Raw genomic sequence first — 44,735 nt, 5'->3', positions numbered from 1 at the left:
CCGCGAAGAGCGGCCGCGGCCGCGGAGGGGCAGAATGCGTGAGGTGAACGCCGAAACCCGGAGGGTGACCCAGCGGCCGCGCACGGGCGCGGGCACCCGCACGGGCCCGGAGGCCGCCGCCGTGCTGCGACGGCTCGCCGTCCCCGCCGGTGTGCTCGCCGCCGTCGTCGGCGCCTTCGCGTACGTCGGGGCCGTCGACCCCAACCAGCCCGGCCACTACCCTGTCTGCCCGCTGCTGCGGTACACGGGCCTGTACTGCCCCGGCTGCGGCGGCCTGCGCAGCGCGCACGCCTTCGTGCACGGCGACTTCACGACCGCGCTCACGGACAACGCGGCCGCCGTCTGCGGGTATCTGCTCTTCGCGGTGGTGTGGTCCGTCTGGGTGGTCCGCTCCGCACGCGGACGACCGCTGCGGCTCGACCTCGGATCGGTCCACCTCTGGGCGGTCGGCGCGTTGCTGCTGGTCTTCACCGTTGTCCGGAACCTGCCGTTCGGTGGCCGGCTGCATCCTTGATCAAATGACAAATGTCCAGGTAGTGGGACCGGCGTCAACCGGATGTGAGGCCTAGCCCTTCCTCCGGATACCATCGCAGTGACCGTTCAACCGTCCACCGTCAGGAAGGGGGCCGCTCGCGTGAGTGTGCTCGACGAGATCATCGACGGCGTCCGTGCCGACCTCGCGGAACGGCAGGCGCGCGTCAGCCTCGACGAGCTCAAGGAGCGCGCGGCGAAGGCTCCGGCGGCCAAGGACGGCCTCGCCGCCCTGCGCGGTGACAGCGTCAAGGTCATCTGCGAGGTCAAGCGCTCCAGCCCCTCCAAGGGCGCGCTCGCCGCGATCGCCGACCCGGCCGCGCTCGCCGCGGACTACGAAGCGGGCGGCGCGGCCGTCATCTCCGTACTGACCGAGCAGCGGCGCTTCGGCGGCTCGCTGGCCGACCTCGAGGCCGTCCGGGCCCGGGTCGACATCCCGGTCCTGCGCAAGGACTTCATCGTCACGTCCTACCAGCTGTGGGAGGCCCGTGCGTACGGCGCCGACCTCGCGCTGCTGATCGTGGCCGCCCTCGACCAGGCCGCCCTGGAATCCCTCGTCGAGCGGGCGGTGTCCATCGGACTCACCCCGCTGGTCGAGGTGCACGACGAGGACGAGGTCGAGCGGGCGGTGGACGCGGGCGCCAAGGTCATCGGCATCAACGCGCGCAACCTGAAGGACCTCAAGGTCGACCGCACCACGTTCGAGCGGGTCGCCCCCGAGATCCCGTCCGGCATCGTCAAGATCGCCGAGTCCGGTGTCCGGGGACCGCACGACCTGATCGCGTACGCCAACGCCGGCGCCGACGCGGTCCTGGTGGGCGAGTCCCTCGTCACCGGCCGCGACCCGAGGACCGCGGTCTCCGACCTGGTCGCCGCGGGCGCACACCCCGCGCTGCGGCACGGTCGCGGCTGACGCCCGGCTAGGCTTGGCCCCGATGAAGCCCACGACCACCATGACGCCCACGGACCGGTACGCCCGCCTCGCGCGCGGCTGCCGTCCCCGCGGCTGCCGCGCGCCCGCACGCCGGGTCCACGGCCGCCGCGTGCGGTACGTCATCGGGGACGAGCCGGGCCAGGTGAACGGCATGCGATGGCAGCGCCCCGTGAGGGGCGCGGGGCTCTATTTGATGTGCGGCTACCGCCGCGCGGGCGCGATCAGGCGCGTCCGTCCTTCGGTCGTCTGACGAGCCCCGCCCCCACGGCGATTCGGTTGTCAAAAACAACTCACCGTGAGGTTTCCGCATGCCCAGCGAGTTCTTCATTCCCGACCCCGACGGTCAAATCCCCAGCGCCGAGGGCTACTTCGGCGCGTTCGGCGGCAAGTTCATCCCGGAGGCGCTGGTCGCCGCCGTGGACGAGGTCGCCGTCGAGTACGACAAGGCGAAGCACGACCCCGAGTTCGCCCGTGAGCTGGACGACCTGCTCGTCCACTACACAGGCCGCCCCAGCTCCCTCACCGAGGTCCCGCGGTTCGCCGAACACGCCGGGGGCGCCCGGATGTTCCTCAAGCGCGAGGACCTCAACCACACCGGCTCGCACAAGATCAACAATGTGCTGGGCCAGGCGCTGCTCACCAAGCGGATGGGCAAGACCCGCGTCATCGCGGAGACCGGCGCCGGTCAGCACGGCGTCGCCACCGCCACCGCGTGCGCGCTCTTCGGGCTCGAGTGCACCATCTACATGGGCGAGATCGACACCCAGCGCCAAGCGCTCAACGTCGCCCGGATGCGCATGCTCGGCGCCGAGGTCATCGCCGTGAAGTCCGGCTCCCGCACGCTCAAGGACGCGATCAACGAGGCGTTCCGCGACTGGGTCGCCAACGTCGACCGCACCCACTACCTGTTCGGGACCGTGGCCGGGCCGCACCCCTTCCCGGCCATGGTGCGCGACTTCCACCGGGTGATCGGCGTCGAGGCCCGGCGGCAGATCCTGGAGCGCGCCGGACGGCTCCCCGACGCGGCCGTGGCCTGCGTCGGCGGCGGCTCCAACGCCATCGGCCTCTTCCACGCCTTCATCCCGGACACCGGCGTACGCCTCATCGGCTGCGAGCCCGCCGGGCACGGCATCGAGACCGGCGAGCACGCGGCCACGCTGACGGCCGGCGAGCCCGGCATCCTGCACGGCTCGCGGTCCTACGTCCTCCAGGACGAGGAGGGCCAGATCACCGAGCCGTACTCGATCTCGGCCGGTCTGGACTACCCGGGCATCGGCCCCGAGCACTCCTACCTCAAGGACAGCGGCCGCGGCGAGTACCGCGCGGTCACCGACGACGCGGCCATGCAGGCCCTTCGCCTGCTGTCGCGCACCGAGGGCATCATCCCGGCGATCGAGAGCGCGCACGCGCTCGCCGGGGCCCTGGAGGTCGGCAGGGAGCTGGGCAAGGACGGGCTGATCATCGTCAACCTGTCCGGCCGCGGCGACAAGGACATGGACACGGCCGCCCGCTACTTCGGCCTCTACGACACGGACGCCTCCGTGGCCGCGGACGCCGACAGCGACATCGCCGAGATCGAGGGGGACGCCAAGTGAGCGGCAACATCCAGCTGTTGAGCGACACCCTGGCCGGCGCGAAGGCCGAGGGCCGCTCCGCTCTCATCGCCTACCTCCCGGCCGGGTTCCCGACCGTGGACGGCGGCATCGAGGCGATCAAGGCCGTCTTCGACGGCGGCGCGGACGTCGTGGAGGTGGGCCTGCCGCACAGCGACCCCGTCCTCGACGGACCCGTCATCCAGACCGCCGACGACATCGCGCTGCGGGGCGGCGTCAAGATCGCCGACGTCATGCGGACCGTCAAGGAGGCGTACGAGGCGACCGGGAAGCCGGTGCTCGTGATGACGTACTGGAACCCCATCGACCGCTACGGCGTCGAGCGCTTCACCGCCGAGCTGGCCGAGGCGGGCGGCGCGGGCTGCATCCTGCCCGACCTGCCGGTGCAGGAGTCGGCGCTGTGGAGGGAGCACGCCGAGAAGCACGGCCTCGCGACCGTCTTCGTCGTCGCCCCCAGCAGCAAGGACGCCCGGCTCGCCGACATCACCGCGGCGGGCAGCGGCTTCGTGTACGCGGCCTCGCTGATGGGTGTCACGGGCACCCGGGCGTCGGTGGGCGCGCAGGCCCAGGACCTGGTGCGGCGCACCAAGGCAACCACGGACCTGCCGGTCTGCGTCGGCCTCGGCGTCTCCGACGCCGCCCAGGCCGCCGAGGTCGCCGGCTTCGCCGACGGTGTGATCGTCGGCTCCGCCTTCGTGAAGCGGATGCTGGACGCCGCCGACGAGCAGGCGGGCCTGGACGCCGTACGGGAGCTCGCGGGCGACCTGGCGAAGGGTGTGCGCGGCACGGCTTAGCACGCACGGCGTTCGGGCGAGCGTGTGTGCCCATGTGGGCATGTCGTACGAATAGCTCGAACGGGTGGACCTGGGACCGGGGAGGCGCGCTGCGCCTCCCCGGTTCGTTCTGCCGGATGTGAGCGAGAAGAACCGTGAGGGAAAGCGCACCGCCCGCGAGAAGCTGGCGGTCGAGCGAGAGAAGCAGAAGGCCGCGGAGAAGCGCCGCCGTGCCGTGATCGTGGGCGCCTCGGTGGTGTGCGTCCTGGGGCTCGCGGCGGTGGTCGGAGTCCTTGCGGCGAACTCCGGCAAGGACTCCAAGAGTGACTCCGCGGGTCCAGCCGTGGCGCCCTCCGGGGCTACGGGCAAGGACGGCCTCGCGATCCCCGTCGGCAAGGACGCCGCCAAGTCGACGCTCACCGTGTGGGAGGACTTCCGCTGCCCGGCCTGCCTGGACTTCGAGACCAGGTATCGCCCGACGATCCACGAACTGGTCGCCGCGGGACAGCTGAAGGTCGAGTACCACCTGGTCACCCTCATCGACTCGGCCCGGGGCGGCAGTGGCTCGCTGCGCGCCGCCAACGCCGCGGCCTGCGCGCAGGGCGCCGGGAAGTTCACCGCGTACCACGACGTCCTGTACGACAACCAGCCCAACGAGACGCAGGACGACTTCTCCAGCAACAACAAGCTCATCGACCTGTCGGGCAAGGTCGACGGCCTGGACACGCCGGCCTTCCAGAAGTGCGTCAAGAACGGCACGCACGACAGCTGGGTCCAGAAGTCGTACGCCGCCTTCCAGAACAGCGGCTTCACCGGCACCCCGACCGTGCTGCTGGGCAGCAGGAACATCTACGCCGACCAGACGATGACACCGGCGAAGCTGAAGCAGATGGTGGAGGCGGAGAACAAGGGCTGAGCCCCGCACCGGCCCCGGCGCGCCCGGCCGCCTCGCGGGTCGGGGGCGTCGCACGTTATGGACCCGTTGCCGGGCTGCTTGCCGTGGGTGGTGCCCGGCACGGTAGCGTCGACCCTGCCATGGAACTTGCCTACATCCCCAGCCCGTCGCACGGTGTGCTGCATCTCGGCCCCATTCCGCTGCGCGGCTACGCGTTCTGCATCATCATCGGCGTCTTCGTAGCCGTCTGGCTCGGCAACAAGCGCTGGATCGCCCGAGGCGGGCGGCCCGGCACGGTGGCCGACATCGCGGTCTGGGCCGTGCCGTTCGGCCTGGTCGGCGGCCGGCTCTACCACGTGATCACGGACTACGAGCTGTACTTCAGCGAGGGCCGTGACTGGGTCGACGCCTTCAAGATCTGGCAGGGCGGCCTCGGCATCTGGGGCGCGATCGCGCTCGGTGCGGTGGGCGCCTGGATCGGCTGCCGCCGCCGGGGCATTCCGCTGCCGGCCTGGGCCGACGCCCTCGCCCCCGGCATCGTCTTCGCGCAGGCGATCGGCCGCTGGGGCAACTGGTTCAACCAGGAGCTGTACGGCAAGGCCACGGACGTTCCGTGGGCCCTGAAGATCACGTCCTCGACGGACGGCCGCGTCCCGGGCACGTACCACCCGACGTTCCTGTACGAGTCGCTGTGGTGCGTCGGTGTCGGTTTCCTCGTCATCTGGGCCGACCGCCGGTTCAAGCTCGGCCACGGGCGGGCGTTCGCGCTGTACGTCGCCGCGTACTGCGTGGGCCGCGGCTGGATCGAGTACATGCGCGTCGACGACGCCCACCACATCCTGGGCCTGCGTCTCAACGACTGGACCGCGATGGTGGTCTTCGTCCTCGCGGTGGTCTACATGGTGCTGTCGGCGCGGCTGCGGCCGGGGCGCGAGGAGATCGTCGAGCCGGGCGCTGCCGACGAGGGTGAGGCAGCCGGTGAGGCCGACGCCGGTGACACGGCCGCCGACGGTGAGGCCGAAGCCGACGCCAAGGCCGATGCCGATGCCGACGCCGACGTCGATCTCGCCAAGAAGGCGGACGCCGAGCCTGCGGAAGCCGCCGAGCCCGCGGAGCCTGCCGAGTCCGCTGAGTCCGGCGAGTCCATGAAGGACGAGGCCGAGTCGGCCAAGAAGAGCTGAGCTTCGCTCGTACGTCGAAGGGGGCGCCGGATCATGGATCCGGCGCCCCCTTCGTGTGCTGCGCTCAGCCCGAGCGGCGGGCCAGCGCCAGCGTGCGGTGGGCGTCTGCCACGACCGCCGCGTCGATGAACCGGCCGTCGGGCAGGGCCTGGGCGCCAGGGTGGGCCGCGGCGGCCTTCGCGATGGTTTCGGCGGAGGTGATCTCGTCCGGGGTGGGGAGATAGGCCCGCTCGATGACGGGGAGTTGGCGGGGGTGGATGGCGGCCCGGCCGAGGAAGCCCAGGGCGCGGCCGTGGGCGCAGGAGGCGGCGAGGCCGTCGAGGTCGCGGGTGTCGGGGTGGACGGACTGCGCGGGCGGGGCCAGGCCCGCGGCCCGTGCGGCCACGACGACGCGGGCACGGGCCCAGTCCAGGCCGGTGTCGTCGCGTACCCCCAGGTCCGCCCGGAGGTCGGCCTCGCCGAGGGCGATGCCGTGCAGCGCCGGGTGGGCGGAGGCGATGGCGAAGGCCTGCTCCACGCCGAGGGCCGTCTCCACGAGGGCGTACAGGGGAAGCGCGCCGCCTCCGGAGGGAGCGGCGCGCTCCGCGACCCGTACGACATCCGAGGGCGAGGTCACCTTCGGTAGCCGCAGCCCCGACAGGCCGGGCAGCGAGGAGAGGGCCCTGAGGTCGTCCTCGGCGGCGGGACTGCCGAGGGCGTTGATCCGCACATGCACCGGGACGGTCGGCGGCTCGGTGAGCAGCTCGGCGGTGGCCGCACGGGCGTACCCCCTGCGTTCGGGGGCGACCGCGTCCTCCAGGTCGACGAGAACGACGTCGGCCCCGGCGACCAGGGCCTTCGCCACGACCTCGGGGCGGTCGCCGGGGACGTACAGCCAGGTGAGGGGGAAGGAGGCGGGGAGCGCGTGGGGGGTGGTCACAGGGCTCCTGCCGGTCTTGGAGGGCTGGGGTCGGTGGTGGGTGGGGCGGGGGCTTTCGCTGCGGGGCTGCGGTGGTGGTCGAGGGTGTTCGGCCGGGTGCCGGGGAGCGGCGGGGGGAGCGTGTGCGGGGTGGTCACAGGGCTCCCTCCGTTCTCAGGGTGTTGATCTCGGTGGGGGTCAGGCCCAGTTCGGTGAGGACTGTGGTCGTGTCGGCGCCGTGCGGCCGGCCCGCCCAGCGGATCGCGCCGGGGGTGGCGGAGAGCCGGAAGAGGATGTTCTGCATGCGCAGCGGGCCCAGTTCGGGGTCCTCGACGGTGGTGATGGTGTCCAGGGCGGCGTACTGCGGGTCGGTCATCACATCCCGTACGTCCTGGATCGGGGCCACCGCTGCCTCCGCCTTCTCGAAGGCCTCGACGACCTCCGCGCGGGTACGGGCGGCGATCCACGCCCCGACCGCCTCGTCGAGGACGTCCGCGTGGTGGGCGCGGTCGGCGCCCGTCGCGAACCACGGCTGCTCGATCAGGTCGGGGCGGCCGACCAGCCGCATCACGCGTTCCGCGACCGACTGCGCCGAGGTGGACACGGCGACCCATGAACCGTCCGCCGTGCGGTAGGTGTTGCGGGGCGCGTTGTTCGCGGAGCGGTTGCCGGTGCGGGGCTGGACGTGGCCCAACTGGTCGTACCAGAGCGGCTGCGGGCCGAGGACCGTGAGGATCGGCTCGATGATCGCCATGTCGATCACCTGGCCCTGACCGGTCGTGTCGCGGGCCCGGAGCGCGGCCATCACCGCGTACGCCGTCGCCAGGCCCGCGATCGAGTCGGCGAGCCCGAAGGGCGGCAGGGTCGGCGGCGCGTCCGGTTCGCCGGTGATGGCCGCGAAGCCGCTCATCGCCTCCGCGAGCGTGCCGAAGCCGGGACGGCGCGCGTACGGGCCGAACTGGCCGAAGCCGGTGACCCGGGCGAGCACCAGCCGGGGGTTCGCGGCCGACAGCTCCTCCCAGCCGAGGTCCCACTTCTCCAGCGTGCCGGGGCGGAAGTTCTCGATGATCACGTCGGCGGTCGCGGCGAGGCGCAGCAGGGTCGCTCGGCCGCCGGGCCGGGACAGGTCGAGCGTGATCGTGCGCTTGTTGCGGCCCAGCAGCTTCCACCAGAGGCCGACGCCGTCCTTGGAAGGGCCGTGTCCCCGGGACGGGTCGGGGCGGCCCGGATGCTCGACCTTGATCACTTCGGCGCCGAAGTCGCCGAGCATGGTGGCGGCGAGCGGTCCGGCGAACAGCGTCGCGAGGTCGAGGACGCGCAGGCCGCTGAGCGGGCCGAACTCCGTGTGCGATCCCGCGGGTCGGGCCCCTGCCCGGGCGCTCATGAGGTGTGCTGCTGCGGCTGTCGCGTCTGCTGCGACGCCTGGGTGTCGATCTCGGGGCGGTACGGCATCGAGGACGACGCCCCGAGCCGCTGCACCGAGAGCGAGGCCGCCGCCGACGCCCACGCCAGGGCCTCCCGGACCGGCCTGCCTTCCGCGAGTGCCACGGCCAGGGCTCCGACGAAGGTGTCGCCCGCGCCGGTCGAGTCCACGGCGGCCACCCGGGGCGCGGGCACGGCGAACGGCTCGGTGCCCCGGGCCGCGTACAGGCTGCCGGCCGCGCCCAGCGTGATCACCGCCTCCGGCACCAGGTCGAGGAGCGCGCTGGCCGCCTGCTGGGGGTCGGTGACCCCGGCGAGGGTGGCGGCCTCCAGCTCGTTGGCCACCAACAGGTCCGTGACGGCGAGGAGTTCGGCAGGCAGCGGCTGGGCGGGGGAGGGGGTGAGGACGGTGCGGACCCCGTGACGGCGCGCGGCCTCGGCGCCCACCCGAACGCCGACGAGCGGGATCTCCAGCTGGAGGAGGAGCGCGTCGGCGCCGGCGATGAGACTCTCGTCGCCGGGGGCGAGGTGGTCGACGGTGCCGTTCGCGCCGGGGATGACCACGATCGCGTTGCCGCCCTCGTCGTCCACGACGATGTGCGCGGTGCCGGACGGGCCCTCGATGGTGCGCAGATGGTCGGTGTCCACGCCCGAGTGCTCCAGGGTGGCGCGGAGTTGGCTGCCGAACGCGTCGGCGCCCACCGCGCCGATCATCGAGACGTCGGCGCCCGAACGGGCCGCGGCGATCGCCTGGTTGGCGCCCTTGCCTCCCGGGACCGTACGGAACTCCCGCCCCGTCACCGTCTCTCCGCGCTGCGGGGCCTTGGCGACGTACGCGACGAGGTCCATGTTCGTGCTGCCGAGCACGGCGATCTGGGTCAACGCATCTCCCGGTGGGTGAGGTGGGCGAGGGTGTCGAAGCCGGTGCCGTAGAAGTCGGCGACGGAGGTGGCGAGGCGGTTCTTGAGGGGGGTCGTCCAGCGGTCGGGCAGGGCGGCGGGGTCACCGGCCAGCAGGCCCGCGATGCTTCCCGCCGTCGCGCCGTTGGAGTCGGTGTCCAGGCCCCCGGACACCGCACGGCAGACGGACCCGGTGAAGTCGCCGTCCGCGTGGGTGAGGGCGGCGGCGATCAGGGCGGTGTTGGGGATGGCGTGGACCCAGTGGTACGCGCGGTGAGTGGCGTGCAGTTCGTCCACCACGGCGTCGAAGTCCTCGTGTCTCAGGGCGACTTGGACGGCATGGCGGACCGCCTGGGCAAGGCGGGAGTCGGGCGGGACGACGGTGAGGCCGGTGCGCAGGCAGTGGTGGACGTCGTGGCGTCCGGCGGCGGCCTCGGCGATGGTGGCCGCCGTGAACATCGCGGCGTAGACGCCGTTGGCGGTGTGGGTGAGGGCGGCGTCGCGGTAGGCCTGCTCGGCGGCGCCGGCCGGGTCGCCGGGGTTCGTCCAGCCGTGCACGTCCGCGCGGATCAGCGCGCCGATCCATTCGCGGAACGGGTTGCGCAGGCGGGCCGTGTGCGGGGGCTCGATGCCGGAGAGGAGGTTGCGGTAGGCGATGCGTTCGGCGGTGAACGTACGGCCCGCGGGGAGTTCGTCCAGCCAGAGGCGGGCCACGTCCGCCGTGGTGAAGTCGCGGCCGTACCGCTGGAGCAACAGGACGTTGAGGAGGGGGTAGTTGAGGTCGTCGTCCTCCGGCATGCCGTCGATGTTCTCGGCGAGGGAGGTGGTCGCGGAGCGGCGGTTCCACGGATAGGCGGTGGTCAGTTCCGGGGGGAGGCCCTTCGCGGTGAACCAGGTGTGCAGGGGCCAGTTGCCGGTGGCGCGGGCGAGTCGGCGGATGCCTTCCAGGGGCAGCTTCTCCACCGGTTTGCCCAGGAGGCACCCAGCTGCTCTGCCCAGCCAGGCTGCTTCCAGGCGGAGGAGGGATGCGTTCGCCGGGAGACGCGCGGGGGCGGCGGGCGGCGCGGGCCAGTTCGGGCAGTGCGCCTTGATCCGGGCGGCGCTCGTCGGCTCCTGATCGGTCAACTTGCCGGGCAGGTCCGCCAGTTCGTCGAGGAGGTCCTCTGCAAGGACCCGGAGGTAGGGAGACGCCGGAGCCGGTGAGGCGCCCGCGGTCAGGGGGGCCTCCGGGCCGCCCGCCGCGCGCCAGCGGGCGGCGATCGCCGACGGCTCGCGGCCGTCCTGTGCCGCCTGGCGGAGTTCATGGCCGAGGAGGTCCTCGGGCTGCACCCAGGTCAGTCGGAGCATCTCGCGCCTCCGAGCTGGGCGAACGCCGACTCGTGGGCGCGGCGGCGGCTCAGGTCGCGGGCGAAGATCTCGGCTGCCACCCGCGTGAGCGTCACCGCCGGGGCGTGCAGATCGAGGCGGCTCGCCTCGCCGACCGTCTTGGCCCAGTCGCGCGGGACCTCCGAACCGAGCGCGCCGGCGAGGGCGCCCGCCATGGTGGCGATGGAGTCGCAGTCGCGGCCGTAGTTGACCGAGCCGAGGACGGCGTGCCGGTAGTCGCCGCCGGAGACCACCAGCATGCCCAGCGCGATGGGGAGTTCCTCGATCGACCGGATACGGGAGGGCCGGCGGGCGTCCAGCGAGGGCGTGCGGTAGTCGGGGCCCACCGTGTCGTAGGCAGCGACGGCCTCGCGCAGCGGGCGCAGTGCCGACTCGAAGTCCTTGTAGCGGGCGGCGACTTCGCAGACCGTCTCGATCGCGGCACGCGTGCCGTCCTTCGCGAGGGCCAGGCATGCCGCGACCACCGAGTCCGGGTCCGCGTCCGGCGCGCAGGCCGCCGCCACCCCCGCCGCGAAGACGGCGGCGGCCTCCCTGCCGTACGAGGACTGGTGCGCGCCCGCGACGTCCAGCGCCTCGGCGTACGCGCCCGCCGGGTTCGCCGCGTTGACCAGGCCGACCGGGGCCATGTACATCGCGGCACCGCAGTTGACGATGTTGCCGACCCCTGCCTCCCGGGGGTCCGTGTGGCCGTAGTGGAGGCGCGCCACCAGCCACTTCTCGGCGAGGAAGATCCGCTGGAGGGGGAGCGCGTCGGCCTCCAGTTCGGGGATCCAGCGCGGGGTCGTCATCAGGTCGGGGACGAGGTGCTCGGCGACCGCGTACGCGTCGAGGTGGTCGCGTACGGCGCCGTAGACCCGTACCAGTGCATGGGTCATCAAGGTGTCGTCGGTGACGTGCCCGTCGCCCTTGTGGTACGGGGCGATGGGGCGGGCGGTGCGCCAGGTGTCGCCGTTCCAGGGGCCGACGACGCCGTGCACGCGGCCGCCGTGGCGCTCGACGATCTGCTCGGGGGTGTAGCCCTCGACGGGACCGCCGAGCGCGTCGCCGACGGCGGCTCCGACGAGGGCGTGGTCGATCCGCTCATCAAGGGGTGTTGTGGGCGTCATGTCCCGAATCATCCTCCTGGTGTGCCCCGTTCCTCTGATTCCAGGAGCTCGGCGAGTTCCACCAGGTCCGTGCCCGTCAGGCGGGGCAGGGCGCAGCCCGAGAGGGTGCGGCAGGCGTCGCGCCAGGACGCGGGGAGTGCTGCGCCGCCGCCCAGTGCGCCGGTCAGGGCGCCCGCGAGGGCGGGGGCGGAGTCGGCGACGCGGGACAGACAGGCGGCGGCAGGCACCGCCTCGGCGATCCGGCCGCGGGAGGCGAGGGCGAGGGCCAGGGCGACGGGGACGGTCTCGGCGGCGGCGATGCCGTAGCTGTAGACGTGGTCGACGATCTGGTGCTCCAGGAGCGGGACGAGGCCGAAGGCGCTGTCGGCGCCGTGTGCGAGTGCGACCGCGTGCCGGGCGTTGCGGCCGATCTCCGTCGCCTCGGGCAGCTCGGCGAGCGCGGCCGTCACACAGGCGTCGACGTCGGCGCCGGCGAGGGCCTGTGCGAGCGCCGCGGCCATGGCACGGGCGCCGTGCACGCCGTCGCCGTCCTGGGTGTAGCGGGCGTCGAACTCGGCGAGTTCCGCGGCGCGTCGGGGGTCGCCCCGGTGGGCCACGGCGAGCACGCAGGCCCGTACGCAGGCGGCGTCGTCGAAGTAGTGGGGGTTGTCGTGGCCGGTGGCGGGCGGACGCAGCCCGGCGGCGAGGTTGCCGAGTCCGGCCCGTACGGAGATCCGGGCGCGCAGCGGCAGCAGCATCGACTCGGCCTCGGCGGCGCGGTCGGCGGCCGCGGCGACCTCGGCGGCGACGGCGTTCCACGACAGGTCGATGGCCGCCCTCATCCGGCGCTCCCGGCTCAGGTCCTCCAGTGCGCTCCCGTCCGCGGCCCGCAGTACGGCCTCGGCCGCGAACGCCGCCCACTCCGCGTCGTCCGACGGCCCGAGCCGCAGCGGCTCCGGCGGCTGGTTCAGCGCGATGGGCACGGGCAGTGTGGTGGTCGCGTTCTGCTCGGCGAACGTGTCCAGCTCCCGTGTCAGCCGCCGCGTCCACTCGGGCATCCGCGCGGCACGGTGCCTTGCGGCCGGCCACCCGGCGGCGTCGCCCGCGGCGAGGCCGAGCAGGAGGCCCTCGATACGGCGGGGGTGGGGGCGTCGCGTTCCGGCCTCGGCTGCGCCTTCGGCCCGGCTGTTCCCACCCGCACCACCTGTGCGGCTTTCGTCGTCGGGTGCGGGTGGCCCCTGCGGGGCGTCCTCGCCGTCGGCGGCCGCGGGTCCGCCGCCCTCCGTGTGCGGCTCCGCCGCCGACGCGGCGCCCTCGCCGGGCTCGTCTGCCACCAGCCCGGGTCTCACGCCTCCACCTCGTCCTCGTCGGCGGCCAGTACGAACGCGTCCGGATCCCGTACGAGCCCGACCCCGACCCCGGCCCCGGCCCCGTCCCGCACCCGCACCCCCGTCCCCCACTTCCCGTCCTCGCCCGGAGTCAGCAACTCGGCGATGTCCAGGACGTGGTGGCCCCGCATGGAGGGGAGGCAGCTGCCGCGGGCCGGGCCGATCGCCGCGGCCCAGGCGGCGGGGATCGACGAGGCGCCCTGTGTCGCGCCGGCCAGCGCGCCCGCGACGGCTGCCGTGGTGTCGGCGTCGCGGCCCATGTTGACGGCGGTGAGCACGGATTCCGTGAAGTCGCCGTCGGCGGCGGCGTACGCGCCGAAGGCCAGGGCCACCGCTTCGGGGGCGAGGTCGGTCCAGGGGTAGCCGCCGATGACGACCGCCGAGCGGACCGCGCGTTCGCCGCGGTGGGCCACGGCGACGGCGCGGCGCAGCGAGCGGGCCGTCCAGGAGTCGTCCGGGATGACGGCGAGCGCGGAGGCGACCACCGCGATGGTGGGGGCGCCCGCCATCGCCGCGGCGACGCCCGCCGCGACGGCCTGGCCGCCGTAGATGCCCTCGCCGTCGTGGCTGACCGAGCCGTCGATCGCCACCAGCCGGGCCGCCTCCGCCGGGCGGCCCGCCGCGAAGACCCCGAAGGGGGCCGCGCGCATGGCGAGTCCGTCGCTCCAGGCGTGCCGGTGCTGGGCCGAGATGGGCGCGGCGAGACCCCGGCGGAGGTTCTCCAGCGTGCCCCGCTCGCTGAAGCCCGCCCCGCGGAACGGTCCCTCGTCACGGTCGGCGATCCACTGGTGCCAGGCCGCCTCCACATGGGCGACCGTGAGCGCCGAGCCGTGCCGGGCCAGCAGGAGCCCGGAGAAGATCGCGTACTCGGTGTCGTCGGTGCCGGCCGGGTTGTCGCTGACGTACCCGGTGATGCGGCCCCAGCGGGCGCGGATCTCGGACGGCTTCATGTTCTCCGCGGGCGCGCCCAGCGCGTCCCCGACGGCGAGGCCGAGCAGCGCCCCGTGCGCGCGTTCGCGGAGTCCGGCGCCGCCGGGCGCCGGGGCCGAGGGAATGCAGGCGATGGAAGCCATACGGTGCCTCTCCTTCTCAGGGCACGGACCCCCTTTGCGGATCTGTGCCACCTGAGTGGTTCGGCAGAGCCTCGCGAGCCCCAGCGTCACCCGGACGACATCTGTGCAGCCATGATCACGAATGAGCGTGGGCGGGTAAAAGTGCAGGTTAGCCCAGCCTTTCCTTGCTGGCGGGAAGGAATTTCCGAACGTACTGTGGGCGTTGTCAAAGAGTAGAACTTGTCCAAACTTAGCTTTGGCTAAGCTTCCTGGGGGGACCTGGCATGGCCATCATCGACACCGAGGCGACGCTGCACGAGGCGCACCGTGACAACCACACCCACCGGGATGTCAACGGTGGCTGGCTGCGCCCCGCGGTCTTCGGTGCGATGGACGGACTCGTCTCCAACCTCGCCCTGATGACCGGTGTCGCGGGCGGCGACGTCTCGCACCGCACCATCGTCATCACCGGCCTGGCGGGGCTCGCCGCCGGTGCCTTCTCGATGGCCGCGGGGGAGTACACCTCGGTGGCCTCGCAGCGCGAACTGGTCGAGGCCGAACTCGACGTGGAGCGCCGGGAGTTGCGCAAGCACCCGATGGACGAGGAGCGCGAGCTCGCCGAGCTCTACGAGGCCCGTGGTGTCGAGCGCGAGCTCGCCCGCGAAGTCGCCAAGCAGCTCTCGCGCGACCCCGAGCAGGCCCTGGAGATCCACGCCCGCGAGGAGCTGGGCATCGACCCCGGCGACCTGCCCTCGCCGGGCGTCGCCGCCGTGTCGAGCTTCGGCTCCTTCGCGCTCGGCGCCCTGCTGCCCGTCCTCCCGTATCTGCTGGGCGCGGCGGCCCTGTGGCCCGCGCTGCTGCTCGCGATGTTCGGGCTCTTCGCCTGTGGTGCCGTCGTGGCCAAGGTGACCGCGCGATCCTGGTGGTACAGCGGGCTGCGGCAGCTCGCTCTGGGTGGCGCCGCGGCGGGTGTGACGTACGCCCTGGGCAGCTTGTTCGGTACGGCCGTAGGATGATGCGGCACGCTATTTATGCGAGGGACCGCATAAATAGTTGTTACCCGGCGGTTTCGATCGTTTGACCAACGGGCATTAGCCGTAAGCGCCGCAGGCAATGACGCCTGCACCGCACCTTCGTGGCGGGCGACGACGCCTGCCACGATTCGGCCCGTCGGGCATCGATCTGTCCGCTTGGGCCCCTTAACTTCCACCGCCGTGCGCGGTACCCCACCGCCACCCTGCGGTGTCCGCATGTTGGAACGGAGTATCCGGTTCCCGAGATCCGCCCCATCATGTAACCTGCACGAAATTTTGCACTTAGCAGAGGGCCAACGTCGTCCCTCGGCAGATGTCATATGCCACGACGACGACGGGAGAGCCGATGCGTTCGCCGCGCCAGCCGTCCCAGCACTCCACGAACGGCCAGAACTGGTCCTTCATGGATGCTCGCCCTGCTGCGCAGGGTATGTACGACCCCCGCAACGAGCACGACGCCTGTGGCGTCGGCTTCGTGGCCACCCTCACCGGCGAGGCGAGCCACGCGCTGGTCGAGCAGGCGCTCACGGTTCTGCGCAACCTGGAACACCGCGGTGCCACCGGCTCCGAGCCCGACTCGGGCGACGGCGCGGGCATCCTGTCCCAGGTTCCCGACGCGTTCCTTCGTGAGGTCGCGGGCTTCGAGCTGCCCGAGGCCGGTGCCTACGCCGTCGGTATCGCCTTCCTGCCCGGGGACGGCACCGCCGAGGCCGCCGCCCGGATCGACGCCATCGCCGGCGAGGAGGACCTCACCGTCCTCGGCTGGCGCGAGGTCCCGGTCGCCCCCGAGCTGCTCGGCGCCACCGCCCGCTCGACGATGCCCGCCTTCCGCCAGATCTTCGTGACCGACGGCGCGAGCAAGGGCATCGACCTCGACCGCAAGGCGTTCGTGCTGCGCAAGCGCGCCGAGCGCGAGGCCGGCGTGTACTTCCCGTCGCTCTCCGCCCGCACCATCGTCTACAAGGGCATGCTGACCACCGGCCAGCTGGAGCCCTTCTTCCCGGACCTGTCCGACCGCCGCTTCGCCTCCGCGATCGCGCTCGTGCACTCCCGCTTCTCCACCAACACCTTCCCGAGCTGGCCGCTCGCCCACCCGTACCGCTTCGTCGCGCACAACGGCGAGATCAACACGGTCAAGGGCAACCGCAACTGGATGAAGGCCCGCGAGTCGCAGCTCGTCTCCGACCTCTTCGGCACGGAGAAGCTCGACCGGATCTTCCCCGTCTGCACTCCCGACGCCTCCGACTCCGCGTCCTTCGACGAGGTCCTGGAGCTGCTCCACCTCGGCGGCCGCTCGCTCCCGCACTCCGTGCTGATGATGATCCCGGAGGCGTGGGAGAACCACGACTCCATGGACCCGGCCCGCCGTGCCTTCTACCAGTTCCACTCCACGATGATGGAGCCCTGGGACGGCCCGGCCTGTGTCACCTTCACCGACGGCACCCAGGTCGGCGCGGTCCTCGACCGCAACGGTCTGCGCCCCGGCCGCTACTGGGTGACCGACGAGGGCCTCGTCGTCCTCGGCTCCGAGGTCGGCGTCCTCGACATCGACCCCGCGAAGGTCGTCCGCAAGGGCCGCCTGCAGCCCGGCAAGATGTTCCTCGTCGACACCTCCGAGCACCGCATCATCGAGGACGACGAGATCAAGGCCGCCCTCGCCACGGACATGCCGTACGCGGAGTGGCTGGAGGCCGGCGAGATCGAGCTGTCCGACCTGCCCGAGCGCGAGCACATCGTGCACACCCACGCCTCGGTCACCCGTCGCCAGCAGACCTTCGGCTACACCGAGGAAGAGCTGCGCGTCATCCTCGCGCCGATGGCCAAGGCCGCCGCCGAGCCGATCGGCTCCATGGGCACGGACACGCCGATCGCCGCGCTCTCGCAGCGCCCCCGGCTGCTCTTCGACTACTTCACCCAGCTGTTCGCGCAGGTCACCAACCCGCCGCTGGACGCGATCCGCGAAGAGCTGGTCACCTCCCTGCGCTCGTCGCTGGGCCCGCAGGGCAACCTGCTGGAGCCGACCGCCGCCTCCTGTCGCAGCGTCACCCTGCCCTTCCCGGTGATCGACAACGACGAGCTGGCCAAGCTCATCCACATCAACGCCGACGGCGACATGCCGGGCATGAAGGCCGCGACCCTCTCCGGCCTGTACCGGGTCTCCGGCGGCGGCGACTCCCTCGCCGCGCGCATCGAGGAGATCTGCGCCGAGGCCGACGCGGCCATCGAGAACGGCGCCCGCCTGATCGTCCTCTCGGACCGGCACTCCGACGCCGAGCACGCGCCGATCCCGTCGCTGCTGCTCACCGCGGCCGTCCACCACCACCTCATCCGCACCAAGCAGCGCACCCAGGTGGGCCTGCTGGTCGAGGCGGGCGACGTCCGCGAGGTCCACCACGTGGCCCTCCTCATCGGCTTCGGCGCCGCGGCCGTCAACCCGTACCTGGCGATGGAGTCCGTCGAGGACCTCGTCCGCGCGGGCACGTTCCTCACGGGCATCGAGTCCGAGCAGGCCATCCGCAACCTGATCTACGCGCTCGGCAAGGGCGTCCTCAAGGTCATGTCCAAGATGGGCATCTCGACCGTCGCCTCCTACCGCGGCGCCCAGGTCTTCGAGGCCGTCGGCCTGGACCAGGCCTTCGTCGAGAAGTACTTCAACGGCACGGCGACGAAGATCGGCGGCGCCGGTCTCGACGTCATCGCCAAGGAGGTCGCCGCCCGGCACGCCAAGGCGTACCCCGCCTCCGGCATCGCGCCCGCGCACCGCGCCCTCGACATAGGCGGCGAGTACCAGTGGCGCCGCGAGGGCGAGCCGCACCTGTTCGACCCGGAGACGGTCTTCCGCCTCCAGCACTCCACGCGCTCCGGCAGCTACGACATCTTCAAGAAGTACACGGAGCGTGTGAACGAGCAGTCCGAGCGGCTGATGACGCTGCGCGGCCTCTTCGGCTTCACCTCGGACCGTCCCTCGATCTCCCTCGACGAGGTCGAGCCGGTCTCCGAGATCGTCAAGCGCTTCTCCACCGGCGCCATGTCGTACGGCTCCATCTCGAAGGAAGCGCACGAGACGCTCGCCATCGCGATGAACCAGCTGGGCGGCAAGTCCAACACCGGTGAGGGCGGCGAGGACGCGGACCGTCTCTACGACCCCGCGCGCCGCTCCAGCATCAAGCAGGTCGCCTCCGGCCGCTTCGGTGTGACCAGCGAGTACCTCGTCAACGCGGACGACATCCAGATCAAGATGGCGCAGGGTGCCAAGCCCGGCGAGGGCGGCCAGCTGCCCGGCCACAAGGTGTACCCCTGGGTCGCCAAGACCCGGCACAGCACCCCCGGCGTCGGCCTGATCTCCCCGCCGCCGCACCACGACATCTACTCCATCGAGGACCTGGCCCAGCTGATCCACGACCTGAAGAACGCGAACCCGCAGGCGCGGATTCACGTGAAGCTGGTCTCCGAGGTCGGTGTCGGCACGGTCGCCGCGGGTGTCTCCAAGGCGCACGCCGATGTCGTGCTCATCTCCGGCCACGACGGTGGTACGGGCGCCTCGCCGCTCACCTCCCTCAAGCACGCCGGTGGTCCCTGGGAGCTCGGTCTCGCCGAGACCCAGCAGACGCTGCTGCTCAACGGCCTGCGCGACCGCATCGTCGTACAGACCGACGGCCAGCTGAAGACCGGCCGTGACGTCGTCATCGCCGCGCTGCTGGGCGCCGAGGAGTTCGGTTTCGCGACCGCGCCGCTCGTCGTCTCCGGCTGCGTCATGATGCGCGTCTGCCACCTCGACACCTGCCCGGTCGGCATCGCCACGCAGAACCCGGTGCTGCGCGACCGGTTCGCCGGCAAGGCCGAGTACATCGTGAACTTCTTCAAGTTCATCGCCGAAGAGGTCCGCGAGATCCTCGCCGAGCTGGGCTTCCGCACCATCGAGGAGGCCGTCGGCCACGCCGAGTCGCTCGACGTGACCCGTGCCGTCGACCACTGGAAGGCGCAGGGCCTGGACCTGACCCCGCTCTTCTACGTGCCCGAGCTGCCCGAGGGCGCCGCGCTGCACCAGGTCGTCGAGCAGGACCACGGCCTGGAGAAGGCGCTCGACAACGAGCTGATCAGGCTCGCCGCCGACGCCCTGGCCGCGTCCGGTGCGGCCGACGCCCAGCCGGTCCGCGCCCAGGTGGCGATCCGCAACATCAACCGCACGGTCGGCACCATGCTCGGCCACGAGGTGACGAAGAAGTTCGGTGGCGCGGGCCTGCCCGACGACACCATCGACATCACCTTCACGGGTTCCGCGGGCCAGTCCTTCGGCGCCTTCCTGCCGCGCGGTGTCACGCTGCGCCTGGAGGGCGACGCCAACGACTACGTCGGCAAGGGCCTCTCCGGCGGCCGCGTCGTCGTCCGCCCGGACCGGGGCGCCGACCACCTCGCGGAGTTCTCCACCATCGCGGGCAACACCATCGCCTACGGCGCGACGGGCGGCGAACTGTTCCTGCGCGGTCGTACGGGCGAGCGCTTCTGCGTCCGCAACTCCGGCGCGACGGTGGTCTCGGAGGGCGTGGGCGACCACGGCTGCGAGTACATGACCGGCGGTCACGCGGTGGTCCTCGGCGAGACGGGCCGCAACTTCGCGGCCGGTATGTCGGGCGGCATCGCCTACGTCATCGACCTGAACCGCGACAACGTAAACGTCACCAGCGCCGGTGCGGTCGAGGCCCTCGACGACACCGACAAGCAGTGGCTGCACGACGTGGTGCGCCGCCACCAGGAGGAGACCGGCTCGACGGTCGCCGAGAAGCTCCTGGCCGAGTGGGACACCGCGGTGGACCGCTTCAGCAAGATCATCCCCAGCACGTACAAGGCAGTGCTCGCCGCCAAGGACGCCGCCGAGCGAGCCGGTCTCACCGAGACCGAGATCACCGAGAAGATGATGGAGGCGGCGACCAATGGCTGATCCCAAGGGCTTTCTCAACCACGGCCGCGAGGTCGCCAGGACCCGCCCGGTCGAGGAGCGCGTGCGTGACTGGAACGAGGTCTACGTTCCCGGCTCGCTGCTGCCCATCATCCCCACGCAGGCCTCGCGCTGCATGGACTGCGGCATCCCGTTCTGTCACAACGGCTGTCCGCTGGGGAACCTGATCCCCGAGTGGAACGACTACGCGTACCGCGAGGACTGGTCCGCCGCGTCGGAGCGCCTGCACGCGACGAACAACTTCCCGGAGTTCACGGGCCGTCTGTGCCCGGCGCCCTGTGAGTCGGCGTGCGTGCTGGGCATCAACCAGCCCGCCGTGACCATCAAGAACGTCGAGGTGTCGATCATCGACAAGGCGTGGGACTCCGGGGACGTCGCCCCGCAGATCCCCGAGCGCCTGTCGGGCAAGACCGTCGCGGTCATCGGGTCGGGCCCGGCGGGCCTGGCCGCCGCGCAGCAGCTGACGCGGGCCGGTCACACGGTCGCCGTCTACGAGCGCGCGGACCGCATCGGAGGCCTCCTGCGGTACGGCATCCCCGAGTTCAAGATGGAGAAGCGGCACATCAACCGCCGTATCGAGCAGATGCGCGCGGAGGGCACCCGTTTCCGTACCGGTATCGAGATCGGCCGCGACCTCAAGGCGACCGACCTGCGCAAGCGGTACGACGCCGTGGTCATCGCCGCCGGTGCGACGACCGCCCGCGATCTTCCCGTCCCCGGGCGGGAGTTGAAGGGCATCTACCAGGCCATGGAGTACCTGCCGCTGGCCAACAAGGTCCAGGAGGGCGACTTCGTGGCGCCCCCGATCTCGGCCGAGGGCAAGCACGTCGTGGTCATCGGCGGCGGCGACACCGGCGCGGACTGCGTCGGCACCGCTCACCGCCAGGGCGCGGCGTCGGTCACGCAGCTGGAGATCATGCCGCAGCCGGGCGAGGAGCGGAACCCGGGCCAGCCCTGGCCGACGTTCCCGATGCTCTACAAGGTCACCTCCGCGCACGAGGAGGGCGGCGAGCGGGTCTACTCCGTCTCCACCACCCACTTCGAGGGCGACGAGGACGGCAACGTCCAGTGGCTGCACCTCACCGAGGTCGCGTTCGTCGACGGCAAGCTGACCCCGAAGCCGGGCACGGAGCGCACGATCCCCGCCCAGCTGGTGACGCTGGCCATGGGCTTCACCGGCACGGACGTCGAGAACGGCCTGGTCTCCCAGTTCGCCCTGGAACTCGACGCACGCGGCAACATCGCCCGCGACGCCGAGTTCGCGACCAACGTCCCCGGCGTCTACGTCGCAGGCGATGCCGGTCGCGGCCAGTCCCTGATCGTCTGGGCGATCGCGGAGGGCCGTTCGGCCGCGCGTGGTGTCGACCGGTTCCTCGCGGGTGCGAGTGATCTGCCGGCTCCGATCCGTCCGACGGACCGTTCCCTGATGGTCTGACGTTCCGTCCCAACAGACGTCCCGTACAACGGTGTACGGAACTGAACGCGGCGCCTGCCTTGTCCCCGACCGGACTGTGGCGGGCGCCGTGGTGCGTCCGGGGGCGGGACGGGATGTCAACTCACCTTCAGGTCCTGGAACTTCACGGTGGCGTCCTCCGTGTACGCGCCCACCCGGCCGTGCAGGTAAGGGCGCTCGGTGTCGGTGAAGGTGACCAGGGGGCGATCGGGCCGGGCGGCGACGGTGACTTCGAGTGCGGGGCCGTGCTGTTCGACGACGACCTTGTGGTCCTTGCCCACCGGGAACCTCTCCTTCCCGGTGGCCAGGAAGCGCTGGCCGCCGGGATAGTCGGGGTCCCGCTTGCCCAGTTCCCAGCCGTTCGGCTTCAGGGTGATGTAGTAGAAGTGCTCGGGGTCCGTGTACGCCCAGACCAGCCACGGCACTTCCCAGGGGTTGGGGGCGCCCTCGCGCAGCTGCCGTATCGTCCGCATCCGGGCCTCGTAGCGCAGATCGCCGTACGAGGCCGTGCTGACCACCAGTCCGGCATGTGTGGTGCCGGGGTCCTCGGCGACCATGGGCGACAGGGTCAGCGAGTCGTCGTCGCCCCGGTTGGTGCCATGGCCGTTGAACACCGAGAACCAGCGGCCGTGCGTGGAGCCGTCGGCCCACGGTTTGACCGGTGCCGCGGCTTCCTCGCTCCGGCACTGGCCGAGCGTGACCGCGAGTACGGCGATCAGCGCGCCGGCCAGTGCCAGCAGGGTGAGGAGGCGTCCTCTTCGCTCCGGCGGACTCGCCGGAATCCGCCATGGGGGGTCCGGAGGCGACGAGGTCATGCCGTCGAGTATGGCCTCGGGGAGGCGAGCGTGACCGGTACATCGGCGGCGAAGTCCTCGTCCAGCTGGGCGAGTACACGCTCAGCGGCCTGTCCGTCCCCGAACGGGTTGCCCGCCCGCGCCATGCGCCGGTACGCGGCGGGGTCGTCGAGCAGCGCCGTCGCGGTGCTCACGATGGTGTCCGGATCCGTGCCGATCAGCCGGGCCGCGCCCGCGTCCACCGCCTCCGGGCGCTCGGTGGTCGTCCGCAGCACGAGCGCCGGCTTGCTCAGGCTCGGCGCCTCCTCCTGGACGCCCCCGGAGTCCGTGAGTACGAGGTCGCACTCGGCGAGGGTGGCGGCGAAGTCCACGTAACCGAGCGGCTCGATCAGGGAAATGCCGGTCCTGCCTTCGAGTTCGGGCAGCAGGACGTCCCGTACGGCGGGACTTTTGTGCAGCGGCAGCACGATCTCCACGTCCCCGCGCTCGGCGAGCCGGCACAGCGCCCGGCCCATCCCGCGCATGCGGTCGCCCTGGTTCTCCCGGCGGTGCAGCGTCACCAGGATGCGTTTGGCTCCGGTACGGAAGGCGGAGGTCCCGGAGCCCTCGCCGAGCACCCACAGCAGGTTGTCGATCACCGTGTTGCCGGTGGTGAACACCTGCTCCGGGGGCACGCCCTCGTCCAGCAGGTGCTGGGCAGCGCGCGGCGTGGGCGCGAAGTGCCAGCGGGCGATCCGGCCGATCAGGCTGCGGTTGAGCTCCTCCGGGAAGGGGTTGTCGATGACGCCGGTGCGCAGCCCCGCCTCGACGTGGGCGACCGGGATCTTCTCGTAGAACGCGGCGAGGGCCCCGGCGAGCGCGGTGGTGGTGTCCCCCTGGACCACCACGAGGTCGGGCCGCTGCTGGCGCATGACCTCGCCGAGCTCGCCGACCAGGCGGGCGGTCAGTTCGGACAGCTGCTGGCGGCTGCGCATCACGTCGAGGGCGATGCGGACGTCGACGCAGAGCAGCCCGAGCATCTGGTGCAGCATCTCGCGGTGTTGTCCGGTGGTGACGACGATCGGGTCGAACCGGGTGCCGGTGGACATGGCCCGTGCGACGGGTGCCAGTTTGATCGCCTCCGGCCGGGTGCCGAGCACGAGCATGGCGCGTACGGGCACGGCTGACGTGGGTGTGGACATGGGCCCCCCTAGGGCATACGCGAGCGCAGTCGCGCGAGGGTGATGAGAGAGCAGATGAGATGAGAGATCAGCGATGAGAGAGCCCCGACGAGAGAGCCGCGGCCTCGGAGCAGCGAGGAGCGACGCACGAGCGGCGTGCGGGCGGCGCTCGCGCCGCATGCGGTGGTGAGGGAGCGGGCGCGCGCGGGGACTCGGCGCGCCCCGGCGGCCCTCAGGTACGGGCGGTCTTCAGCCAGCCCCGCTGGCCGGTCAGGGTCCGCCAGAACCCCCACCAGCCGGCGGCGAACCAGATGTAGCCGTAGAAGACGAAGACATGCGCGAGCAGCACCGAGCGCAGCAGGCCGAGGTCCCGCTCCCGCTTGGCGTACACGAAGCCGTACGCGTACGCGGCCGTGAACGACAGCAGATACGGGCCCAGCAGCCACATGGGCGAGACCAGCGGACGGCCCACGTGGAGCGAGGCCACGACCGTGGCGCCCAGCGCGACGAGGAAGGACAGCGGCAGCAGCGAGGTGAGCAGGATGAGCACCGGGCTGGACAGGTGGTAGAGCAGGTCCAGCGCCGCTCGGGTCGGGACCTCCCGCAGGATGAGCGGGACGAGGTTCGCCGACTGCAAGTGCCCCTGGAACCAGCGGGATCGCTGCCGGATCAGGCGCTTGAGGTCGAGTACGGCCTGCTGGGACACCGAGGCGGTGGTGCAGTGCTGGTTGGTCCAGCCCTTGGCGAGCAGCCGCACCCCGAGGTCGAGGTCCTCGGTGAGGCTGTCGCTCCAGGGACCGTCGCCGTCCAGGGTGTTGAGCGCCGACAGCCGCATGAACTGGCCGTTGCCGCCCATGCCGACGCTGCCGATGAAGCGGCGCGCGCTCTGGAAGACGTCGCCGTAGACCACGAACTCCATGTCCTGCATGCGGGCGAGGAGTCCCTGCCCCCGGTTGTACATGCGCACGCAGATCTGCACGGCACCCGTCCGCGGATCGTCGAAGCAGGGGTCCACCGACTGTACGACGTGCGGGTCAAGGCGCCCGTCGGCGTCGACCACACAGAGCACGACATCGGCGGGGTCGCGGCCCGCGAGCAGACCGGACGCCCGCAGGTGGCGCACCCCGTCGTTGAGCGCGGCTCCCTTGCCCCGGCGTGCGTTCGGCAGATCGCGCCGCAGCAGCCGGACCCGGTCGGGGTCGGCGGCAAGCGCGATCTCGCCCGTACGGTCGTCCGACGCGTCGTCGATGACCAGGGCCATGAAATTCCCGGCGGGCAGAGCGGTGATCCGCGCCAGGCTTTCGGCAAGCACTTTCTCCTCATTGAGGCAGGCGAGGAGGAATACGTAGAAACGCTCTCTTCGAGGCCCGCGCGCCCGGCGTATTCGACGGCGGGAGAGCGCGAAGAGACTGGTGTTGTAGCAGCCGGCCATCACGATCAGCGTGATGCTGGCCCAGAGCAGCAGTTCATTGATCATGACTGCTCCTGGTACTGGCATTCGCTCGGGCTTCGGGTTCCGTCCTCCTGCGCAGCCTGATCCGCGCCAGGATTATCAAGAATGCCGTCAGGCAATAGAACAGGAATCCGATTCCAGCGGTTTCCTGTAACGCTTTGGCCAAAGGCATGCCGGGTATTGCCTCCGGCGCGGCCATCGCCCCTGCCAGGGGCAGAAGAGCCCCCAGGGCGGGTCGTCCGTACATCGTCCCCCCACTTTTCATCACGCGTCCCCAACGCGTGAAAAGCGAACGTAGCAGACAAGGGTAACGGTCAAGAAGGATGAGTTGAAATTGCCGTCAGAGGTCTCGTCGGTGGGGTCGAATGGCCCTCGAAGAATGCACCGGCCGGCCCATTGACACTCTTCGAGATCGCGCAGAAGAATCTGGGCCTTATTTCTCGGCGAATGGCTTTGCCAATAGTTGGCAAAGTGGGGGGAATGGATCATGAGATCAGTGTGGAAACCGTCAGAAGGGTACCGGGGACTGTCCCGGGTCACCCTCGTTCTGATGCTCGTCGCCGCCCTGCTGGGCGGCTCCTTCATGGCCTCGTCCGCACAGGCGGGCCCCGGCGGCAGGCACCACGGCGAGGGCCGCGGCACCCGGTCCGGAATGAACCGCGTCGACCTCAAGAGCTGGGCCGCGGCCCAGGTCAAGGCCGACAGGGCGCGCCACGCCAAGCACCACAAGACGTCCGCGCGGCTCAGCGCGGCGGTCACGACCCTGGCATCCCCGGCCTCAGCCGGCACGGCCGTACGGGCCCAGGCCGCGGTGTTCCGGCAGGAGGACGTCGCCGCCGCGGCGGACCCGGCGACCCTCGTCCTCTATGACACGGCGGGCCCCTACGGGCAGTTGGGCGAGCTGTACGCGATGGCCGAGGCCAACCTCGCCGGCCACTTCGGCACCGTGACCGCCAAGCCGGTCCAGCAGTACACCGCCGGCATGCTCGACTCGTATGCGGCCGTTGTCTACATCGGCTCCACCTACTACGGCGGTGACATTCCGGACGCGATCCCCGCCGCCTTCTACCAGGACGCGGCCGCCACCACGAAGCCCGTGACCTGGATGGGCGCCAACATCTGGGGCATGGCCAACGCCGTCGGCATCGCCCCCTTCACGCAGAAGTACGGCTGGGACCCCACGAGTTCGTACTACGAGGACGGCGGCAGCGTCGGTACGGTCACGCAGGTGACGTACAGGGGGCAGACGCTCACCCGTAAGATCCCGGCCGGACAGGATGGTGGCGTGCTGCGCCCCAATGTCCTTACGGGGACCGGATATCCCGCGGTCACCCGCCTCGCGGAGGGCCTCGACACCTCCAACGGACACACCTTCGGGTGGGCGGTCCGCTCGTCCAACCTCACCTACATCGGTGAGATCCCCTTCGCCTACGTCTCCGAGAGCGACCGTGTGATCGCCGCCGAGGACCTGCTCTTCGACGCCCTCGCACCGGCCACCGCCGACCGGCACCGTGCCCTCGTGCGCCTGGAGGACATCAGCCCCGACGCCGACCCGGCGGCCCTGAGGTCCATGGCCGACTACCTGTATTCCCAGCGGATTCCGTACGGCATCAACGTGATTCCCGTCTACACGGACCCCAACGGCACCTACAACAACGGCGTGCCGCAGACCATCACCCTCTCGCAGCGGCCCCAGGTGGTCAGCGCCCTGAAATACATGCTGAATCGGGGCGCGGTCCTCATGGACCACGGATTCACACATCAGTACGGCAATATCGCCAATCCCTACAACGGAGTGACCGGAGACGACTTCGAGTTCTACCGGGCGCACGTGGACGCCTCGAACAACGTCGTCTACGACGGCCCGGTCGCCGAGGACTCCACCGCCTGGGCCCAGGGCCGAGTCACCAGTGCGCTGGCCGAGTTCACCAAAGCGGGACTTCCGAAGCCGACCCTGTGGACCACCCCGCACTACGCGGGATCGGCCGCCGACTACAAGGTCTTCAGCGCCGCCTTCAACGCCCGGCTCGAACGTTCGCTGTATTTCGCCGGAACACTGAGCGGCACCTCGGCGGACCCGAACCGGTTCATCGGACAGTTCTTCCCCTATGTGGTCCGTGACGTCTACGGGACCAAGGTGATTCCGGAGAACATCGGGAATTACGAGCCCACGGCGTTCAACAACCATCCGCCACGGCTGCCCGCCGACCTCATCGCCTCGGCCAAGGCCAATCTCGCGGTGCGGGACGGATTCGCCAGCTTCTTCTACCACCCCTACTACGCGCTCCAGCCGCTGAAGGACACCGTCGCCGGGATCAAGGCCCTCGGCTACACATTCGTCAGCCCGGCCGCCCTGTGAGGGCACACGCCCTGAGGAGGACCGCTGCCACCGTGGCAGCGGTCCTCCTCGCCGTGGGCGGCTGCACCGCGCACCGGACGGCGGTCTCGAAGGACGGGAGGAAGACCTCGGCGGACGAACGGGGCACCGCGGCCGCCCTGCGCGGCATCACCCTGCCCTCCTGGAACCGGACCGACTACGACAGCCCGGCCGCGGCCCGGTATCTGCGCGACATCCGGGCCGCCGGCGCCCACTGGGTCACCTTCACCCCGACCTGGTACCAGACCCACCCGGCCGACTCCGCCCTGCACACCACCGAGGAGACCGCGAGCGACGGCAGTCTGACGCGGATCGTCCGCCGCGCCCACCGGGCCGGCCTCAAGGTGATGATCAAGCCGCACGTGGACCTGCCCGGCGATGTCGACCGCGCCGAGATCCGCCCCCGCGACCGGGCCGCCTGGTTCGCCGCGTACCGGCGGTTCATCACCCACTACGCGGACCTGGCAGCCGACACCGACACCGAACAGCTCGCCGTGGGAACGGAGTTGGCGGGCGTCTCCGCCGACCGGGCCGACTGGGCGAAGGTCATCGCGGCCGTACGGCAGAGGTACGAAGGCCCCCTGACCTACGCCGCCAACTACGACGAGTACCGCAAGGTCCGCTTCTGGAAGGAGCTCGACCTCATCGGGATCGACGCCTACTGGCCGCTGTCCGAGAAACCCACGGACGACCCCGGACGGCTGCGCCGCGCCTGGGAGCCGATCGCCGCGCGCCTTGCCGCCTTCTCCGAGCAGCAGGGCCGCCGGATCCTGTTCACCGAGGCGGGCTACGTCAGCCAGCGGGGCGCCACGACCGCCCCCTACTCCTGGACCGTCAGCGCCCGCACCGGCAACGCCGAACAGGCCGCCGCCTACCGGGCGTTGCTCGACACCTTCGAGGGCCGCCGGTGGTGGGCCGGAGTCTGCTGGTGGATGTGGGACGACTGGCCGGACAGCGGCGAGACCCCGGCGAAGCTCGCCTACAGCCCGCACGGCAAGCCCGCGGAGCAGGTACTGAAGGAGAAGTGGACGCGCTGAGCCGCACTCGGACCCGTCCGGCGTGAGCCGAGGGGCAGGAGCTACGGCACGTGGTACGTCTCGCCGTACACCTTCCAGGTCAGCGGCGGCTTCAGCGCGAGGTTCCCGTCGTGGAGGAACCTCCGCTGGGCCGTGTCGATGCGGGTCGTGTCGCGGTCGGGGTTCTTCGACTTCATCGTCGTACGGCGGATGTCGAGGAAGACGTCCAGATACGCCTTCTCGTCGCCGCCCGCGGAGGGCGGGTCGGCCTCCCTCGCGGCGCGCTCGCGCAGACCGTGGAAGCTGTCGGCGTTCGTGCCGGGGCCGTGCATCACCATCGCGTCGTAGTAGATGAACTGGCCGAGCGTGCCGAGGCCGTCGAGCTTGGCGAGGCGCACGGCCGGGTCGAAGTAGACGCGGTCGCGTTCGGCGTCCTGGGCCGCGCGGAAGGCCCCGACCCGCGCCTCCTGCTTCCACGCCGCCGGGAAGCCTTCCAGGCCGGCGTGCGAGTCGGTGCCGTCCACCTTGCGCAGCGCGGGCAGGTAGCGGGCGAGCCCGTTGCCCGGACGGTCCTCGGTGTAGCCCTCGACCAGGGTGAGCAGGTCGTGGGTGCCCGTGCAGAAGCCGATGACGCCCGCGGTGTAGCCCTGGCCGTCGCCGATGTCCTCCACATAGCCGTACGCGCTGCGCCAGTCCAGCGTGGAGTTCTCGGCGCTCGCCACGATCTGCTGGGCGAGCTCCTTCTCGGCCGGTGCGGCGAGCCCGGGCGGCCGGTCCGCGATCAGCTCGTCGTCGTCGGACCGCCCGGCCCGCTTGCCGTCGTCCTGGCGGGCCTGCTGCCGCGCCGCCGTGGTGCTCCCGTCCCTGCCGTCCGCCGAGTCCGTGTGGAGGTACGGGACGAGGCAGACCGCTGCTGTGACGAGGACGGGGACGGCGGCGAAAAGCAGACAACCGGCTCGTTTCATGGCGCACAGACTACGGCCGGGCGGCGCCCGGCCCGTCCCGTTCGCCCCGGATGCTCCCCGGCGGTCGCGCTGTCGGCGCGGCGCTCAGGCGCCGCTCTTCAGCGCCGCGACCTTCCCCGCCACGAGCACCACCATCAGCACCAGCAGACCGGCGCACACCGCCGCCTGCACCAGGGTGCGGCGGCTGCCGCGGGGCGCGTAGGCGTAGGCGAGGGTGACCAGACCGCCCGCCAGCAGACCGCCGAGGTGGCCCTGCCAGGACGTGACGAACGCGGAGAGGACCAGCCAGAGCAGCAGGCTGCCGATGAAGCGGTTCACGGCGCGCATGTCGGAGCCGAGACGGCGCGCCATCACGTAGTACGCGGCCCCCAGCCCGAAGATCGCACCCGAGGCGCCGACCGTGTGGTCGCCGGGAGCGATCAGCAGGACGAGGACCGAGCCGCCGAGCGCGGAGAGCAGGTACAGGGCGAGATAGCGGACCCGGCCGAGCTGGGTCTCCACGACGCGGCCGATGCTCCACAGGGAGAACATGTTCATCGCGATGTGCGCGATCCCGAACGTCCCCTCGGTGGGCGGCAGATGAAGGAACGCACCGGTGAGCAGCCGGTACCATTCGCCGTCGACGACACCGCTCGCGTGGAACTCCGGCGAGTACGCGCTCTGCCAGTAGTAGTGACCGCCGTCCGGACCCAGCAGCTCCGCGCCGAGCATCTCGAACCGGTCCACCACCGCCGGGCGCACCAACTCGGCCAGATACGCCAGCACGTTGAGACCGATCAGTACGTACGTCACGACGGGCACCGCCGAGATACGGCCGCCGAAGACCGTGCGGGCCTGCCGGACCGACCGCGCCCCCTCCCTCACGCACTCCGGGCACTGGTGGCCGACGGACGCCTCGCGCATGCAGGACGGACATATGCGGCGGTCGCACCGGGTGCAGCGCACATGGGACTCCACCTTGGGATGGCGATAACAGGTGGTGACGTCGGACTCGGTGGTCTCGGCGGACTCGGATTCCACGACCGGCTCCTTGAAGCACGTACGAAGGGACTGCGCAGCCACTGCGCAGGGACGATGAGCCGGTGGGGACGGCGGCGAACAAAATAGCGAACCTGGGGGACGGCCGGGAGGACGGGGCACCGGTGACGTAGCCTCGACTCCTCCGTCCTGGACCGAAGGGAGCCCCGCATGGCCGCGATCAGCCTCGCGAAGGTGGAGGAGACCGCACCCGCGCTGGTCAGCCTGTACAAGAGCGCCGGAGTCTCCCTCACCAAACACGGGCTGAGCGACCAGCGGGCCGCCGTCTACCTGGTGGTCGACTACTCGGGCTCGATGAAGCCGTACTACCAGGACGGCAGCGTGCAGGCGCTCGCCGACCGCGTGCTCGGCCTGTCCGCCCATCTCGACGACGACGGGCGGGTCCCGGTCGTCTTCTTCTCCACGGACATCGACGCCGAGACGGACATCGCGCTCGCCGACCACCGGGGCCGGATCGACCGGATCGTGGCCGGGCTCGGCCACATGGGCAAGACCAGCTATCACCTCGCCATGGACGCCGTCATCGACCACTACCTGGACAGCGGCACCAAGGACCCCGCCCTCGTCGTCTTCCAGACCGACGGCGGACCGACCAGCAAGCCTGCCGCCGAACGGTACTTGTGCAAGGCGGCGCAGCTCCCGCTGTTCTGGCAGTTCATCGGGTTCGGCGACCCGGGCAGCAGGCAGTTCGAATTCCTGCGCAAGCTCGATGAGTTGGCGGTGCCGCAGAAACGGCCCATCGACAACGCGGGCTTCTTCCACGCCGGTTCGGACCCGCGCAAGGTCTCCGACGACGAGTTGTACGACCGCCTCGTGGGCGAGTTCCCGCACTGGCTGGCGGCCGCCCGGACCCAGGGGATCGTGCGGTGATCAGACTGCTTCCCGCCGCCGGACGCACCGCCGTGGCCTGGAAGAACGGTGGCGGGGTGACCCGCGAGATCGCCGCCTGGCCGCAGGGCGCGGGCATGGACGACTTCGTGTGGCGGGTCAGTCTGGCCGAGGTCGGCGCGGACGGCCCGTTCTCCGCCTTCGCCGAGGTCGACCGCACGCTCACGGTCGTCGAGGGCGCGGGCATGGACCTGACCGTGGACGGCAAGCGGCAGATCCTCGACACCCGCCTCGTACCGCGGGACTTCCCCGGGGACGTCCCCACCGACTGCCGGCTGCTCGACGGGCCGGTCGTGAACTTCAACGTCATGTGGCGCAGAGGCCTGGAGCCGGCCCCCGCCGTCGCCGTGGTGCGCGGCCGGGTGCCCTTCGCCCTCAGGCCGGGCACGGCCATGCTGGTCCTCGCGCTCGACGCGCCCGCGGAGGTGTCGGGGCTGCGCCTGGAGCCGTACGACGCGGCGCTGCTCACGGACGGCGGCACGGTGCTGCACGCGGCGGGGTCGGCGGCGGTCGTCCGGCTGACCACTCCGCCGGCTCCGGGCGAGGCGTGAACAGCCTTCGCGGGCAGGGCTGACGGCCCCGTTGGCGTAGCCCGCCCCGCGTGCCACCCTGATGTCGATCCCACGGGGAGGGCGACGTATGGACGGCGCACGATCGGTGAACGGGACGACGGGAAAGGGCAGTTCGCGGGCGCCCGCCGAAGCGAGGCCGGACGCGGCCCGGCCGGCCGGGGGCAGCCCGGCGGCCGCGAGGCCGAACGGCCGGGGCGACGGGCCCGGTTCGGGTGAGCGGCTCGCCGACTGGGCCGACGGGCGGCTAGGTCTCTACGCGCTGGCCAAGGCCAACATGCGCAAGGTCTTCCCTGACCACTGGTCGTTCATGCTCGGCGAGGTCTGCCTCTACAGCTTCCTCATCCTGATCCTCACCGGCGTCTACCTGACCCTGTTCTTTGAGCCGAGCGGCGTCGAGGTCGTCTACCACGGCTCGTACACGCCCCTCAACGGCATCTCCATGACCAGGGCGTTCGAGTCCACCCTCGACATCAGCTTCGACGTGCGCGGCGGGCTGCTGATCCGGCAGATCCACCACTGGGCCGCGCTCGTCTTCGTCACCGGCATGCTCGTGCACATGATGCGGGTGTTCTTCACCGGGGCGTTCCGCAAGCCGCGCGAGCTCAACTGGGTGTTCGGCTGGACCCTGTTGTTCCTCGGCATCATCACCGGCCTGACCGGCTACTCACTCCCCGACGACCTGCTGTCCGGCACGGGCATCCGCTTCGCCGACGGCGCCATCCTGTCCGTCCCGATCGTGGGGACGTACCTCTCCTTCTTCCTCTTCGGCGGCGAGTTCCCCGGGCACGACATCATCCCGCGACTCTTCCCCATCCATGTCCTGGTGCTGCCCGGGATCATGCTGGGACTGGTGGTCGCCCATCTGATCCTGGTCTTCTACCACAAGCACACGCAGTACCCCGGGCCCGGCCGCGACCAGAAGAGCGTCGTCGGCATGCCCTTCCTTCCCGTCTACATGGCGAAGGCGGGCGGCTTCTTCTTCCTCGTCTTCGGTGTGCTGGCGATGATGGGCGGGCTCGCGCAGATCAACCCCGTGTGGGCGTTCGGGCCCTACCGGCCCGACCTGGTGACCACGGGCGCCCAGCCCGACTGGTACCTGGGCTTCTCCGAGGGCCTGATCCGGGTGATGCCGGGATGGGAGATCAACGCCTGGGGCCACACACTGGAGCTGGGCGTCCTCATCCCCTTCTCGCTCTTCCCACTCATCCTGCTCGCCATCGGGATCTACCCGTTCGTCGAGGCATGGATCACCGGGGACAGACGCGAGCACCACATCCTGGACCGGCCGCGCAACGCGCCCGTGCGCACGGGGCTCGGGGTGGCCTGGCTGAGCCTGTACGCGGTGCTGCTGATCGGCGGCGGCAACGACATCGTGGCCACGCATCTGCATCTGTCGATCAACTCGATCACCTGGTTCGTGCGGGTCGCGGTGTTCGTCGCGCCGGTGGCCGCGTTCGTCGTCACCAAGCGGGTCTGTCTCGGGCTGCAGCGCCGGGACCGGGACAAGGTGCTGCACGGCAGGGAGTCGGGCACCATCAAGCGGCTGCCGCACGGCGAGTTCGTGGAGATCCACGAACCCCTCTCGCAGGCACAGCTGTTCACGCTCACCCAGCACGAGCAGAGCCCGCCCTACGAGGTGGGCGCGCTCGTCGACGCGAACGGGGTCCGCCGCCCGGTCAAGCCCTCCCAGCGGCTGCGCGCCCGGCTCTCCCAGGCCATGTTCGGCCCCGGGACACGGATCGCGAAACCGACGGCCGAGGAGCACCAGGAGCTCACGAGCGGCGACCACCACCACTGAGCACATCGGCCCGGCACTGCTGCGGGCTGCCCCAGGCTCCCAGCAGGGCACGGGACTTGGTCAGCCACAGGGACAGGTCGTACTCCGCCGTGTAGCCGATCGCGCCGTGCAGCTGGAGGGCGGTGCGCGCGGTGGCGTACGCGGCCTCGCAGGCCGTGACCTTGGCGGCGGCGACATCGCGCTCCCGCATGGTCAGCGCCGCGCCGAACAGCAGCGGGCGGGCGAACTCCAGGGCGATCCTCGCGTCCGCCAGCCGGTGCTTGACCGCCTGGAACGAGCCGATGGGAACACCGAACTGGGTGCGCTGCCCGACATACGCGACCGTCCTGTCCAGCAGGGCCATCCCGACGCCGAGCGCCTGGGCGGCGGTCGCGAGCCGGGCCAGCAGCAAGGCGCGGGCGAACGGCGGGCGTGGGGCGAGCAGTTCACCTCCTGAGGCCAGGTGAGTGAGACGCCGGGCCGGGTCGAGGGAGGGGCGGACCGGGCCGTGCCCGGGGGCGAGATACAGACCGTCGCCCGTCAGGGACAGCCGGACGTCCGCCGCGTCGCCGTCCAGTGCGTGCGACCCGGAAGGCGCGAGCGTCGCCATCGCCTCACCGCAGGCCAGCCGGGGGAGCAGCCGCTTGGCGGGCCCGGGGTCGGCCGCCTCCGTGAGCAGGGCGGCCGCCGCGACCGTCTCCACCAGCGGGCCGGGTACCGCATGGCGCCCCAACTCCACGAAGGCGACGGCCAGTTCGACGGGCAGGACACCCACCCCCTCGTACGCCTCCGGAATCGCCAGTGCGAAGACGCCCGCCTGCGCTGTGCGGGACCACAGTGCCCGGCCGGACGTGTGGTCGCCGCGGCTCCAGTCCCGTACGACCGAGGGGGTGTCCGCCGACGTCAGCATCGCGTCCAACGAGGCGGCGAACGCCCGCTGTTCGGCGTCGAGGAGGAAACGCATCAGCGGCGGCCCTTCGGCAGGCCGAGCAGGCGCTCGGCGATGATGTCGCGCTGGATCTCGTTGGTGCCCGCGTAGATGGGGCCCGCGAGGGCGAAGACATACCCCTCGCACCAGTGCGTGTCCGCCAACTCGCCTTCCGCGCCCAGGAGTTCGAGGGCGGTCTCGTGCAGGGCGATGTCGTACTCGGACCAGAAGACCTTGTTCAGGCTCGATTCCGGGCCCAGGGAATCGCCGTCGAGGAAACGGGAGGCGCCCGCGTAGGCGAACAGCTCGTACGCCCGGGCGCCGATCAGTGCGTCGGCCACCCGGTCCCGCGCCGACGCCGGGCTCCCCTGCGCCTGCCACAGCCCGAGCAGCCGGTCGGCACCGGCGAGGAAGCGGCCCGGTGAGCGCAGTGTCAGCCCCCGTTCGTTGCCCGCCGTCGACATGGCGACCTGCCAGCCCCGGCCCGGCTCGCCGATCACGTCCTCGTCCGGGACGAACACCTCGTCGAGGAACAGCTCCGCGAAGGCGGGCCTGCCGTCGAGGCGGCCGATGGGACGGACGGTGACCCCGGGGGCACGCAGGTCGAACATCAGATAGGTGAGCCCCTGGTGGGGCTTCGGCAGGCCCGGCTCGCTGCGGAACAGACCGAAGGCACGGTCGGCGAAGGCGGCACGCGACGACCAGGTCTTCTGCCCGCTCAGCAGCCAGCCCCCGTCCGTGCGCACCGCGCGGGAGGTCAGCGAGGCGAGATCGGAACCGGCCTCCGGCTCGGACCACGCCTGCGCCCAGACGACCTCGCCCCTGGCCATCGGCGGCAGCACCCGCGCGCGCTGCTCCTCGGTGCCGTGGTCGAAGAGCGTGGGGGCGAGCAGGCTGATGCCGTTCTGGCTCACCCGGCCCGGAGCACCCGCCGCCCAGTACTCCTCCTCGAAGAGCAGCCACCGTACGAGGCCCGCGTCCCGCCCGCCGTACGCCCCCGGCCAGGACACCACCGACCAGCGGTCCGCGGCGAGCTCGGCCTCCCACGCGCGGTGCGCCGCGAACCCCTCCGCGGTCTCCAGGGAGGGCAGCGGCGGCGAGGGGACGTGCGCGGCGAGCCAGTCCCGGGCCTCGGCACGGAAGGCCTCGTCGGCGGGGGAGTGCGTGAGATCCATCGCGGCGTCCTTCCCCGGGCTCTCGCCCACCTTCCCTAACAAGTGTTTGGTAGGTTAGCGTGGCGCTATGACAGACGTCGAGACTCCGGCCTACGTACCGGGGCACGGCCTGCTGAAGGAGCGCACCGCCGTCGTCACCGCCGCCGCCGGTGCCGGGATCGGCGGGGCCATCGCGCGCCGGTTCCTGGAGGAGGGCGCGCGGGTGCTGATCAGCGACGCCCACGCGCGCCGGCTGGGGGAGCACCAGGCCGCGCTGGCGGATGAGTTCGGGGACGACCGTGTCCGCGCCCTGCCCTGTGACGTCACCGACGAGACACAGGTCCGGGCGCTCTTCGACGAGGCCGTCGGGCTGCACGGCCGGCTCGACGTCGTCGTCAACAACGCGGGCCTCGGCGGCACCGCCGACCTCGTCGACATGAGCGACGAGCAGTGGTCCAGGGTGCTCGACGTGACACTGAACGGCACGTTCCGGTGCACCCGGGCGGCACTGCGGCTGCTCAGGGAGCAGGACGGCGGCGGTGTGATCGTCAACAACGCCTCCGTCGTCGGCTGGCGCGCCCAGGCAGGACAGGCCCACTACGCCGCGGCGAAGGCCGGTGTCATGGCGCTCACCCGCTGCGCGGCCATCGAGGCCGCCGCCTTCGGAGTGCGGGTCAACGCCGTGTCGCCGAGCCTCGCCATGCACCCGCACCTCACGCGGGTGACCTCGCCCGAACTCCTTGAGGAGCTGACCGCCCGCGAGGCCTTCGGGAGGCACGCCGAGCCGTGGGAGGTGGCCAACGTGATCGTTTTCCTGGCCTCCGGCTACTCCTCGTACATGACGGGCGAGGTCGTCTCGGTCAGCAGCCAGCACGCCTAGGACGACAATGACCCCGTGCCTACCAAGAAGAAGCCCCAGGTGACCGCCGCGAGTGGGCGCGCGGCCGCCGCCGCTCCGGCCCGCCGCCGCGAACTCCTCGACACCGCCGCGGAGGTCTTCGCCGAGCAGGGGTACAACGCCACGACCGTCCGCAAGATCGCGGACCACGCCGGGATGCTCGCGGGCAGCCTCTACTACCACTTCGACTCCAAGGAATCGATGCTGGAGGAGATCCTGCGCACCTTCCTGGACGAGCTCTGGGAGGGCTACGACACCGTTCTGGACGCCGAACACGGCCCCCGGGAAACCCTGGAAGCCCTGGTCACCGAGTCCTTCCGGGAGATCGACCGGCACCGCGCCGCCGTCGCGATCTACCAGAAGGAGTCCAAGCAGCTCGCCCCGCAGGAGCGCTTCGCGTTCCTCGCCGAGTCGCAGCGCAGGTTCGAGAAGGCGTGGCTGTCCACGCTGGAGAGAGGCGTCGCCGCCGAGGTCTTCCGGGCCGACCTCGACATCCGGCTCACCTACCGGTTCGTGCGCGACACCGTCTGGGTCGCCGCTTCCTGGTACCGGCCCGGGGGGCAGCACAGCCCGGAGGAGATCGCCCGGCAGTACCTGTCGATGGTCCTCGACGGGATCGCCGTACGTGAATAGCCTTTCCCAATAAGGGAGTTGACATGTCCGAGGCCTACATCGTCGAAGCGGTCCGCACGCCCGTGGGCCGGCGCAAGGGAGGCCTGGCCGCAGTCCATCCGGCCGACCTCGGGGCGCATGTGCTGAAGGCGCTGGTCTCCCGCGCCGGGATCGACCCGGCCGCCGTCGAGGACGTCGTCTTCGGCTGCCTGGATGCGGTGGGGCCGCAGGCCGGGGACATCGCCCGCACCTGCTGGCTGGCGGCCGGGCTGCCCGAGGAGGTGCCGGGCGTGACCGTCGACCGGCAGTGCGGCTCCTCTCAGCAGGCCGTGCACTTCGCCGCCCAGGGCGTCCTGTCCGGCACCCAGGACCTGGTGGTCGCCGGCGGCGTCCAGAACATGACGCTGATTCCCATCGCCTTCGCCTCCCGCCGGGCCGCCGAACCGCTCGGCCTCACCGAGGGCCCCTTCGCGGGCAGCGAGGGCTGGCGGGCGCGCTACGGAGACCGGCCCGTCAACCAGTTCCACGGCGCCGAACTGATCGCCGGGAAGTGGGGGATCACCCGGCGCGATCAGGAGGAGTTCGCTCTGCGCTCGCACCTGCGGGCGATCCGCGCCATCGACGAGGGCCGCTTCGCGCGCGAGACCGTGGCCTACGGAGAGGTCACGGTCGACGAGGGCCCGCGCCGCGACACCTCACTGGAGAAGATGGCCGCCCTGGCCCCCGTCGTCGAGGGCGGCACGATCACCGCCGCCTGTTCCTCACAGGTCTCCGACGGGGCGGCCGCGATGCTGCTCGCCTCCGAACGGGCGGTCCGGGAACACGGGTTGACGCCCCGCGCCCGCGTCCACCACCTCTCCGTGCGCGGCGAGGACCCCATCCGCATGCTGTCGGCGCCCATCCCCGCCACCGCGCACGCCCTGAAGAAGACCGGCATGACCATCGATGACATCGACCTCGTCGAGATCAACGAAGCCTTCGCCCCTGTCGTCCTCGCCTGGCTCAAGGAGACCGGCGCCGACCCCGACAAGGTCAACGTGAACGGCGGCGCCATCGCCCTCGGCCACCCCCTGGGCGCCACCGGCGTGAAGCTGATGACGACCCTGCTGCACGAACTGGAGCGCACCGGCGGGCGGTTCGGACTCCAGACGATGTGCGAAGGGGGCGGGCAGGCGAACGTCACGATCATCGAGAGGCTGTGAGCCGCGCCAGGTCCCGCACCGTCCTGTCCGCCTCGGAGACGATCCGCTTCACCAACTCCGCGCACGAGGGCAGGTCGTCGATCACCCCGGCGACCTGACCCGAGGCCATCACCGCGAGATCCGTACGCCCGTCCACCATCGAGGACTTCAGGAGCATCGGGGTGTTCGCGGCGAGCAGGACCTGGCTCCAGGACAGGTCCTTGCCGTGGCGCAGGGCCAGCCCGTCGCGGATCATCCGCGGCCAGGACAGCCCGGAGATCTTCCGGAAGGCCGCCGCTCGCCGAACCGCCTGCAGCAGAGCCCGCGTTCGGCCCGACCTTTCGAGCGCGTCGACGAACTCCGTGCGCAGCATGCGGTGCGGCAGACCGTCCACGGCCGTGGTGACCGTGATGTCCTTGACCGTCGCCGCCAGGTACTTCGCCTTCACCGCGTCGGGGACCGTCGAGTCGGAGGTCAGCAGGAATCGCGTGCCCATGGCGACCCCCACCGCCCCGAACGCCAGCGCCGCGACCAGCCCGCGCCCGTCGTGGAAGCCGCCGGCCGCGACGACCGGGATGTCCACGGCGTCCACCACCTGCCCCAGCAGCACCGTCGTCGCCACCTCGCCGGTGTGCCCGCCGCCCTCGCCGCCCTGCACGATCACCGCGTCCGCACCCCAGGCGGCCACCTTCTCGGCGTGCCGCCGCGCCCCGATGGACGGGATGACGACCACGCCCGCGGCCTTCAGCTCGGCGATCAGCTCGCGCGAGGGGGCGAGCGCGAAGGACGCGACGCGCACGCCCTCGTCGATGATGATCCGCACCCGCTCGCCCGCGTCGCCCGCGTCCGCGCGCAGATTCACGCCGAACGGCGCGTCCGTACGGGACCGGACCTCGCGTACGGCCGCCCGCAGCCCGTCGAGCGTCATCGTCGCGGAGGCCAGGATGCCCAGCGCCCCCGCGTTCGCCGTGGCGGACACCAGCCGGGGGCCCGCCACCCATCCCATGCCGGTCTGCACGATCGGGTGGCGGACACCGACGAGCCGGGTCAGGGCGGTCTCCATCAGCGCCCGGCCGGATCTGCGACCTCGCGGTCACGGGCGCGGGCCGGGTCGATGACCTCGCGGATCAACTCCAGCTCCCGGGAGGTCGGTTCGCGGGTGTACGGCACCTCGTCGGGGACGTGCAGGGCGAAGCCCGTCGCCGCCCGCACCTGCTCGACGGTGACGCCCGGGTGCAGCGAGGCGAGCCGCATCACGTGTCCCGGCGCGGCGAAGTCGAGGACGGCGAGGTCGGTCACCACACGCGGGATGCGATGGAAGCGGGCCGTGCGCGGGTGCGCGGCCGCGCGGTCGTGGCCCACGCCGCACACCATGTCCACCGACTCGACGAAGACCCGCGGGGAGTGCCTCGCGACCCAGTAACTGGTCGGGTTGTTCAGGGTGTTGACCGGGGCGCCGCGCACACCGAGCAGCTGACGGGTGGGCCGGGCCCAGTCGCCGATGCAGGAGATGTTCTGGTTGCCGTGGCGGTCGAGCTGGCTCGCGCCCATCATCACGTGCCTCCGCCCGCCGGTCACCATCGTCAGATGCTGCCGATAGGGCAACCAGCCCTCCACCGTGCCGTCGAGGCCGACGAGCATCGCCTCGCCGTCGGTCAGCAGCAGATCGGGCGAGAAGGTCCGCTTGGCGAGTCGGGCGCCGAACGACGGGATCAGGCCCATGGGACTGGCGAGCACCTCGCCGTCGTCCCGCCAGGCCTCGGCGCAGGCGATCACGCAGTACTCGGCTCGGGTGACCCCCGTACCGGTCATGGCCGGCGCTCCTTCTCTTCCTGCTGCCACGCCCGCACGGCGTTCTGGTAGGCGTGCTCGTCGCCGTCGAGGAAGCGGTCGGCGAACTCGGCGTACGGCGTGGTGGCGTACAGCTTCTGAAAGGGCTCGTCGCGTCCGTAGTCAGGGGCGCAGGACGTGAAGTGCGCGCCGTTCGGCGTCTCGACGACGCCCGTCACGCCGGACCGCTTGAGCAGCAGCGTCTGCGGCGCGGCCTCCTTCGTCAGCTCCGCCGTGTCGACGATCCGCTCGCACGAGACGTACGCGGCGTCCGCCGCCTCGCAGAACAGGTCGTCGAAGTACGGGTCGGGGCCCAGGTACTGGCCGTTGCCCAGCCGGTCCGCGCGGTTCATGTGGACCAGAGCGGCGTCCAGCCTCAGGGCGGGCATCGCGACGAACTCCTCCCGCACTCCGGACGACGCGTCCACGTACGGCGAAGTCACCGTCCGCAGACCGGGGTTGACCCGCATCACGTCCGAGCCGATCCCGGCCCGCACCGGCAGGAACGGCAGCCGGTTCGCGGCGGCGTGCAGCCCCCACATGAACATCGCCTCGTCGACCTCCGTCAGCTCGAAGGACCCGCGCTCGCGCGCCGCGCGGTAGTGCGGTTCGAGGGGGATCGAGTCGAGGGTCACGAAGGCGGTCACGAGCTTGCGTATCCGTCCGGCCGCGGCGAGCAGCCCGACGTCCGGGCCGCCGTACGACACCACGGTGAGATCGGTGATGTCGGACCGGAGCACTGCTCTCACGAGGGCCATCGGCTTGCGGCGCGATCCCCAGCCGCCGATGCCCAGCGTCATGCCGCTCGCCAGCCGGGAGACGACCTCACCGGCGGTCATGGTCTTGTCGGCCACCTACGCATCCTCCTTTCCGAAGGTGTCGGGCTTCGCGAAGGTGTCGCGGACCCGGTCGGCGAGCCCGCTGAGGTTCGCCTCGAAGGTGAAGCCCTGCTCGAAGCGGTAGCTGCGGCGTACGTCGACGGGGTCGATGCCGTTGATGGCCGCCTTGGCCAGCCGGAGCAGCTGCCCGTCCTTGGCGGCGATCTCATGCGCCAACTCCAGGGCGGCTGAGGGGAGTTCGTGGCGTGCTACGACCTTCCACACCGAGCCGTGCGCGTGCAGCTCGGCCGCGGTGGCGGTGCGCGAGGTGTAGTACAGGGCGCGCATCAGGTGCTGCGGTACCAGCCGGGCCAGGTGCGTGGCCGCGCCGAGGGCGCCCCGGTCGAGCTCCGGCAGGCCGAACGTGGCGTCCTCGCTCGCCACGATCGCGTCCGCGTTGCCGACCAGGCCGATCCCACCGCCCAGGCAGAAGCCCTGGACCGCCGCCACGACCGGCACCTCGCACTCGTACACCGCCGCGAACGCCTCCGCGCAGCCGCGGTTCGCGCCGATCAGTGCGCGCTGTCCACGCGCCTGGATCTCCTTGATGTCCACCCCCGCGTTGAAACCGCGCCCGGTCGCCGCGAGCACCACACAGCGGATCTCCGGGTCGCGGCCCGCGGCGCGCACGGCCTCGGCCAGCTCGAACCAGCCGCGCACCGGCAGCGCGTTCACGGGCGGGAAATCGACCGTGACGACGGCAACTCCCTTGCCGGGGGCCGAGTTTTCCGGTGAGGAGGTGGAGACACCCATGGGCGCATCAGCTACCTTTCCACCTAACGTTTGTTAGGTGGAAAGGTAGCAGCGAATGGAGTGGAACGGGAAGGTCGTGGTCGTCACGGGCGGCACGCGCGGGATCGGTGCGGGGATCGCGCGGGCCTTCGCGAAGGCAGGTGCCCGGGTCGTGGTCTGCGCACGCCACGCCCCCGAATTTCCCCTGGACGGCGTCGAGTTCACCCCCGCCGACCTGCGTGATCCGATCGCCGTACGCGACCTCTTCGCCGCACTGCCCCGGCTCGATGTCCTGGTCAACAACGTGGGCGGCACACCGTACCGGCTCCTCGCGCAGACCGACGCCGAGCGGCACGCGCGCGTGATCGAACTCAACCTCCTCGCACCGCTGACCGCCTCGCTCGCCGCGTACGACCTCCTGCGGCGCGCCAGGGGCTCGATCGTGATGATCGGCAGCGTGAGCGGGACCCGGCCCTCGCCCGGTTCGGCGGCGTACGGGGCGGCGAAGGCGGGCCTGGAGAACCTCGCCCGCTCCATGGCCGTCGAGTGGGCCCCGGACGTCCGGGTCAACACACTCGTCGTCGGCATGGTCCGCACCGAGCAGGCACACCTGCACTACGGGGGCGAGGACGCGATCGCCGCCGTCTCGCGCACCGTCCCGCTGGAGCGCCTCGCCGAGCCCTCCGACATCGGCGAGGCCGCCGTCTTCCTCGCCTCCAACGCCGCCGCGTACATCAGCGGGGCGAGCCTGCTGGTCCACGGAGGCGGCGAGCGACCCGCCTTCCTCGACGCCGCGACCGCCAACAGGGCGAACCACGAAGAGACCGGGGAGAGTTGAGATGGGATCTGCACCGCTGCTGTGCGAGGGGCGGGTCGTGATCGTCACGGGTGCCGGCCGCGGGCTCGGCCGGGCGCACGCGCTCGCGTACGCCGCCGAGGGCGCGCGTGTCGTCGTCAACGACCTCGGCGTCGGCCTCGACGGCTCGCCGGGCCCGGGCAGCCCCGCCCGGCAGGTCGTGGAGGAGATCCGCGCGGCGGGCGGCGAGGCGGTGGCCCACGGCGGCGACATCGCGACGGCCGAGGGCGCCGCCTCGCTCGTCCGTACCGCCCTGGAGACGTACAGCCGCCTCGACACCCTGGTCAACAACGCGGGCTTCCTGCGCGACCGGATGCTGGTCAACCTCGACGAGGACGACTGGGACGCCGTGATGCGCGTCCACCTGAAGGGGCACTTCCTGCCGCTCAAGCACGCGGTGGCGCACTGGCGGACCGAGGCGAAGGCGGGCCGGACACCGCGGGCCCGCATCGTCAACACCAGTAGCGGAGCAGGGCTGTTGGGCTCGGTCGGACAGGGCAACTACAGCGCCGCCAAGGCCGGGATCATCGGGCTGACCCTGGTCGCCGCGGCCGAGACGGCGCGGTACGGGGTCCAGGTCAACGCGATCGCGCCCGCGGCCCGCACCCGGATGACCGAGGACACCTTCGCGGCGACCATGGCCGCCCCCGGCTCACCGAACGCCTTCGACGCGATGGCCCCAGAGAACGTGTCCCCGCTGGTGGTCTGGCTCGGCTCCGACGCCTGCGCCGGTGTCACCGGACGCGTCTTCGAGGCCGAGGGCGGCCGTATCACCGTCATGGAGGGCTGGCGCCCGGGACCGAGCGCCGACAAAGGGGCCCGCTGGACGCCCGCCGAAGCGGGCGACACGGCCGTCAGGCTGCTCGCCGGGGCGGAGGTTCCGGGGGTGGTGTACGGCGCACAGTGAGTCGTGCGATGTGCGTACGGCATACGGGAGTTGTGCTTCGCACTGGACCGCGCACCGCCGCCTGGGGAGGATGCCCGAAGGGGGCGGCGACACGGGGAGGGGACTCGGGGTGGGCGCAGCGGATCCCTCGGCGCGAGCAGGACGAGCAGGACAGGCAGCGGGAGCAAGGGGACCAGCGGGAGCAGCGCGAGCACGTCACGGAGCGCGCGTACAGCCCGTCGACGTTCCGCTGCTCGGCCGCACCGACAGCCTCGCCCTCCTGGACGCCGCCCGCGAGCTGGCTCGCGCCGGGCACCCCCGACGCGTCCTCGTCGAAGGCCCCGCGGGCGTCGGCAAGACCGCCCTCGTACGCCACTTCCTGCGCGGCTGCCCCCGCGTCCTGTACGCGGCCGGGGAGGAAGCCGAGTCCCACCTGGCCTTCGGCGTACTCGAACAACTCCTGGGCGCGAGGTCGCGCTGGGCGGACCCGCCGGCGGCGGGCGCGGAGCTGCTGGAGGCGCTGGACGCGGCGCAGGACGAGACCGAGGAGAACGGGGAGGAGAACGGGGAGGGGTCGGTTGCGGGTGCGCCGGTCGCCGTCGTACTCGACGACGCCCAGTGGGCCGATCACCCCTCGCTCCAGGCGCTGGCCTTCGCCGTACGGCGGTTGCGGGCCGACCGGGTGCTCGTGCTGGCCGTCGTGCGGGATGCCGCCGATCCGGGTCTGCCCGCCGGGACACGGCGCCTGTTCACGGCCGATGACGTCGTGCGGGTACGGCTCGACGGACTCGACCCGGCTGAACTGAAGCTGCTGAGCGGGGAGTTGGGCGTGCCCGGGATGACCTCCCGCGCAGCCGTACGTCTGCACGCGCACACCGGCGGCAACCCCCTGCACGTAAGGGCCCTGCTGGAGCAGGAGGGCTCCGGGCTGCTGGAGGCGCTCGCGGAGCCGGACATCACCCCGCCCGCCCCCAAGTCGTTCACCGCACTCGTACTGACCCGCCTCTCGGCGAGCCGGCCGGCGACCCAGGCCCTGGTCTGCGCCGCGGCGGTACTCGGCGCGCACTGCGCGCCGGCGGACGCGTGGGAGGTCGCGGAGGCGGGCCGGGGCGGTGCGGCGGGATCGAGCCGCCCCGGAGGGGCCGTCGATCCCGCTGATCCCGGAACCGCCGGGGTCCCCGGAACCGCCGGGGTCCCCGGACCCGGCGGGGGGCCCGGGAGCCGCGGGGGCCCGGGCAG

General features: G+C 71.6%; 39 protein-coding genes. 21 read left to right on the top strand and 18 right to left on the bottom strand.

All coding sequences use genetic code 11. From position 1 onward, the window contains the following. The first annotated feature begins 34 nt into the window (after positions 1-34). The 7 genes from ABZS97_RS23055 (at position 35) to lgt (ending at position 5,927) form a co-directional block, all read left to right on the top strand. A complete protein-coding gene (locus ABZS97_RS23055) occupies positions 35-514 on the top strand; it encodes a DUF2752 domain-containing protein (protein ID WP_356140193.1) in 480 nt (159 codons plus the stop codon). Positions 515-634: 120 nt separating this feature from the next. Beyond that, entirely contained in the window at positions 635-1,444 is an 810-nt protein-coding gene (trpC, locus tag ABZS97_RS23050) for an indole-3-glycerol phosphate synthase TrpC (RefSeq protein ID WP_356140192.1), read from the top strand. A 22-nt stretch (positions 1,445-1,466) separates the two neighbouring features. Then, positions 1,467-1,715, top strand: a complete 249-nt coding sequence (locus ABZS97_RS23045) for a tryptophan synthase subunit(beta) (protein WP_356140191.1) — start codon at positions 1,467-1,469, stop codon at positions 1,713-1,715. Positions 1,716-1,773: 58 nt separating this feature from the next. Further along, complete coding sequence (trpB, locus tag ABZS97_RS23040; RefSeq protein ID WP_356140190.1) at positions 1,774-3,060, top strand: tryptophan synthase subunit beta; 1,287 nt, start codon at positions 1,774-1,776, stop codon at positions 3,058-3,060. Then, complete coding sequence (gene trpA, locus ABZS97_RS23035; RefSeq protein WP_356140189.1) at positions 3,057-3,872, top strand: tryptophan synthase subunit alpha; 816 nt, start codon at positions 3,057-3,059, stop codon at positions 3,870-3,872. The genes trpB and trpA overlap by 4 nt, the downstream gene beginning before the upstream one ends. Before the next feature lie 118 nt (positions 3,873-3,990). Beyond that, a complete protein-coding gene (locus ABZS97_RS23030; protein WP_356140188.1) occupies positions 3,991-4,767 on the top strand; it encodes a thioredoxin domain-containing protein in 777 nt (258 codons plus the stop codon). 119 nt (positions 4,768-4,886) lie between these two features. Further along, positions 4,887-5,927 (top strand): prolipoprotein diacylglyceryl transferase, encoded by a 1,041-nt coding sequence (gene lgt / locus ABZS97_RS23025; protein WP_356140187.1) that lies wholly within the window; start codon positions 4,887-4,889, stop codon positions 5,925-5,927. Positions 5,928-5,991: 64 nt separating this feature from the next. On the opposite strand, the gene ABZS97_RS23020 is transcribed toward lgt, so the two are convergent. The 7 genes from ABZS97_RS23020 to ABZS97_RS22990 form a co-directional block, all read right to left on the bottom strand. Then, complete coding sequence (locus ABZS97_RS23020) at positions 5,992-6,846, bottom strand: CoA ester lyase (protein WP_356140186.1); 855 nt, start codon at positions 6,844-6,846, stop codon at positions 5,992-5,994. Between the two features lie 133 nt (positions 6,847-6,979). Continuing rightward, a complete protein-coding gene (locus ABZS97_RS23015) occupies positions 6,980-8,209 on the bottom strand; it encodes a CoA transferase (protein WP_356140185.1) in 1,230 nt (409 codons plus the stop codon). Then, on the bottom strand, positions 8,206-9,129 hold the full coding sequence (gene rbsK, locus ABZS97_RS23010; RefSeq protein WP_356140184.1) for a ribokinase: 924 nt from the start codon (positions 9,127-9,129) through the stop codon (positions 8,206-8,208). The genes ABZS97_RS23015 and rbsK overlap by 4 nt, the downstream gene beginning before the upstream one ends. Then, positions 9,126-10,493, bottom strand: coding sequence for an ADP-ribosylglycohydrolase family protein (locus ABZS97_RS23005; protein WP_356140183.1), 1,368 nt, complete (start codon positions 10,491-10,493; stop codon positions 9,126-9,128). The genes rbsK and ABZS97_RS23005 overlap by 4 nt, the downstream gene beginning before the upstream one ends. Next, positions 10,481-11,638, bottom strand: coding sequence for an ADP-ribosylglycohydrolase family protein (locus tag ABZS97_RS23000; protein WP_356140182.1), 1,158 nt, complete (start codon positions 11,636-11,638; stop codon positions 10,481-10,483). Before ABZS97_RS23000 ends, ABZS97_RS23005 begins: the two co-directional genes overlap by 13 nt. 8 nt (positions 11,639-11,646) lie before the next feature. Next, positions 11,647-12,966: an ADP-ribosylglycohydrolase family protein gene (locus tag ABZS97_RS22995; protein WP_356140181.1), complete on the bottom strand. Its 1,320-nt coding sequence runs from the start codon at positions 12,964-12,966 to the stop codon at positions 11,647-11,649. Continuing rightward, positions 12,963-14,078 carry an ADP-ribosylglycohydrolase family protein gene (locus tag ABZS97_RS22990; RefSeq protein ID WP_356140180.1) on the bottom strand — a complete coding sequence of 372 codons (1,116 nt, stop codon included), beginning with the start codon at positions 14,076-14,078 and terminating at the stop codon, positions 12,963-12,965. The genes ABZS97_RS22995 and ABZS97_RS22990 overlap by 4 nt, the downstream gene beginning before the upstream one ends. 263 nt (positions 14,079-14,341) lie before the next feature. Here ABZS97_RS22990 and ABZS97_RS22985 point away from each other — a divergent pair, with 263 nt between their 5' ends. From ABZS97_RS22985 to ABZS97_RS22975, 3 genes are all read left to right on the top strand, one after another. Next, positions 14,342-15,073: a VIT1/CCC1 transporter family protein gene (locus ABZS97_RS22985; RefSeq protein WP_356140179.1), complete on the top strand. Its 732-nt coding sequence runs from the start codon at positions 14,342-14,344 to the stop codon at positions 15,071-15,073. A 364-nt stretch (positions 15,074-15,437) separates the two neighbouring features. After that, positions 15,438-20,030, top strand: a complete 4,593-nt coding sequence (gene gltB / locus ABZS97_RS22980; protein ID WP_356140178.1) for a glutamate synthase large subunit — start codon at positions 15,438-15,440, stop codon at positions 20,028-20,030. Beyond that, positions 20,023-21,483: a glutamate synthase subunit beta gene (locus tag ABZS97_RS22975; protein ID WP_356140177.1), complete on the top strand. Its 1,461-nt coding sequence runs from the start codon at positions 20,023-20,025 to the stop codon at positions 21,481-21,483. Before gltB ends, ABZS97_RS22975 begins: the two co-directional genes overlap by 8 nt. Positions 21,484-21,599: 116 nt before the next feature. Here the strand turns inward: ABZS97_RS22975 and ABZS97_RS22970 are convergent, their stop codons facing one another. From ABZS97_RS22970 to ABZS97_RS22960, 3 genes are all read right to left on the bottom strand, one after another. Next, positions 21,600-22,316, bottom strand: a complete 717-nt coding sequence (locus ABZS97_RS22970; protein WP_356140176.1) for a calcium-binding protein — start codon at positions 22,314-22,316, stop codon at positions 21,600-21,602. Further along, the gene (wecB, locus tag ABZS97_RS22965) at positions 22,313-23,476 is read right to left on the bottom strand and encodes a UDP-N-acetylglucosamine 2-epimerase (non-hydrolyzing) (protein WP_356140175.1); all 1,164 of its coding nucleotides are present in this window, start codon (positions 23,474-23,476) and stop codon (positions 22,313-22,315) included. The genes ABZS97_RS22970 and wecB overlap by 4 nt, the downstream gene beginning before the upstream one ends. Before the next feature lie 211 nt (positions 23,477-23,687). Then, complete coding sequence (locus ABZS97_RS22960) at positions 23,688-24,932, bottom strand: glycosyltransferase family 2 protein (RefSeq protein WP_356140174.1); 1,245 nt, start codon at positions 24,930-24,932, stop codon at positions 23,688-23,690. 526 nt (positions 24,933-25,458) lie between these two features. On the opposite strand from ABZS97_RS22960, the gene ABZS97_RS22955 reads away from it, so the two are divergent. Together ABZS97_RS22955 and ABZS97_RS22950 are read left to right on the top strand one after the other, a co-directional pair. Then, positions 25,459-27,267: a polysaccharide deacetylase family protein gene (locus ABZS97_RS22955; RefSeq protein ID WP_356140173.1), complete on the top strand. Its 1,809-nt coding sequence runs from the start codon at positions 25,459-25,461 to the stop codon at positions 27,265-27,267. Between the two features lie 32 nt (positions 27,268-27,299). Beyond that, the gene (locus tag ABZS97_RS22950; protein WP_356140172.1) at positions 27,300-28,322 is read left to right on the top strand and encodes a hypothetical protein; all 1,023 of its coding nucleotides are present in this window, start codon (positions 27,300-27,302) and stop codon (positions 28,320-28,322) included. Positions 28,323-28,363: 41 nt separating this feature from the next. On the opposite strand, the gene ABZS97_RS22945 is transcribed toward ABZS97_RS22950, so the two are convergent. Together ABZS97_RS22945 and ABZS97_RS22940 are read right to left on the bottom strand one after the other, a co-directional pair. Beyond that, positions 28,364-29,266 (bottom strand): chitosanase, encoded by a 903-nt coding sequence (locus ABZS97_RS22945; RefSeq protein WP_356140171.1) that lies wholly within the window; start codon positions 29,264-29,266, stop codon positions 28,364-28,366. An 84-nt stretch (positions 29,267-29,350) separates the two neighbouring features. After that, entirely contained in the window at positions 29,351-30,286 is a 936-nt protein-coding gene (locus ABZS97_RS22940) for a rhomboid family intramembrane serine protease (RefSeq protein WP_356140170.1), read from the bottom strand. A gap of 168 nt (positions 30,287-30,454) precedes the next feature. Here ABZS97_RS22940 and ABZS97_RS22935 point away from each other — a divergent pair, with 168 nt between their 5' ends. From ABZS97_RS22935 to ABZS97_RS22925, 3 genes are all read left to right on the top strand, one after another. Then, a complete protein-coding gene (locus ABZS97_RS22935) occupies positions 30,455-31,174 on the top strand; it encodes a VWA domain-containing protein (RefSeq protein ID WP_356140169.1) in 720 nt (239 codons plus the stop codon). Further along, positions 31,171-31,743 (top strand): HutD family protein, encoded by a 573-nt coding sequence (locus ABZS97_RS22930; protein WP_356140168.1) that lies wholly within the window; start codon positions 31,171-31,173, stop codon positions 31,741-31,743. Before ABZS97_RS22935 ends, ABZS97_RS22930 begins: the two co-directional genes overlap by 4 nt. An 88-nt stretch (positions 31,744-31,831) precedes the next feature. After that, positions 31,832-33,562: a cytochrome bc complex cytochrome b subunit gene (locus ABZS97_RS22925; protein WP_356140167.1), complete on the top strand. Its 1,731-nt coding sequence runs from the start codon at positions 31,832-31,834 to the stop codon at positions 33,560-33,562. On the opposite strand, the gene ABZS97_RS22920 is transcribed toward ABZS97_RS22925, so the two are convergent. Beyond that, positions 33,537-34,505: an acyl-CoA dehydrogenase family protein gene (locus tag ABZS97_RS22920; RefSeq protein ID WP_356140166.1), complete on the bottom strand. Its 969-nt coding sequence runs from the start codon at positions 34,503-34,505 to the stop codon at positions 33,537-33,539. The two genes, ABZS97_RS22925 and ABZS97_RS22920, sit on opposite strands and share 26 nt — an antisense overlap. Next, on the bottom strand, positions 34,505-35,644 hold the full coding sequence (locus ABZS97_RS22915; protein ID WP_356140165.1) for an acyl-CoA dehydrogenase family protein: 1,140 nt from the start codon (positions 35,642-35,644) through the stop codon (positions 34,505-34,507). Before ABZS97_RS22915 ends, ABZS97_RS22920 begins: the two co-directional genes overlap by 1 nt. A gap of 67 nt (positions 35,645-35,711) precedes the next feature. Between ABZS97_RS22915 and ABZS97_RS22910 the strand changes: the two genes are divergently transcribed. From ABZS97_RS22910 to ABZS97_RS22900, 3 genes are read left to right on the top strand one after another with little or no spacing between them, the layout of a single operon-like run. Continuing rightward, positions 35,712-36,503: an SDR family oxidoreductase gene (locus ABZS97_RS22910; RefSeq protein WP_356140164.1), complete on the top strand. Its 792-nt coding sequence runs from the start codon at positions 35,712-35,714 to the stop codon at positions 36,501-36,503. Positions 36,504-36,518: 15 nt separating this feature from the next. Next, positions 36,519-37,154 (top strand): TetR/AcrR family transcriptional regulator, encoded by a 636-nt coding sequence (locus ABZS97_RS22905; RefSeq protein ID WP_356140163.1) that lies wholly within the window; start codon positions 36,519-36,521, stop codon positions 37,152-37,154. 23 nt (positions 37,155-37,177) lie between these two features. After that, positions 37,178-38,335 (top strand): acetyl-CoA C-acetyltransferase, encoded by a 1,158-nt coding sequence (locus ABZS97_RS22900; RefSeq protein WP_356140162.1) that lies wholly within the window; start codon positions 37,178-37,180, stop codon positions 38,333-38,335. Here ABZS97_RS22900 and ABZS97_RS22895 read toward each other — a convergent pair. Genes ABZS97_RS22895 through ABZS97_RS22880 form a run of 4 tightly spaced genes read right to left on the bottom strand, consistent with a single transcriptional unit; the run spans position 38,319 to position 41,775 of the window. After that, complete coding sequence (locus ABZS97_RS22895) at positions 38,319-39,377, bottom strand: nitronate monooxygenase (RefSeq protein ID WP_356140161.1); 1,059 nt, start codon at positions 39,375-39,377, stop codon at positions 38,319-38,321. The genes ABZS97_RS22900 and ABZS97_RS22895 overlap by 17 nt on opposite strands. Continuing rightward, positions 39,377-40,126 (bottom strand): CoA-transferase, encoded by a 750-nt coding sequence (locus ABZS97_RS22890; protein WP_356140160.1) that lies wholly within the window; start codon positions 40,124-40,126, stop codon positions 39,377-39,379. The genes ABZS97_RS22895 and ABZS97_RS22890 overlap by 1 nt, the downstream gene beginning before the upstream one ends. After that, positions 40,123-40,998 carry a CoA-transferase gene (locus ABZS97_RS22885; RefSeq protein WP_356140159.1) on the bottom strand — a complete coding sequence of 292 codons (876 nt, stop codon included), beginning with the start codon at positions 40,996-40,998 and terminating at the stop codon, positions 40,123-40,125. The genes ABZS97_RS22890 and ABZS97_RS22885 overlap by 4 nt, the downstream gene beginning before the upstream one ends. Beyond that, on the bottom strand, positions 40,999-41,775 hold the full coding sequence (locus ABZS97_RS22880; RefSeq protein WP_356140158.1) for an enoyl-CoA hydratase family protein: 777 nt from the start codon (positions 41,773-41,775) through the stop codon (positions 40,999-41,001). A gap of 55 nt (positions 41,776-41,830) precedes the next feature. On the opposite strand from ABZS97_RS22880, the gene ABZS97_RS22875 reads away from it, so the two are divergent. The 3 genes from ABZS97_RS22875 to ABZS97_RS22865 form a co-directional block, all read left to right on the top strand. Continuing rightward, complete coding sequence (locus ABZS97_RS22875) at positions 41,831-42,592, top strand: SDR family oxidoreductase (RefSeq protein ID WP_356140157.1); 762 nt, start codon at positions 41,831-41,833, stop codon at positions 42,590-42,592. 1 nt (position 42,593) lies between these two features. Beyond that, complete coding sequence (locus ABZS97_RS22870) at positions 42,594-43,517, top strand: SDR family oxidoreductase (RefSeq protein ID WP_356140156.1); 924 nt, start codon at positions 42,594-42,596, stop codon at positions 43,515-43,517. A gap of 109 nt (positions 43,518-43,626) precedes the next feature. Then, a partial coding sequence (locus ABZS97_RS22865) for an ATP-binding protein (RefSeq protein ID WP_356140155.1) occupies positions 43,627-44,735 on the top strand: 1,109 nt, incomplete at its 3' end.

Source organism: Streptomyces sp. NPDC005485, from assembly GCF_040606085.1.
GTDB lineage: Bacteria > Actinomycetota > Actinomycetes > Streptomycetales > Streptomycetaceae > Streptomyces.
This window is presented reverse-complemented; position numbering and strand designations above follow the sequence as displayed.

What these genes read in the sequence shown, in the direction of transcription:
- ABZS97_RS23055 (WP_356140193.1), top strand. Translation starts at nt 35, where the DNA reads ATGCGTGAGGTGAACGCCGAAACCCGGAGGGTGACCCAGCGGCCGCGC.
- ABZS97_RS23045 (WP_356140191.1), top strand. Translation starts at nt 1,467, where the DNA reads ATGAAGCCCACGACCACCATGACGCCCACGGACCGGTACGCCCGCCTC.
- trpB (WP_356140190.1), top strand. Translation starts at nt 1,774, where the DNA reads ATGCCCAGCGAGTTCTTCATTCCCGACCCCGACGGTCAAATCCCCAGC.
- lgt (WP_356140187.1), top strand. Translation starts at nt 4,887, where the DNA reads ATGGAACTTGCCTACATCCCCAGCCCGTCGCACGGTGTGCTGCATCTC.
- ABZS97_RS23015 (WP_356140185.1), bottom strand. Translation starts at nt 8,209, where the DNA reads ATGAGCGCCCGGGCAGGGGCCCGACCCGCGGGATCGCACACGGAGTTC.
- ABZS97_RS23005 (WP_356140183.1), bottom strand. Translation starts at nt 10,493, where the DNA reads ATGCTCCGACTGACCTGGGTGCAGCCCGAGGACCTCCTCGGCCATGAA.
- ABZS97_RS23000 (WP_356140182.1), bottom strand. Translation starts at nt 11,638, where the DNA reads ATGACGCCCACAACACCCCTTGATGAGCGGATCGACCACGCCCTCGTC.
- ABZS97_RS22990 (WP_356140180.1), bottom strand. Translation starts at nt 14,078, where the DNA reads ATGGCTTCCATCGCCTGCATTCCCTCGGCCCCGGCGCCCGGCGGCGCC.
- ABZS97_RS22985 (WP_356140179.1), top strand. Translation starts at nt 14,342, where the DNA reads ATGGCCATCATCGACACCGAGGCGACGCTGCACGAGGCGCACCGTGAC.
- gltB (WP_356140178.1), top strand. Translation starts at nt 15,438, where the DNA reads ATGCGTTCGCCGCGCCAGCCGTCCCAGCACTCCACGAACGGCCAGAAC.
- ABZS97_RS22975 (WP_356140177.1), top strand. Translation starts at nt 20,023, where the DNA reads ATGGCTGATCCCAAGGGCTTTCTCAACCACGGCCGCGAGGTCGCCAGG.
- ABZS97_RS22970 (WP_356140176.1), bottom strand. Translation starts at nt 22,316, where the DNA reads ATGACCTCGTCGCCTCCGGACCCCCCATGGCGGATTCCGGCGAGTCCG.
- wecB (WP_356140175.1), bottom strand. Translation starts at nt 23,476, where the DNA reads ATGTCCACACCCACGTCAGCCGTGCCCGTACGCGCCATGCTCGTGCTC.
- ABZS97_RS22960 (WP_356140174.1), bottom strand. Translation starts at nt 24,932, where the DNA reads ATGATCAATGAACTGCTGCTCTGGGCCAGCATCACGCTGATCGTGATG.
- ABZS97_RS22955 (WP_356140173.1), top strand. Translation starts at nt 25,459, where the DNA reads ATGCTCGTCGCCGCCCTGCTGGGCGGCTCCTTCATGGCCTCGTCCGCA.
- ABZS97_RS22945 (WP_356140171.1), bottom strand. Translation starts at nt 29,266, where the DNA reads ATGAAACGAGCCGGTTGTCTGCTTTTCGCCGCCGTCCCCGTCCTCGTC.
- ABZS97_RS22935 (WP_356140169.1), top strand. Translation starts at nt 30,455, where the DNA reads ATGGCCGCGATCAGCCTCGCGAAGGTGGAGGAGACCGCACCCGCGCTG.
- ABZS97_RS22925 (WP_356140167.1), top strand. Translation starts at nt 31,832, where the DNA reads ATGGACGGCGCACGATCGGTGAACGGGACGACGGGAAAGGGCAGTTCG.
- ABZS97_RS22920 (WP_356140166.1), bottom strand. Translation starts at nt 34,505, where the DNA reads ATGCGTTTCCTCCTCGACGCCGAACAGCGGGCGTTCGCCGCCTCGTTG.
- ABZS97_RS22915 (WP_356140165.1), bottom strand. Translation starts at nt 35,644, where the DNA reads ATGGATCTCACGCACTCCCCCGCCGACGAGGCCTTCCGTGCCGAGGCC.
- ABZS97_RS22910 (WP_356140164.1), top strand. Translation starts at nt 35,712, where the DNA reads ATGACAGACGTCGAGACTCCGGCCTACGTACCGGGGCACGGCCTGCTG.
- ABZS97_RS22900 (WP_356140162.1), top strand. Translation starts at nt 37,178, where the DNA reads ATGTCCGAGGCCTACATCGTCGAAGCGGTCCGCACGCCCGTGGGCCGG.
- ABZS97_RS22895 (WP_356140161.1), bottom strand. Translation starts at nt 39,377, where the DNA reads ATGGAGACCGCCCTGACCCGGCTCGTCGGTGTCCGCCACCCGATCGTG.
- ABZS97_RS22890 (WP_356140160.1), bottom strand. Translation starts at nt 40,126, where the DNA reads ATGACCGGTACGGGGGTCACCCGAGCCGAGTACTGCGTGATCGCCTGC.
- ABZS97_RS22880 (WP_356140158.1), bottom strand. Translation starts at nt 41,775, where the DNA reads ATGGGTGTCTCCACCTCCTCACCGGAAAACTCGGCCCCCGGCAAGGGA.
- ABZS97_RS22875 (WP_356140157.1), top strand. Translation starts at nt 41,831, where the DNA reads ATGGAGTGGAACGGGAAGGTCGTGGTCGTCACGGGCGGCACGCGCGGG.
- ABZS97_RS22870 (WP_356140156.1), top strand. Translation starts at nt 42,594, where the DNA reads ATGGGATCTGCACCGCTGCTGTGCGAGGGGCGGGTCGTGATCGTCACG.